Here is a 56,791-nt window from a genome sequence, read left to right on the forward strand (position 1 = left end):
GGACTCGCAAAACCGGCTCGTTCCTCGCGCTCACGGGGCTGCCTTTCGTTCGCGACTGCGGGACTCGCAAAACCGGCTCGTTCCTCGCGCTCACGGGGCTGCCTTTCGTTCGCGACTGCGGGACTCGCAAAACCGGCTCGTTCCTCGCGCTCACGGCTGACCTCCCGTGCGGGCGATCAGGTCCCGCGCGGCGGGCAGGTCGTCCGGGGTGTTCAGGGTGACGATCTCCGGCACGCCGGTCTCCTTCAGCTCCCGCTTCAGCAGGCCCGCGAGGGTGCCGGCCGGGGGCAGCTCGATCACCCCGGTCACCCCGAGGTCGGCCAGGGTGCGCATGCAGAGGTCCCAGCGCACCGGCGCGGTGACCTGGCGGACGAGACGCTGCACCATGTCGCCCCCGTCGCCGACCGCGGCGCCGTCGAGGTTGGACAGCAGGACCCGGGCCGGGTCGGCGGGGGTGATCCCGGCGGTCGCGGTGGCCAGCGCCGCCTCGGCGGGCGCCATGTACGGCGTGTGGAAGGCGCCGGCCACCTTCAACCGGATGACCCGTGCCTTGGCCGGCGGCTCGGCGGCGAGCTTCGCCAGCCCGTCGACAGAGCCGGCGGCGACGAACTGGCCGGCGCCGTTGCGGTTGGCCGGGTGCAGCCCGTGGGTGGCGATCGTGGTGAGCACCTCGTCCGGGTCACCGCCCAGCACGGCGGCCATCCCGGTCGGCTCCAGCGCGCAGGCCGCCGCCATCTCCCGGCCGCGTACGCCGGCCAGGGTGATCGCCGCCTCCGCCGGGAGCACCCCGGCGAGCGCCGCCGCGCCCAACTCGCCCACGCTGTGGCCGGCGGTCAGGGCGACGTCGTCCATCGGCAGGTGCTCGGCGGCGAGCAGCGCGGCGGCGACCAGCAGCGGCTGCGTGCGGGCGGTGTCCTTGATCTCGTCGGCGTCGGCCGCGGTGCCGAGGTGCAGCAGGTCGACCCCCGCCAGCGCCGACCACGACCGCAGCCGCTCCTCGGTGCCGGTGAGGTCGAGCCAGGGCGACAGGAAGCCGGGCTTCTGGGAGCCCTGGCCAGGCGAGAGTACGGCGAGCACGTCTATGACTCTCCCGGATACGCGCGGGTAGCGCTGTGCCGACCCCGACCAAACCACACTAGAACCTTTGGAGGGATCCTACAAAAATCGGCGAGGATCATCACCTGTGTGTGGCGTTCTACTGACGCTTGCGCTCATTGTCGCGGTTGGGGCCACCGGGACCACCGGGTCGAGCCGGCCGACGGTGAGGGCCACCTGGAGCGCGAACGCGTCACGGGCCGTGAGCGGCGAGAAGCCCGTGACGTCGGAGATCCGGCGCAGCCGGTAACGCACCGTGTTCGGATGCACGAACAGGGTCCGCGCGGCGCTCTCCAGCGTGCCGCCGGCCGCGAAGAAGGCGTCGAGGGTCTCCAGCAACTCCCCGCCGGCCCGTACCAGCGTGGCGTAGACGTCGTGCCGCAACCGGCGACGGGCCTCCGGGTCACCGGCCAGCGCCCGTTCTGGGAGCAGGTCGTCCGCCGGCACCGGCCGGGGCGCGGCGGGCCAGGCCGGCGCGGCCCGGAAACCGGCCAGCGCGGCCCGCGCCGACTCGGTCGCCTCGTCCAGACTCGGCACGGCCGGACCGACCACCACCGGCCCGTCACCGAACGCGTCGAGCAGCTTGCCCGTGGCCGCGATCGGGTCGGCGGCACCCCCGAGCACGATGACCAGACGGTCGCCGTGCACCCCGCCGATCACCTCCGTGCCGACGCGCCGGGCCTGCCGGTGGACGGTGTGCAGGACGGCGGGAACCTCCCCACCGGGGGACCGCCCGACCGCCACCGCCACCGGCGGGGCGTCCGCCCAGCCGAGCGCCGCGGCGCGGCTGGCCAGCACGTCCGGCGAGTCGCCCCGCAGCAGCGCGTCCATCAGCAACGCCTGCAACCGGGCGTCCCAGGAGCCGCGCGACTCGGCGGCCCGCGCGTACACCCGGGCGGCGGCGAAGGCGATCTCGCGGGAGAACCGCAGCACGGCCTCGCGCAACTGCTGTTCCTCGCCCTTCGCCGCCAGGTCCGACACCTGCTCCTCGACGACGTCGATCATGACCTTCACCAGCGCGACGGTCTGCTGGAGGCTGATCGACCGGGCGAGCGCCTGCGGCGCGGTGGCGAAGACCTCGTCGGAGACCTCCCGGGTGCTGTCCGCCGTGCCGCCGCCGTCGCGCAGCCACTGCACCAGCGACCGGGCGCCGGCCTGGGCCACCAGCATCACCCAGGAGCGGTGGTCGGCCGGCAGGTCGCGGAACCAGGGCAGCGTCTCGTCCATCCGGGCCACGCTGGCGGTGGCGAGCGCCCCGGCGGCACGCTCGATCCGACGCAGCGTGGCCGACAGTTGCGTCCCGCCCGGCTCACTCACCGCCCCAGCCTGACACGTGCCCGCCTGGCCTGGCACGCCGGGCGTCCCGGGCCGGCCGGATCAGGCCGGCGGGGGAGCGGGCAGCCCCGTCTCCTGGGCCAGGATGGCGGCCTGCACCCGGCTGCGCAGGTCCAGCTTGGCGAGGATCCGGCTGACGTGGGTCTTGGTGGTGCTCTCGGCCATCGCCAGCCGGTCGGCGATCTGCTGGTTGGACAGCCCGAGCCCGAGGCAGGCGAGCACGTCGCGCTCCCGGGGCGTCAGCGTGTCCACCGCCCCCCGCGCCGTGGCCGAGACGGCCGGAGCGGTCGCCGCGAACTCGGTGATCAGGCGCCGGGTGACCGCCGGGGCGATGAACCCCTCGCCCCGGGCCACCGTCCGCACCGCCGCGACCAGCCCCTCCGCGTCGGTGTGCTTGAGGACGAAACCCGCCGCGCCGGCCCGCAGCGCCCCGAAGACGTACTCGTCGAGGTCGAAGGTGGTGAGCACGAGCACGTCGGCGAGCCGGTCGGCGACGATCTCCCGGGTGGCCGAGATGCCGTCCAGCCGGGGCATCCGCACGTCCAGCACCGCCACGTCCGGACGCAGTCGCCGGCACAGCCGGACCGCTTCGAGGCCGTCGTCGGCCTCGCCGACCACCTCGACGCCCGGCGCGCCGGCCAGGATCAACGCCAGCCCGGCCCGCACCGCCGGCTGGTCGTCGGCGAGCAGTACCCGGATCACCTCGGCCATGACACGTCCCGTTCCCTCACGGTGTCGCCCCGGTCGGCAACTCCACCCGTACCCGCCAGCGACCCCGCTCCGCACCCGCCGAGAACCGGCCGTTCAACAACACCGCCCGCTCCCGCATCCCGATCAGGCCGGCGCCCGCGCCGGTCGGCGCGTTCCGGCCGGCACCCACCGGGTTGTCCACGCCCACCACCACCCCCGCCGGCTCGTACGCGACCAGCAGGTCGGCCTCCCCGGCGCCGTGCTTGAGCGCGTTGGTCAGCGACTCCTGCACGATCCGGTACGCGGCCAGGTCCACCCCCACCGGCAGCGCGCGCGGCTCGCCCCGCCGCGTCACCCGGACGGCCAACCCGGCGGCCCGGGCCCGGTCGACCACCCCGTCGACCTCGCTGAGCCGCGCCCGGGTCGTCTCGTCCGTCGCGTCCACGGTGGGCCCACCGCCCGCCGGCTCCCGCAGCAGGCCGATCATCTGCCGCATCTCGGCCAGCCCCTGCACGCTGCTCTCCCGGATGACCCGCAGCGCCGCCTCGACCTGCGACCGGTCGAGCCCGGGCACGGAGAGCGCGGCCGTGGCGTGGATGGCCACGGCGCTCAGGTGGTTGGCGATCACGTCGTGCAGTTCCCGGGCCATCCGGGCCCGCTCGGCGATCACCGCCTGCCGGCGGTCCAACTCCACCAGCCGCGCCGTCTGCTCGGCCCGGGCCCGTTCGGCCGCCGCCTGGTCGCGGTACTGCCGCACGCTGATCCCGGTGAGCACCGGCATCACCGCCACCAGCACCACCAGCACACCGACGCTCGCGCCCCGCCAGTCACGGGCCAGCAGCATCCCCGTCACGGTGCCGAGCACGGTCAGCCCGACGGCGACCCGCAGCAGCCAGCGCCAGGTCCGCGCCGACCCGAACACGCACGCGTCGTAGAGCACCTGGGTGTAGACCAGGGCGGTGGCCAGCGCACCGCCCATCGCGAGGTCGACCACCGCGGCCACCGTGCCGAGGGCGAGGCTGGTCCGGGTGGCCACCCGGCGCAGGCCCACCGCCACGCAGACCGCCGCGAGGGTCAGCAGGAACAGCGGCTCCGGCGGGTTCAGGTGCCTGGACAGGTACGGCTGGGTGTCCAGGCCGTACAGGACCAGACCGCCGGCCAGGGACACGCCGGCGAGCGCGAGGTCCCGGCCGGCCGTGCCGGGTCCGAGCCAGGTCGGCGGTCGCATGGCCCGATCCCACCACACCCGGCGCCCGCCGGGCTCAGACCGACGGAGGACTCCGCAGCCTCCGCATCCCCCGAAAGACCTACACCCCGCCCCGCCGGTGCGCTGATCCGGGGGTCCGCCTGCACGACCCGTCGGCCCCGGCCAGTACGGTGACAGGGCCCGCCGGAGCGACCGCGGCGGGCGGGGCGAGCAGGAGGAGGCCGGGATGGCGCACGGGGAGGCCGAGCACGGCTGCGCCCAGGGTGAGCCCTGCCGGCCGGGCCACCACGAGCAGCAGGCGGCCGCCAAGCACCGCCGGCCGTCCGGCGGGTTCCCGGCCCACCCGGCGGAGCCCCCGGCCCGCGCACCGGAGCGCGACGACGACGTGGCGGTGCCCCGGCAGCGGGCCGCCGAGCCCGTCCCGCCCCGCGAGAGCGAGCTGCCGGTGGCGCCGGGCTGCCAGAGCGACCTGTCCGGCTGGGCCGGCGCCCACCGGCACGGCCCGGTCCGCCCCCGGCCGCGTGCCCTCCGCCGCGAGCGACCGCCGCGCCGCTGGTGCTGAGCCGCGAGCGACCGCCGCGCCGCTGGTGACCTGACCCACGCCGCCCGGTCGTCGACCTGGGCGGCGGGGGGCGGGCGACGTCGGCGAGCGGGCCGAGCACGGCTGCGCCGCGCGCCCGGGCGGCTGGCTGGTCCGGGAGGTCCGACCGGGACCGGGCGGGGCGACGCGCCGGGGTCAGCGGGTGCGGCGGCGGACCAGCAGCGCGATCCCGGCGAGGCCCGACGTGATGACCAGCACCACCGCGACATTGAGCAGGAGCAGCCGCTGCAACTCGCCGAGCGCCTCGTCGAGGTCCTTCGCCGGGTTGAGGGCGTCCTCCGGGATGACCCGCTCGCCACCGCCGACGCCGCCACTGACGGTGTCGAACTGCCGCTCCAGCGGCACGCCCGCCGTGCGGAGGGTCTCCGACATGCTGAGCCGGCCGAGGAACCAGCCGGCGGCGGTCTTGCGGGAGTCCGGCTGCTTGGCCGGGCGGTAGACGCGCGGCCCGCCGACCGCCTTCGGGTAGAGGTCGTAGGTCTGCTTCGGGACGTCACCGGCGAACACCACGACCGTGTACTTCGGACCGAGGTCGGCCGCCTTCGGGCCCTTGGCCTGCCCCGTGCGGCCCAGGAAGTTCACCTGGTCGATGACCGCCACCACGTGCGTCGGGTGGGCCTCGGCGTGCAGCCGCAGCGGCTCGGTCAGCCCCTCCCCGACGATCTCCACGCCCGCGGGCGCCGGCTTCGGCGCCGCCGTCGCGGCCCCGGGGAGCCCGAGCGACAGGACCGCCGCCGCGAGCCCGCCCGCCACCATCACGACCAGCCGCCGCATCGTTCGGACCATCGCCGCCTCCTCGCCCCGTTCGATGGCTGGCCTTGCTGCAGGGTCACACGTTGATTGGCCGACGGAGTGACCGGACCCGTGCAACAGGTCCCATCCTCAAGACTGCGCAGAACGTCGATCGGTTGCAGCTCGTGGAACAGTATTTGGAACTATCTGTGATCCCGGTCCGACCAATGAACGGTGGCCGTTGATCAGCGGGCGGATCGTACCTTTACGGAGGGGTTCATGGGGGGCAGGTTCCCACGGGTGGCACGTACCTGGCCAGTGGTGCTCGGCGTGGCGCTCGGTGTGTCGTTGCTGTTGCCGGCCGCACCCGCGGCGGCCCACAACTCGCTGACCGGCAGTGATCCGCGTAACGGCGCCCGGGTGGCCGACGCTCCGGCGAAGATCGAGCTGCGTTTTCTGGCGAAGGTGGACCCGGGTACGACGAAGATCACAATTTCCGGGCCGGACAATGTGGTCGCGCTGGGCGGCGCGCCGGCCTTCTCCGGTTCCCGGGTGAGCGTCCCCTTCAAGCCGGGCCGGGCGGGGCTCTACATCGTCGGCTACCAGGTGGCGTCCAGTGACGGGCACCCGGTCTCCGGCGAGGTGCGGTTCACCCTGACCACCGGCACTCCCGCCGAACCGGCGCCGGGCGGGGGCACCGCCGGGTCGAGCGCACCGGCGTCGGTCGCTCCGACCGGGACCGCACAGACCCCGGCACCGTCGCCGACGGACGCGGCCGCGGCGGCGGCCCCGGCGCCGGCGGCGCAGGAGGGCGACGACAGGGCCGGGCGCGGTTGGCTGTGGGCACTCGGTGGGGTGGTGCTTCTCGCGGCCCTGGCGGCTGGTCTGCTGCTCCGGCGCCGCACGGCCCGACGCTGACCGGTTCCGCCGCCTGAGCGGTCGGCGCGGTCGGGTCGACAGAGGAGTGCCCCGGGTCGGTCGGGCCGGCCCGGGGCACTGTCGTACGTCTTGCGGTTCAGAACAGGCGGACCCGGGCGGCGCGCAGCCGGCTCAGGGTGCGCTCGCGGCCGAGCACCTCCAGCGACTCGAACAGCGGCAGCCCGACGGTGCGGCCGGTGACCGCGACGCGCACCGGGGCCTGGGCCTTGCCGAGCTTCAGGCCGCGCTCGGCGCCGACGGCCTCCAGCGTCGACTTCAGCGTCTCCGCGTCCCAGGACTCCAGCGCCTCGAACGCGGCCGTGGCGGCGTCCAGCAGCTCCGCCGAGCCCTCCTTCATCGCCTTGGCCCAGGCGGCCTCGTCGACCAGCGGCGCGGCGAGGAAGAGGAAGTCGACGTTCGGCACGATCTCGCTGAGCACCGCGATCCGGGTCTGCGCGAGCGGGGCCACGGCCGCGAAGGCGTCCGCGTCGAACTCGTCCGGCTGCCACGGCGGCGGGGCGATGGTGCCGGTCCCGACCAGCCACGGCCGGCAGGCCTCGACGAACTCCTCGACTCCGAGCGCCCGGATGTACTCGCCGTTGAACGCGCGCAGCTTCTTCTCGTCGAAGAACGCCGGTGAGGGGTTGACCTCCTCCAGCCGGTACTCCTGCTCGATCACCGACCATCCGACGATCTCCCGGTCGCCCGACGGCGCCCAGCCGAGCAGCATCAGGTAGTTGCGCATCGCCGAGGCCAGGTAGCCCTCGTCCCGGAACGCCTCCAGGGCCACCTTGTCCCGGCGCTTGGAGAGCTTCTGCCGCTTCTCGTTGACCACCACCGGCACGTGCGCCCAGATCGGCGGCTTGACCCCGAGGGCGTCCCAGAGGAGCTGCTGCTTCGGGGTGTTGGGCAGGTGCTCCTCGGCGCGCACCACGTGGGTGATCCCCATGGTCATGTCGTCGACCACGTTGGCCAGCAGGAAGACCGGGGAGCCGTCGCCCCGGGCGATGACGAAGTCCTCGATCAGCTTGTTCTCGAAGGTCGGCTCGCCGCGGATCAGGTCGACCACCACGGTCTCGCCCTCGTCGGGCGTACGGAAGCGCAGGGCCCGCCCCTCGCCGGCCGGCAGGCCCCGGTCCCGGCAGAAGCCGTCGTAGCCCTGGTACTGCGAGCCGGTGCGCGCCTGCACGGCCTCCCGGGTGCAGTCGCAGTAGTACGCGCGGCCGGACTCGTGCAGCCGCGCGGCGGCGGCCCGGTGCTCGCCGGCGTACTCCGACTGGAAGTACGGGCCCTCGTAGCTGCCGCGTTCGATGCCGATCCAGTCCAGCGCGGAGAGGATGCCCTCGGTCCACTCCGGCTTGTTGCGGGCCGCGTCGGTGTCCTCGATGCGGAGCACGAACACCCCGCCCTGCTGCTTGGCGTAGATCCAGTTCTGCAACGCCGAGCGGGCACCGCCGACGTGGAACATACCGGTCGGGGAGGGGGCGAAGCGCACACGTACCGTCACGTCCCCCAGCCTACGGCGGCGCGCACCCGTGTAAGGAAGGGCCCCTTGCAATCGCATAGCGATTGCAAGGGGCCCTTCCTTACACCTCAGGGCACCGAGCGGATCTTCAGGACCAGGACGCTGCCCAGTACGGTGACCGCCGCGGTGACCGCGTAGAGCGCCGGATAGCCGCCGAGATGCACCACGAGCGGGGCGGAGATCGCCGGGCCGAGCACCTGCGGGGCGGAGTTGGCGATGTTGATCACGCCCAGGTCCTTGGCCCGGTCGGCGGCGACCGGCAGCACCTGGGTGATCAGCGCGGCGTCCACCGACAGGTAGACGCCGTAGCCGGCGCCGAGCAGCAGCGCGGCGACCACGGCCACCGGCCACACCGGCGCGACGGCGAGCAGCAGCGCGGCGACCGCGATGATCCCGCCGGCGGTGATGACGAAGACCTTCCTTTTGCCGGACCGGTCCGACAGCCGGCCGGCCACCACGGCGGTGGCCGCCAGGCCGGCCGTGTAGAGCAGGATCAGCACCAGCAGGCCGCCCTCGGGGTCGGGGTGGCGCACCTCGTCGGTGAGGAAGTAGAGCAGGTAGAGCGTGCCGAGCGCGTTGCCGAGCTGCACCAGGAACCGGGTGATCCAGGCCCAGCCGAAGTCGGGGTGGCGGCGCGGCGAGACCCACATCGAGGCGAGCAGGGCGCGCCAGCGCAGCGCCGGGCGGTGCGCCCGGGGCAGCGGGTCGTCGGCGGTGAGCAGCGCGAACGGCAGGGACAGCAGGAGCACCGCCGCCGCCATCGCCAGGTAGCCGGCGGAGGTGCCGCCGACCACTGCGGTGACCAGCACCACGCCGAGCACCAGCCCCAGCGCCTGGGGGATGCCGACCCAGCCGGAGACGCCGCCCCGCTGGGCGACCGGCACCCGGTCCGGCACGGCGGCGGTCAGGCTGGCCAGCATCGCGTTGAAGCAGACCTGGGCGGCGACCCAGCCGAGCGCGACCCCGGCAACGGTGCGCTGCTGCGCCAGCAGCACCAGGGCGAGCGCGCCGAGCAGGGCGCCGCCGGCTGTCCAGACGTGCCGGCGGCCGAACTCGCGCCCGGCCAGCCGCAGGCAGGTCCGGTCCGACAGCGCGCCGGCAAGGGGGTTGGCGAGCACCGCGGCGAGCGCGCCGAGGCCGGTGACCACGGCGAGCATGGACTCCTTGTCGGCCGGCGCGATGCGCTCCAACTGCTGCGGCAGCAGCACCTGGATCGGGGTGAAGAACGCCATCCAGACCCCGAGGTTCGCGGCGAAGATCAGCGCGATCCAGCCCCGCCGGACCGGCACCGTCGGTTCGGCGAGCGCCGCCGGCAGCGACGCGGGTGTCGGATCGACGGTGGTCACGGCCGTGAGATCAGGTCGCGGAACCAGGCGTACGAGGACTTGGGCGTACGGAGCTGGGTGTCGAAGTCGACGTGCACCAGGCCGAAGCGCTTGGTGAAGCCCTCCGCCCACTCCCAGTTGTCCAGCAGCGACCAGACGAAGTAACCGGTGACGTCGACGCCCTCGTCCATCGCGGCACGTACGGCGCGCAGGTGTCCGTCGAGGTAGGCGATCCGCTCCGGGTCGTGCACCCGGCCGTCGGCGTCGGGCGCGTCGTCGTACGCGCAGCCGCTCTCGGTGATCTGGATCGGGGGCAGGTCGTCGCCGTACGTGCGGTGCAGCCAGCCGAGCAGCTCGTGCAGCCCGTCGGGGGCGACCGGCCAGTCGAAGGCGGTGCGCGGGTAGCCCTCGACCGGTGCCAGCTCGAACGGCAGCGGCGAGCCCTCCTGCGGGGCGCGTACGCCTGTGGGGTTGTAGTAGTTGACCCCCAGCACGTCGATCGGGGCGGCGATGACGGCCAGGTCGCCGTCGCGCACCACGGTCCCGTCGGGGCCGAGCCCGTCGGGGTAGCCCCGGCCGAACAGCGGGTCGGTGAAGAGCCGGTTGTGCAGCGCCTCGTACGCCGCGACCGCCGCCCGGTCGGCGGCGGTGTCCCCGGCCGGCCGCACGGGCGTGTAGTTGTTCGCGATGGCGATCGGGCTCGCGGTGCGGGCCCGCAGCGCGGCGACGGCGAGACCGTGGCCGAGGAGCTGGTGGTGGGCGACCGGCAGGGCGTCGAAGAGCAGCGTCCGGCCGGGGGCGTGCTCGCCCGTGGCGTGGCCGAGGCTCAGGTGGATGAACGGCTCGTTGAGGGTGATCCAGAGCTTCACCCGGTCGCCGAGCCGGGCGGCGGTCGCGTCGGCGTACTCGGCGAAGCGGTGGGCGGTGTCCCGGTTCAGCCAGCCGCCGGCGTCCTCGAGGGGCTGGGGCAGGTCCCAGTGGTAGAGGGTGGCGACCGGATCGATGCCCCGGGCGAGCAGGTCGTCGACCAGCCGGTCGTAGAAGTCCAGACCGCGCGTGTCGACCGGGCCGTCGCCGGTGGGCCGCACGCGGGGCCAGGCGATCGAGAAGCGGTACGCCGAGACGCCCAGCCCGGCCAGCAGCGCGACGTCCTCGGCGTGCCGGTGGTAGTGGTCGCAGGCCACGTCGCCGGTGCTGCCGTCGGCGATCCGGCCGGGGGAGCGGGCAAAGGTGTCCCAGATGGACGGTCCACGGCTCTCGGTGCCGCCCTCGATCTGGTGGGCGGAGGTGGACACTCCCCAGCGGAATCCGGCGGGGAACTCGGGCATCGCTGCGGTCGACATGCGCGCTCCCGTCGTACGTGAACAGTGCTCGGACTCTAGGCCGTGGCCGATCGATGCGCCATAGGCCGTACGTCGGCGTAGCGCAATGGTTTTCGGCGTGTCTTTTCCGAACCCGTCCCGGTACGTCCAAATTTGCGCATAGAGTGCCGATATCGTGGGATGTCCTCACTGGAGGAAAGACGGAAATGATCCTCGTGGAACGCAGTGCGCACGTGGTGGCGCCAGTGGAAGCGGTCTGGGACGTCGTGCAGCGGGCCGAGCAGTTGCCGGCCTGGCTGGCGGGGGTCCGCGCGGCCGAGGTGCTCTCGGGAGAGGGCTTCGGGCGGCGACAACTCGTCCAGGCCGGACGTGGCGCGGCGCATGAGGCCGAGGTGATCGCCTTTCAGGAACCGACCCTGATCGGCTGGCGCGAACGCGCCAGGGGCGCCGGTGCCCGAGCGGAGGCGCGCACCGAGATCTACGTCCAGCTCACCGCAAACGAGGAGGAGGAGGGCGGGACGATCGTGCGGCTCATCGTCGTACGGTGGCCGGCTGGCCCGGTCAAGGCCGCCCTGCTCCGCCTCGGCCTGCGCCGGGTCGGCGCCGACCTGGAGGAGTCGCTCGCCCGGCTGACCGACCTGGCCGCCGTCGGCTGAGCCGGGCCGTCCTGGCGTCACCCGCGACGGTGGTGGCCCGGAGTCCCCGCCAGGGACTCCGGGCCACCACCGTTCACCGGTGCCTGACGTGCCGAAGGGCCCGGCGCGGGGTGCGCCGGGCCCTTCGTCGCGTGCGTCCTAGCTGTCGCCGCCGGTCTCGCCGACCGGGGCCGCGTTGACGTCCTCGATGGCGTACTTCTTGGCCGCCTCGGCCGGCACGCTCGCCGGCACCGCGCCGCGCAGGGCGAGCTGCCGCAGCGTCGCGACCACCACCGACTCGGCGTCGACGTGGAAGTGCCGGCGCAGGGCGTGCCGGGTGTCGGACATGCCGAACCCGTCGGTGCCGAGGGAGGTGTAGTCCCCGGGCACCCAGCGGGCGATCAGGTCCGGCACCGCGCGCATCCAGTCGCTGACCGCGACCTTCGGCCCGTCGGCGTCGGCCAGCTTCTGCTGGATGTACGGCACCCGCTGCTCCGCGCCCGGGTTGAGCAGGTTGTGCTCCTCGCACTCCACCGCGTCCCGGCGCAGCTCCGTCCAGGAGGTGACCGACCAGACGTCGGCGGCCACGCCCCAGTCCTGCGCCAGCAGCTGCTGCGCCTTGAGCGCCCACTGCATGCCGGTGCCGGAGGCGAGCACGTTGGCCTTCGGCGCGTCGCCCTCCACCGCCGGGGCGGGGGAGTAGCGGTAGATGCCCCTGAGCAGCCCCTCGACGTCCACGTCCGACGGCTCCGCCGGCTGGAGGATCGGCTCGTTGTAGATCGTCAGGTAGTAGAAGACGTTCTCCTGCGCCTCGCCGTACATCCGGTGCAGGCCGTTCTCCACGATGTGCGCGATCTCGAACGCGAACGCCGGGTCGTACGCGACCACCGCCGGGTTGGTGGCGGCGATCAGGAGCGAGTGGCCGTCCTCGTGCTGGAGCCCCTCGCCGTTGAGCGTGGTGCGGCCGGCGGTGGCGCCGAGCAGGAAGCCCCGGGCCATCTGGTCGGCGGCGGCCCACAGCCCGTCGGCGGTGCGCTGGAACCCGAACATCGAGTAGAAGATGTACATCGGGATCATCGGCTCGTCGTGGGTGGCGTACGCCGAGCCCGCCGCGGTGAACGAGGCGACCGAGCCGGCCTCGTTGATCCCCTCGTGCAGGATCTGCCCGCCGGTGGACTCCTTGTACGACAGGAACAGCTCCCGGTCGACCGAGGTGTAGCGCTGGCCGTGCGGCGAGTAGATCTTCTGCGTGGGGAAGAGCGAGTCCATGCCGAAGGTGCGGGCCTCGTCCGGGATGATCGGCACCCAGCGCTTGCCGAACTCCTTGTCCTTCATCACGTCCTTGAGCAGGCGGACGAAGGCCATCGTGGTGGCCACCTTCTGCTTGCCCGAGCCGCGCTTGACGTCGGCGAAGCGCTCCGGCCCGGGGATGGCCAGCCGCTTCTGCCCCGCCCGCCGCGACGGCAGGTAGCCGCCGAGCTGCTGGCGCCGCTCCTTGAGGTAGGCGATCTCGTCGGACTTCTCGCCCGGGGTGTAGTACGGCGGCAGGTAGGGGTTGTCCTCCAGCGCCTTGTCCGGGATGTCCAGGTAGAGCCGGTCGCGGAAGGTCTTCAGATCGTCCAGCGTCAGCTTCTTCATCTGGTGCGTGGCGTTGCGGCCCTCGAAGTGCGAGCCCAGCGTCCAGCCCTTGATCGTCTTGGCCAGGATCACCGTCGGCTGACCGGTGTGCTCCATCGCCGCCTTGTAGGCCGCGTAGAGCTTGCGGTAGTCGTGCCCACCCCGCTTGAGGTTCCAGATCTCGTCGTCGCTGAGGTCCTCGACCATCTTGCGGGTCCGCTGGTCGCGGCCGAAGAAGTGCTCCCGGACGTACGCCCCGGACTCCGCCTTGTAGGTCTGGTAGTCACCGTCGGGCGTGGTGTTCATCAGGTTGACCAGCGCGCCGTCGGTGTCCGCGGCGAGCAGCGGGTCCCACTCCCGGCCCCAGACCACCTTGATGACGTTCCAGCCGGCGCCCCGGAAGAACGCCTCCAGCTCCTGCATGACCTTGCCGTTGCCGCGCACCGGCCCGTCGAGCCGCTGGAGGTTGCAGTTGATCACGAAGGTGAGGTTGTCCAGCTCCTCGCGGGCGGCCACGCCGATCGCGCCGAGCGTCTCCGGCTCGTCCATCTCGCCGTCGCCCAGGTACGCCCACACGTGCTGGTCCGAGGTGTCCTTGATGCCCCGGTGGTGCAGGTAGCGGTTGAACCGCGCCTGGTAGATCGCGTTCAGCCCGCCCAGGCCCATCGAGACCGTGGGGAACTCCCAGAAGTCCGGCATCAGCCGCGGGTGCGGGTAGGACGGCAGGCCGCCACCCGGGTGGGACAGCTCCTGGCGGAACCCGTCGAGCTGGTGCTCGGTCAGCCGCCCCTCCAGGAACGCCCGCGCGTACATGCCGGGGGAGGCGTGGCCCTGGTAGAAGATGTGGTCGCCGCCGCCCGGGTGGTTCTTGCCCCGGAAGAAGTGGTTGAAGCCCACCTCGTAGAGCGAGGCCGAGCTGGCGAAGGTGGAGATGTGCCCGCCGACGCCGATCTCGGGACGCTGCGCCCGGTGCACCAGCATGGCCGCGTTCCACCGGACGTACGCCCGGATCCGCCGCTCCACGTGCTCGTCACCCGGGAACCAGGGTTCGCGCTCCGGGGGAATGGTGTTGATGTAGTCGGTGGTGGTCAGGGACGGCACCCCGACCTGGCGCTCGCGGGCCCGCTCCAGCAGGCGCAGCATGACGTAGCGGGCGCGCTTTGTCCCGCGCTCGTCGATGACACCGTCGAGCGACTCGACCCATTCGCTGGTCTCTTCAGGGTCGATGTCCGGAAGCTGGCTCGGCAGACCAGCGGTGATCACCGGGCGCTTGCGTTCCGTAGCCACAGGCGTTCCCTCGGTTTCGTGTGGGATAGGTCTCTAGCGCCATCCTGCCTCCTGGTGGCACCCGGCGTCACGCCCACCACCCGGAGACGCGATACGCGACACAGGTACCCGCCAGTAACTTTGCGCGACCGGCCGGCCGGTGCGTAAGGAAGGGCACCTTCCTAACGCTATGAGTTAGGAAGGTGCCCTTCCTTACATCCGGTCGAGCGGCGTCCGGCGGCGGGTGTCGACCCGCTCGGGCAGAATGCGTCGTATGCGCAGTGAGGTGATCACGGTCCAGACCGGGTCCCGGCCGGCCGTCCGGGACATCACGGCGGAGGCCGAGCGGTTCGTCTCCGGGCAGGGCGACGGACTGCTGCACGTCTTCGTGCCGCACGCCACGGCCGGGCTGGCGATCATCGAGACCGGCTCGGGTTCCGACGACGACCTGCTCGCCGCGCTCGACGACCTGCTGCCCACCGACGGCCGCTGGCGGCACCGGCACGGATCGCCCGGCCACGGGCGCGACCACGTGTTGCCCGCGTTCGTCCCCCCGTACGCGACGCTGCCGGTGATCGGCGGGCGGCTGGCGCTGGGCACCTGGCAGTCCGTCTGCCTGGTCGACACCAACGGCGACAACCCGTCCCGCGAGGTCCGCTTCTCGTTCCTCCCGGGCTGAGGCGTCCCCCGCCCGGCGCGGGATCCGGACCAGCGGGCTGAGGCGTTCCCCGGCCCCGGCACGGGATCCGGACTACTGCCGGGAAAGTGTCGGCTCCCGCGCTGGGGGAGGGGACAACTTCCGGGAAGTAGCGTGATCATGGCGGGACGGTCGGCGTGAGCCGTCCCCGCCGGGACCGTCGGCCCTGCCGCCCGGGTGCGGGTCAGGCGGCGGCGAGCTGGGCGACGCGGATGCGGGTGACCAGGGCGTCGAGCAGGCCGCGCAGCAGCGCCTGGGTGGTCTCGTCCTGGACGGCGCCGTCCGGCGTGAGCTTCTCGTGCGCGTTGGTCACGATGATCTCCGGCTTGCTGAGTACGGCGGAGTCGGTCCACAGGAACAGCTGCCGGAGCTGGAGCTGGGCCCGTACGGTGCCCATGCCGGTCGGTGCCGCGCCCATGATGGCCACCGGCTTGTGCGCCAGCGGGGACACCCACGAGGTGATCGGGAAGCTCGGGCGCGACGCCCAGTCGAGGGCGTTCTTCAGCACGCCGGGCACCCCGTAGTTGTACTCCGGAGTGGCGACGAGCAGCGCGTCCGCCGCCGCGATCCGCTCCCGCAGGTCGACCACGGACGCCGGTGGCTCGGCCTCGACGTCCTCGTTGAAGGGCGGGATGGCGCGGAGGCCCTCGTACCTCTCGATGGTCAGCCGCGGTGGGGCGAGGCGCTGTGCGGCCCGGATCAGCGCGGTGTTGAACGACGCGTCGCGCAGGCTGCCGGAGATGGCGAGGACCGAGAAGTCGGACATGGTGTTCTCCTCCGTTCGACGCCCACCGCGATATGCGTGAGCTACTAAACAGTAGAGCTAGTCAACTATTGACCGCAAGTAGGATGTGGGACATGGCGCAGCACACCGTCCCCTCCACCCCGCCGGACCCCGCCGACCGCGCGGCGCTGGCCGGCGACGTGGTGCGCCGCATCACGCACATCGCCGCCGCCCTGCGCCACCACCAGGACGTCGAGATCGCCGAGCTGGGGCTCACCCCCGCGGCCGCCCGGGCGCTGCACGAACTCGACCCCGACCGGCCGCTGCCGGCCCGGGACCTCGCCGAAGGCCTGGGCTGCGACCGGTCCAACGTGACCGCACTGGTCGACAAGCTGGAGCGGGCCGGGCTGGTGGAGCGGCGCGTCGACCCCGCCGACCGGCGGCAGAAGACGCTTGTGGTGACCGAGCCGGGGCGGCGGGTGCGCGCCCGGCTGCGCCAGGTCATGTCGGACTCCCGACTGCTCGCCGGGCTCACCGTCGAGGAGCTGGCGACCCTGCGCGAGCTGGTCTGGAAGGTCTCCGACGGCGGCTGTCCCGAGCGGTGCGACGACGACTGACCACCCCGCGACGTCCGTGTCCGAGTGGGCGTACCGGCCGCTCTTCGGTAATGCTGTCCGACGTGACCACGCCGCAAGATCTCGACGACCGGTTCCGGGAGACACTGGCCGCGCTCGCCGCCCCGCGGCAGCGGCGTGACCCGGCACGGCCGGTCACCGACGACACGACGCTGACCGGCGCGCGGGCGCTGGACCTCTTCGACGCGCAGGCGACCAGCCGCCAGCTCGACCTGGCCGGCCGCTGGCTGCGCAGCTTCGGCGAGGGGTTCTACACGATCGGCTCGGCCGGCCACGAGGGCAACGCCGCGGTCGCCGCCGCCCTGCGGGCCACCGACCCGGCGCTGCTGCACTACCGCTCGGGCGCCTTCTACTGCGTCCGCGCCGCCCAGGCCGCCCAGCCGGGGCCGGCCGACGGGCCGGAGGGAGCCGACCTGCCCGCCGGAGCCGACCTGCCCGCCGGAGCCGACCTGCCCGCCGGAGCCGACCAGCGCGGCACCGGCGGCGGGCCGGTCGGGACCGGCTGGCACGACGCGGCCGGCGAGCCCACCGACGCGACGCGGCCCGGCGCGCTCACCACGCCGCACGACGCGGACGGCGACCCCGACGAGGCCGCGCAGGTCGGGCCGATCCGTCCCGGCGACGGCTACCCGCCGGACGACCCCGAGGCGCCCGGGCCCGTCGCGGACCGGCCATTCTCCCCGGCGTACGCCGAGGCGGCCCGCGACGTGCTGCGGGGCATGGCCGCCTCCACCCGGGAGCCGATCGCGGGCGGGCGACACAAGGTCTTCGGCCGGGCCGACCTGGCCGTCATCCCGACCACCTCCACCATCGCCTCGCACCTGCCCCGCGCCGTCGGGATGGGGCTGGCGGTGGAACGGCTGCGCCGGCTGGACACCGCCGGCCGGCGGGACGGGGTGCGCGTCGGCAGTGGCGGGGAGGCGGCGCAGGCGCCCTGGCCGCCGGACGCCATCGTGGTCTGCTCGTTCGGCGACGCCTCGGTCAACCACGCCAGTGCCACGGCCGCGTTCAACACCGCCGGCTGGTACGACCACACCGGCCTGCGCATCCCGGTGCTCTTCGTCTGCGAGGACAACGGCCTCGGCATCAGCGTCCGCTCCCCGAAGGGATGGGTGGAGACCACCCTGCGCTCGAAGCCGGGCGTCCGCTACTTCTCCGCCGACGGCAGCGACCTGCCCCGGGCGTACGAGGCGGCGGCCGAGGCGGCGGCCTGGGTGCGCCGGCACCGGCGCCCCGCCGTGCTCCACCTGTCGACCGTGCGGCTGATGGGGCACGCCGGTGCGGACGCCGAGACCGCGTACCGCAGCCCCGGGGAGATCGCGGCCGACCTCGCCCGGGACCCGCTGGCCGCCACGGCGCGGCTGCTGGTCGAGGCCGGCCTCGCCACCGGCGAGGAACTGCTGGCCCGCTACGACGAGATCGGCTGGCAGGTGCGCCGGATCGCCGAGGAGGTGCTGGACGAGCCGAAGCTGACCGCCCCCGCCGACGTGGTCGCCCCGCTGGCCCCACGCCGGCCGGTGCGGGTCGCCCGGGCGGTGGCCGACGCGGCGGCCCGGGCCGGCGGCCCCGGCGCAGGTGCCCGGGCGGAGACGTTCGGCGGGAAGCCACCGGAGCTGACCGGCCCGCTGACGCTGGCGCAGAGCATCAACGCCGCGCTCGCCGACGGCATGCTCGACCATCCGCAGATGGCAGTGTTCGGCGAGGACGTCGGGGCCAAGGGCGGCGTCTACGGGGTGACCAAGGGGCTGCGGGACCGCTTCGGGGTCGCCCGGGTCTTCGACACCCTGCTCGACGAGACCTCGATCCTCGGGCTGGGGCTCGGCTCCGGGCTGGCCGGGATGCTGCCCGTGCCCGAGATCCAGTACCTCGCGTACCTGCACAACGCCGAGGACCAGTTGCGCGGCGAGGCCGCCACGATGCAGTTCTTCTCCCAGGGTGCGTTCCGCAACCCGATGGTCGTACGGGTCGCCGGGCTGGCCTACCAGGAGGGCTTCGGGGGGCACTTCCACAACGACAACTCGGTGGCCGTACTCCGGGACGTGCCGGGCCTGGTGATCGCGGTGCCGGCGCGGCCGGACGACGCCGCGCCCATGCTGCGCACCTGCCTGGCCAGCGCGGCGGTCGACGGCAGCGTCTGCGTCTTCCTGGAGCCGATCGCGCTCTACCACACCCGCGACCTCTACACCGAAGGTGACGGTGAGTGGCTGGCCCCCTACGCCGAGCCCGGCGCCTGGACGGGCGGGCACGTGCCGATCGGGCGGGCCCGGGTCTACGGCGTCGGCTCCGCCGAGGACGTCACGATCATCACGTTCGGTAACGGGGTGCCGATGTCGCTGCGCGCGGCGGCGACCCTCGCCGACGAGGGGATCGGCACCCGCGTGGTGGACCTGCGCTGGCTGGCCCCGCTGCCCGTGGCCGACGTGATCCGGGAGGCGGCGGCGACCGGCCGGGTGCTGGTGGTGGACGAGACCCGCCGGTCCGGCGGCGTCGGCGAGGGGGTGATCGCGGCACTGGTGGATGCCGGATATGTCGGTGCGGCGCGGCGGGTGGCCGGAGTTGACTCGTTTGTACCATTAGGTCCGGCGGCCCGTCAGGTTCTGGTTTCCGAGGAAGCCATTACCGAGGGTGCCCGCACGCTCCTGGCGCGGTAAATTCCGTTCCACCCGGTGCGCCACTTGCGCGGGGAGCCACAACTGTGTGGACTTTGCCTGACGGCGTCGCCACGACGCCGCGGGCAAAGATGAGATGAGGAGGCACGCGACAGTGAGCGCGACCGCTGGTCAGGCCGCCGACGGGGTACGCAGCCTGGCGGACCGGTTCGGGATCGAGCCGGGGATGGTCGTCATGGAGATGGGGTACGACGACGACGTCGACCAGGATCTCCGGGACGCCCTGACCGACCGCTGTGGAGAGCTGGTCGACGAGGACACCGACGAGGTCGTCGACGCGGTGCTGGTGTGGTACCGCGACGGCGACGGTGATCTCTTCGAGCTTCTCGTCGACGCCCTCGGCCCGCTGGCCGACAACGGTGTCGTGTGGCTGCTCACGCCCAAGGCCGGGCGCGAGGGGCACGTCGAGCCGAGCGAGATCGCCGAGTCCGCGCCCACCGCCGGCCTCCAGCAGACCTCGACCATCAACGCCGGCCGCGACTGGAGCGGGGCCCGCCTCGTCCTGCGTCGCGGGGCCAAGGGCAAGAAGTAGCCCGCTGCCGGTGATCACCCGGCGGCGGGCGTCGCCGGGTGTGGCAGGCTGTTGCCCATCCGACCCCATCCTGAGGAGCTCGCATGCCGATCGAGGTTGGCGCCGAGGCGCCGGACTTCGTGCTCAAGGACCAGAACAACCAGGAGGTCCGGCTCTCGGACTTCCGTGGCAAGCGCACCGTGCTGCTGGTCTTCTACCCGCTCGCCTTCACCGGGATCTGCCAGGGTGAGCTGTGCGAGGTGCGGGACAACCTCAACGACTACGTCAACGACGACGTCCAGGTGCTGACCGTCAGCGTCGACTCGGTCTACGCCCACAAGATCTGGGCCGACAAGGAGGGCTACCAGTTCCCGCTGCTGGCCGACTTCTGGCCGCACGGCGCGGTCGCCCAGGCGTACGGCGTCTTCAACGACGTCGCCGGCATCGCCAACCGGGGCACCTTCGTGATCGACAAGGCGGGCGTGGTCCGCTTCGCGGAGATGAACATGCCGGGCGAGGCGCGTGACCAGGAGGGCTGGCGCAAGGCCCTGGCCGAGACCGCCGCGGCCTGACGACCGGGCACACCGTACGGCCGGGCCGGCGAGCGGCAGGGTAAGCTTGCCAGCCTCCGGCCCGCCGTACGGGCGATCCGGGCGCGTAGCTCAGTGGGAGAGCACTCGCCTTACAAGCGAGGGGTCGCAGGTTCGAAACCTGCCGCGCCCACACTCTGACCAGCACCCGAGCAGGGCACCGGATGACCGGTGCCCTGCGTCGTCTCAGTTGTCGTCTCAGTTCGTTCGCCGGAGCAGCCCGGCGACCTGCTAAGCGATGCCGGAGATGAGTTCCGGGGCGAGGTGCTGGTAGCGCGGGTACTGTAGCCGCGATCGACCTGGCCGCCAGATTCTCACGGCCGAACCTCGGCCTGGTCGGGTGAGCTGATCATCCCGCTGTGACCGGTGGCCCGCTGTGCGTCGCAGGATCGCCGAGTGCTGGTGCGATGCGTCAGAATCATATTTCCTCGGCCTCGGCCACGTCGCCGACCGGGGCCGGCGGATGAACCGCCCGTCCCGTGCGGCGACCGACCCGGTGGGGCCGGCGGCTCGGAGGACCACGTCGAGGGCCAGATCCGGGTCCGCCTCGTAGGTGCCGCTGGCCCACGCGGAGTTCGTAGGCCTCGCCGATGGCGACCAGGGTGATCTCCCGGCGGGTGAGGTCACGGGGCAGCCCGGTCAGCCAGCCGGGGTCGGCCTCCAGGGGCGCGATCCCGAGCGTCGGTGCGAACGGCGTCGGCGAAGCGTGGCCCCGCATGAAGGTGATCGGCACGCGTCCCGGCGGGCACGTCGAAGGTGCGGAGCTGAACGGTGGGTAGTCCGCGTCGATGGGCGGCGTCGCGTACGCGTTGCGCCGAGGCTGTCAGGCGCGGCGGCAGGACAGCGTCACGGCCCACGATCCTCGCCCACTGCGCCGCCTCCTGCCCAGCGGTTATCCCGCGTCGCCGAGCCACGTACCCCTCCCACCCACCCGAGGCCCGGAGCACGATCGCGCTCGAACGTGGAAGTAGTGCCCTCCAGCGTCTGGGAGGCAACTACATCCAGGAACGAGCGCGATCTTCGAAGGCGGTGGTCCCGCGCCGGACGTCCGGCGCGGGACCATGGGCACCGGCGGGTCAGCTCGCGCAGACGGCGTACGCGCGTACCTTCCAGTTGCTGCTGAAGCCGTCCTCGTCCTCCACGGCGCTGACCGTGACGGTGGTCGAGGTCGTGGCCCGCATCTCGGTGAGGCGCACCTGCCCGTCGCCGCCGAGGATCTCGCCGCCCACCCCGTGCACCCGGCCGCTCGGGCAGGTCGCCACCACCGACCGGGTGGTGGCGGAGCTGTAGAGGCTGTCGTTGATCACCCGCTGCTCGCCGGGCAGCGGGTCGGCGCAGATCGCGGTGGCGTCCAGCCACCACGAGCCGGCGAAGCCGGTGCCGTCCTCGGCACCCGCCACCACGACGCTGGTCTGGTTGATGCGCAGATCCTCCAGGACGACCTCGCTGTTCGACGCCCCGACGACCGCGCCGCCGACCCCGATGGCGTGCTTGCCGGCCGGGCAGGGCTTCTCGAACCAGTTCGACGTGCCGAAGCTGGGCGCCGAGCTGCCGGACACCATCACCAGGCCCGCGGGCGCCGGGGCGCACACCGCGTTCGCCGTGACGGCCCAGTTGCCGGCGACGCCGGTCTCGTCCTCGCGGCCGGTCACCGAGTACGCGTCGCCGCCGATCAGCGGCCGCATGATGTCCATGCCGACCTGCCCGAGACCCGAACCGGTGATCGCGCCGCCACCGCCGATGACCGTGGTGCCGGTCGGGCAGGGGGCGCTCTGCGACTTCGCGGCGCTGTTGCTCGGCCCCGTCGACGTCTTGTAGGTCAGGCCGGGCACCGCCGCCACCGGCCCGGTGAGTGCGATCTGGCCGAGCACGAGCGCGCTCAGCGCGGCCCCGCCGACGGCAGCCGTCCGACGCGTCCACCGGTTGCTGTTGAATCCCTCTCGCATGGTGTCTTCCTCTCCCTGGCGCTGTTCGCTTGCGTTGACACCGGTAGGAGAGAGGTGGGGTCGGGATGCCAACAGAAAGTTCGAAGAAAAATTCTCCGCGGTTCTAATTGACCGGTCGACGAGGAGCGAGGGACTGGATGGACATGGCGGCACCGGACGACATCGCCCTGGTCGAGGCGGTGCGCCGCGGCGAGCGGGCCGGGCTGGAGGGCATGTACCGGCGGTACGCCGACCGGCTGTACACGTACGCCCGGACGATGCTGCGCGAGCCGGAGGCCGCCGCGGACGCCGTGCACGACGCGTTCCTCACCGCCAGCCAGCGCATCGACCAGCTCCGGGAGCCCGACCGGCTGCGTTCCTGGTTGTACGCGATCGTGCGCAACGAGTGCCTCCGGCAGTTGCGCGAGCGGTCCCGCTCGCTGCCGCTGGACGAGGCGGACGAGCCCGTCTCCGACGCCGCCGACCCGGGCACGGGCGTCAACGCCGCGCAGGTACGCGACCTGGTGCACACCGCCGCCGCCGCGCTGAACCCGGGCGACCGCGAGGTGGTCCACCTGGCCATCCGCCACGACCTGTCGTCCGCCGACATCGGCATGGCCCTCGGGGTGCCCGCGAACCACGCGCACGCCCGCCTGTCGCGCGCCCGCTCGCAGCTCGAACGGGCGTTGGGGGCGCTGCTGGTGGCCCGCAGCGGAGGGCGGGACTGCCCGACCCTCGCCGGCCTGATCGACGGCTGGCAGGGGCGGCTCACCCCGACCCTGCGCAAGCGCGTCTCGCGGCACATCGAGAGCTGCGCGGCGTGCGGGCTGCTCCGGCGGGAACAGCTCAGCCCGGCCGCGCTGCTGTCGGCGTACACGGCACCGGCCTTCCTCGTCGCCGCCGACATGGTGTGGCCGAGACTGGCCGAGGCGTACGCGGCCGGCGGCCCGCCCGACGCGCCCAGCGACGCGACGGCCGACGCGCCCAGCGACGCGACGGCCGACCCGCCCAGTGACGCGACGGCCGACGCGGGAGCCGATCCGGCGGGCGCGGTCACGACCGACCTGGCACCGACGACCGACGAACCCGCCGGGTCGGGAGACACCGGGCCGGTCGAGGGGCGTTCCCCGGCCGACGGGCCGGTCACCCCGGACCGCATGTCGGTGGCCCCGGGCGGTCCGGCGCCCGCCCCGGAGCACGTGGCGGTGCCGCCGGACGATCCGATGGCCGCCCCGGTCGTGACGGAGGCCCGGGACGGCTCGGCGGCCACCCCGGAACAGGTGGCGGTCGCCCCCGACGGTGCGGCGGTCCGGCGCGGTGCCGCACACACCGTCCGGACGACCCCGCCGGCGGACCGTGGCCGGCGTCGTCGGCGGATGGCCGCGGGCGCGGCCCTGCTCGTCCTGCTCGCCGTGCTCGGCACCTGGGTACTGGCGTCCGGTCGCCCGACCGCCGGGCGGGACGGTTCCGGTCAGCCGGTGTCCGAGGCGATCGGAACACCGGGCGGCGATCCGGCCGCCGCCGTGCCGCTGCCGTCCGTCACCGTCACGGCGGCCGGGAGTCGGGCCGCCGACCCGCCACCGCCGGCCGGTGCCGTCGATCCGACGTCCGGCACCGCTGCCGTACCGGGAGACGGCGACGGGTCCGCCCGGCCCGACGCGCCCGATGCCGAGCCCGGCAGCCCACCGGCATCGACCCGGCCGCCGGCCGTGCCCCGGCCGACCGGCACACCGCAGATCGCCGCGCCCTTCACAATCTCCGCCACCGCTCACGTGCGGTGCGGCTCGGAGACGTACAGCCTGGTGGTGCAGGCCACCGGCAGCGGCACCCTCGACGGGGCCGAGGTCCGCTGGACACCGGCCGGGGGCCGCACGTCGGTCCGGGCCCTGACGGTGGACGGGTCGACCGCCCGGGTGACCGTCGGGCGGCTGCGCGCGTCGTCGCTGACCTGGTCGGTGCACGCGACCGCAGTGGACGGACGCACGGCGCGAACCCCGATCCGCACGGTCGCCGACCCGTGCGTCCGCCCGGGATAGCCGGAGTCGGCCGCCTGTAGTGAAAGGAAGGGCCCCTTGTTAACGCTATGCGTTAACAAGGGGCCCTTCCTTTCACCAAGACCGCTGGGCGGGTGAAGTCCGGTTCGTGCCTTCCGGGCAGCCTGGTTCGGGCAGCCCACATACCGTGTCGGGGTGACGCTGAGACTTGAGCCGATGACCGACGAGCAGTACCTCCGGTACCGGCAGCGGGCGGAAGCAGGCTACGCGCAGAACATCGCGGACTCCGGGGCGATGCCGCTGCCGGAGGCGCGGGAGAAGGCGGCGGAGGACTACGCGAAGCTGCTGCCCGAGGGGCTGGCGACGCCCGGTCACCACCTGTGGGCCGCCTACGACGGTGACGACGAGGTCGGCATGCTGTGGCTGCACGTCGAAGCGAAGTCGGACGGCGCGCACGCCTTCGGCTACGACTTCGAGGTGCGGCCGGAACTGCGGCGCAAGGGCTACGGGCGGGCCATGGTCCAGGCCGTCGAGCAGCGGTGCCGGGAGTGGGGGGTCGTCTCGATCGGCCTGAGCGTCTTCGGCTTCAACCTTCCCGCCCGGACCCTCTACGAACAGCTGGGCTTCGAGGCGACCGCCATCCAGATGCGCAAGCGGCTGTAGCTCACGGGAGCGGCGGGACGGGGCGCCCGCGACGAGCCGATCGCCCGCGAACGTCGTACGGCCGGGGTTGGATGGGCCAATGAGCTACGCGGAGGTCGGCGGGCTGCGCCTGTGGCACGAGGAGCACGGCAGCGGCCGTCCGCTGCTGTTGTTGCACGGCGGCTTCGGGTCGGTGGAGATGTTCGCGGCGATCCTGCCGGCCCTGGCCGCGCGGCGCCGGGTGATCGCGGTCGACCTCCAGGGCCACGGGCGCACCGCCGACGTCGACCGTCCGCTGCGGTACGAGTCGATGGCCGACGACGTCGCGGCGCTTGTCGACCACCTCGGCCTGGCCGAGGCCGACGTGCTGGGCTACTCGCTCGGCGGGGGCGTGGCGCTGCGCCTCGCGATCCGGCACCGGTCGCGGATCCGCCGGCTGGTCGTCGTCTCCGCGCCGTGCCGGCGGCAGGGCTGGTATCCGGAGGTGCTGGCGGGCATGCCCGAGCCCGACGAGGCGGCGGGCGAGCGGATGCGCGGCACCCCGGCGCACGAGACGTACACGCGCGTCGCGCCCCGCCCCGGCGACTGGCCGCGACTGTGGGCCAAGACGGGCGAGTTGCTGCGCCGCGACTACGACTGGTCGGCCGAGGTGGCCGCCCTCACCGTGCCCACGCTGCTGGTCTTCGCCGACGCCGACTCGGTCAGCACCGCGCACATGGTGGAGTTCTTCGGCCTGCTCGGTGGCGGGCACCGGGACGCCGGCTGGGACGGCACCGACCGGCCGGCGGCCCGGCTGGCCGTGCTGCCGGGGCTCACCCACTACGACATCGTCACCTCGCCGGCGCTGCCCGCGGCCGTCCTGCCCTTCCTCACCCACCCGGCGTCGCCGCCCGGCTGACGGCGACGCCGGCCCCGCCCGCCGAAGGCCGGGATCCGGTGGACGGCCGGCGCGGCGAAGCGGACGGAGGCGGCCCGGCTACGCGGCTTCGGCGGGGCGTGCGTAGTGCAGGATGACCACCCCGCTGTCGAACGGGCGGGTGCCCAGCAGGTCGAACCGGCGGGGGTCGAAGCCCCGGTCGGCGAGCGGGACACCGCTGCCGATCACGTACGGATTGAGCTTGACGATCAGTTCGTCGACCTGGGGCAGGAGTTGCCCGGCGAGTTGCCCCCCGCCGCAGAGCCAGATGTCGCGGCCGGGCTGCCGTTTGAGTGCGCGGACGAACTCCGCCGGGTCGGTGGAGACGATCTCCACCTCCGGTGCGGTCGCGGGCGGCAGGGTGCGGGAGAAGACGTACTGCCTCAGGTGCGCGTACGGGCTGGTGACGCCGATCCTGAGGGCCGGTTCGTAGGTGGCCCGGCCCATCACCACGGCGTCGAAGCGGCCCGCCGGCTCGTCGATGCCGAACTGCGGGTGGGCGAACGTGGGGAGCGTCTGCGACCAGTTCGCCGCCAGGTGCGCGGCCACGTCGGGGTCCAGCCGGAGGAAGTCGGGCGACCCGTCGGGGGCGGCGATGAAGCCGTCGATGCTGCTGGCGATGTAGTACACGAGCTTGCGCAAGGTCGGGATCCCCAATCACTACCGGTGTCGTGGATGAACGTACTACACGTGTCGTGGTTGTTGCTAGGGTGTGCGGCATGGCGCGAAACGTGGAGCGACGGGCGGCCCTGGCGGACGCGGGGCTGCGGGTGCTGGCGGCGACCGGGGCGCGCGGGCTGACCCATCGGGCGGTCGACGCCGAGGCGGACGTGCCGACGGGCACCGCCTCCAACTACTTCCGCTCCCGCGACGCGCTGCTCGGCGCGCTCGGTGAGCGGATCATGGAGCGGTTCGCCCCGGACGAGCGGGTCGTGGCCGAGCTGGCCGCCCGCGAGCCGTCGCTGGAGCTGTTCACCGACTACCTGCGGTACATCGTCGAGCGGACCACCCGGCAGCCGGACCTCACCCGGGCCCTGATCGAGTTGCGGCTGGAGGCGGCCCGCCGCCCCGACCTGGCCCGGATCCTCGGCGACACCCTGCGCCGCGGCTACCACGACGACGTCGCGTTCCACCTCGCAGCCGGATTACCCGGTGGCGCGTTCGAGGTCGCTCTGCTGCACTACGCCATGGACGGGCTGCTGCTCGACCTGCTCGGCACCTCCATCGACGCCGGGTTCGACCCCGACGACGTGGTCGTGGCGTTCGTGTCCCGGCTGGTCGGGAACGCCGACCGGTGAACCGGCAAGGGGGAGTGGTGGAGCTGACACTGGCACCGATGACGGCCGACGAGTTCGCGCGGCTGCGGGAGCCACACGTGCGGTCGTACGCCGAGGCGGTCGTCACCGCCCGCGGCCTGACGCCGGCGGACGCCCTGGAGCGGGCGGAGACCCAGCTGCGGGAGTCGCTTCCCGACGGGGTCGCCACCGTCGGCGCCCTGCTCCGCGTGGCCCGGGTGGGTGACGTCGAGGTGGGGTGGATCTGGGTCGGGCTGCCCCGCGACTCCGGCGGTCCGGCCGGCCCGGACACGGCCTGGATCTACAACGTCGAGGTGCATCCCGGGCACCGGGGACAGGGGCACGGACGGCGGATGATCCAGCTCATCGAGGCCGAACTCGCCGCCCTCGGGGTGCCGGAGCTGGGGCTGAACGTCTTCGGCTCGAACACCGTGGCCATCCACCTCTACCGCGGCCTCGGCTTCCAGGTGGCCGCCCAGCAGATGACGAAGCGGATCGTCCCGCCCGGCTGAGCGGCGCCAGGACTGTTCCCCCGCCCAACGGGAAACCCGCCCCGGACGCACCTGGGGAGGAGCGACGGATGACGCATGGTGGCGGACTGACCATCGGTGTGCTCGGCTCGTACGGCGGTCGCAACCTCGGTGACGAGGCGATCCTGACCGGCCTTTTGGCCGACCTGCGGGAGCAGGAGCCGAACGGCCGGATCATCGTCTTCTCGCGAAACCCGGCGCACACCCGGGTCGCCCATCCCGACGTGGAGGCGGTGCCCTGGGAGGGGGTCAGCCGGGGCGACTCGGCGCTGGTCCTGGCGCAGCTCGACGTGCTGATCCTGGGCGGCGGCGGCATCCTCTACGACCGGGAGGCCCGGCGCTACCTGCGGGTGGTCCGGGTCGCCCAGGAGCGGGGCCTGCCGCTGCTGACGTACGCGGTGGGCGTCGGGCCGCTCAGCGAGAGCGTGGACACCGGCATGGTGCGGGAGACCCTGGCCGGCGCCACCCAGGTGACCGTGCGGGACCAGGAGTCCCGGATGGTGCTGGAGGAGGCGGGGCTGCTCAACCCGATCACCGTGACCGCGGACCCGGCCTTCCTGCTCGAACCGGCGGACTTCCCGGCGGAGTTGCTCCGCGAGGAGGGCGTCCCGGCCGGGAAGCGGCTGGTCGGGATGAGCGTGCGGGAGCCGGGCCGGGCCGCCGAGCGGCTCGACGTCGACGGCTACCACCGGCTGCTGGCCCAGATCGGCGACTTCCTGGTGCACCGGATCGACGCGTACGTGCTCTTCGTTCCGATGGAGCGTGACGACATCCGGCACTCGCACGGCGTGCTGTCGCACATGATCGCCGCCGAGCGGGGCCGGATCCTGCACGGCACCTACTCGCCGCAGCAGGTGCTCGGGCTGATGCGCCACTTCGACCTGGCCGTCGGTATGCGGCTGCACTTCCTGATCTTCGCCGCGATGGTCGGCACGCCGTTCCTGCCGCTGCCGTACGCCGGCAAGGTCTTCGACCTGGCCCAGCGGCTCGGCGTGCCGGCCCTGCGCGGCGTGGAGCGGGAGGTCGAGGGCCCGCTGCTGGCGGAGGTCGACCGGCTCTGGGACGAGCGGGAGCAGCGGGCCGAGGCCACCGCGCGGCGGGTGGCCGAGGTGTGCGAGGAGGCGCGGGGCACCTCGCAGGTCACCCGCTCGGTGCTGGACAGTCTGCGCGCCCGCACCCTGACCGGGGTGGGCTGAGCCGCCTCAGACCGCCGGCCCGCGCCAGCGGTAGCACCACCGGTCGGCCGCGGCGTCGACGGACTCCAGTTCGTAGATCTCCGCCTCGGCCAGTCCCTTCGCACCGAGGTGGTGGTGGGTCAGCGGCGGGCGGCCGTTCGGGTCCAGCTCGACGGTGACGGATTCGCCGTCGGCCACGCCACCCACCAGTGGAATCAATGCCGTTGCTGCCATGCGCCCATCCTGCCCCGCCCGACCCGTCCGCGCAGCGGATAGCGGGGCAGCGGGCCGGGCCGGGCCGGAACTAGAGTCTGTGGATGGCAGAGATTGCGATCGAGCCCGACCTCGGCCCGCTGCTGACCCGTACAGGCGACGAACGGGCCGTCCTCGAATCGTTCCTCGACTTCCACCGGGGCGTCGTGCTGCGCAAGCTGCGCGGGCTCTCCGACGCCGACGCGGCCCGCCGGCTGGTGCCCTCGGCCACCACCGTCGCCGGCCTCGTCAAGCACCTGGCCCTGATCGAGCGGAACTGGTTTCCGTGCCTGTTCGCCCCCGGCCCGGGTGACGTCCACCTCAGCACGGAGGAGGAGGCGGTGGCCAGCTTCACGCTCGCCGACGAGGACACCGTCGAGCGGCTCGCCACGACGTACGAGCAGGCCTGCGCCCGCTCCCGGGAGATCGCCGGGCGCTTCGACCTCGACCACGTCGTGCCGCACCCGCAGCTCGGCGACGTCTCGCTGCGCTGGGTCCTCGTGCACATGATCGAGGAGACCGCCCGGCACGCCGGGCACGCCGACATCCTCCGCGAGCTGACCGACGGGGCCACCGGCACGATCTGACCGGCGCGGCACGCGGCGGGCCGGCGACGGCCCTGGCGCCCACGGCCGGGGCCACGGTACCGGGCGAATCGTGCGGTCAGCGACGCGGCAGCAGGTCGAGCGGATACTCCATGCCGTCGTGGGTGCAGGCCGCCGCGGCGACCCGGGCGGCGTACGCCGCGGCGTCAGCCGTCGGCACACCGCGCAGCCGAGCGGCGATCACGCCCGCCGCGAAGGCGTCCCCCGCGCCGTTGGTGTCGACCACCGGGGCGGGCGGCTCGGCGACGGGTACCCGCGTCGGGCCGCCCGCGCCCGTGTGCGCCTCGGCGCCGTCCGCGCCGTGGGTCACCAGCACGGTGCGGGGCGCCAGCGCGGCGGCGAGCGCCCCGGCCTCCAGGCCCAGCCGCACCCCGCTGACGAAGACCAGGTCGGCGACCTCGGCGAAGGGCCGGTGGTAGGCGTTCGCGCCGTCCCAGTCGTGCAGGTCGGTGGAGAGGGCGGCCCCGTCGGCCAGCCCGGCACGCAGGGCGGGCAGCAGGGGGAGCGTCCAGTCCATGATCGACAGATGCACGTGTGCCGCGTCCCGGGCCAGCGCGGTCAGCTCGGCCGCCGGGAACGGCGCCGGTCCCCGCCACGGGCGCGCGTCGTAGAGCGACATCCGCCGGCCGCCCGGGTCGACCAGGTTCACCGACCGCCGGGTGCCCGCCGGGGCGTCGCGCAGCACGGCGTGCACGGTGGTGCGGGCCAGCGCCGTCCGCACCACGTCGCCGGCCGGATCGGCGCCGATGACGTCGACCACCGCCACCCGCAGCCCGAGCGCGTGCCCGGCGAGTGCCACCCCGGCACCCGTGTTGCCGATGCGCAGGTCGATCGGGTCGACGGTGACGGAGTCGGCGGCGGGCAGCGGGATGGCGGGGACCCGTACCCGCACGTCGACGCCGAGGCCGCCGATCACCAGGAGGTCGTACACGCTGCGACCCTAGCCGGCCCGCCCCGGGCGGTCACTCCAGCAGCCGCGCCCGAGGGTGCCGGGTGTGGGGGCGGTGCGCCCGACGGGCCGACCGGGCCCGCCCCGGTATCCTCGCCGAGTCGTCGCGAGGAGGGGGACGCGTGCTGGTCGTCCACGGGATCTGGCGCCCGGGTGCCGGGCTCGCCGTCTGGGCCGAGGACAGCACGTTGCCGGGCCACGCGCCGCGCCGCCCCGGCCGGGCGCCCCGGGAGCGGCCACATCCGTTCGCCGCCGACCACGCGGCGCTGGCCGCCGCGCTGACCGGGGTGGCCGAGCCGACCGGCCTCGACACGCTGGCGGTGACCCTTCCCACCCGGGTCGGCGGGCCGCTGGACTCCCCGGAGCTGGTCCGCGCCGACGTCACCGGGCCGGCCCGTGGGTCCGTCACCCTCGCCGGGTGGCGGGTCCCCGTCCTCTGGTACGCCCCCGACGCCGCCCTGCCCCTGCTGCGGGGCGTCGACGCGGTGACCGCCGTGCCCGGCGCGACCCTGCGACACCTCGCCGAGCTGGCCGGCTTCGTGGTCGACCTGGTGACCCGGGGCCGGGTCCTGCCCGGCCTCGCCGAGCCGCTTGTGGCGTCGACCCGGCCCGCCGTCGACGGCGTCGCGGCGTCCACCCGGCCCGGCACCGGCGTCGTGGCCACCCGGCCCGGCACCGGCGTCGTGGCCACCTGGCCCAGCACCGGCATCGTGGCCACCCGGCCCGGGGCGCGGCGCGCCGTCCGGTCCCCGGCGGGTGGCGACCGGGCCGAGGCCCGGGCGGTGTGGCGTCCGCTGCTGACCGGCACCGACGCCGCCTGGGCGCGGGCACTGGCGCTGGCCCTGCCGCCGGCCGCCCGCGCCGACACCGGATCCGACGAGCCGGGGACGGTTGTCGCCGACGCGCTCGACGCGCTCACCGACGCCGCCGTCCGGGCGGCGCTGGCGGAGACCGCGCTGGCCCGGGGCGTACGCCCGAACGGCGCGGTGCCGGCCTGGCTGGCCGCGCTCACCGGGCCGGTGCGGGACTTCACCACCGACCCGGCGGCGCTGGGGACGCTCCGTGCCGAACTGGAGGCCTGGCAGCGCGACGCGGCCGGGGGCGCGGTGCGGGCGAGCTTCCGCCTGGTCGAGCCGCCGGCCGACGAGGTCGTCGAGGAACTGCTGGTGGTGCCCGCCGACCCGACGGCGACGGTGGAGCGGTCCGGGTGGTGGCGGGTGGAGTTCGGCCTCCAGTCGGCCGACGAGCCGAGCCTGCACGTGGACGCCGGGCAGGTCTGGCGGGCACCGGAGACCGTCACCGGGCTGGCCGGGGGCAACCCGCAGGAGACCCTGCTCGCCGAGCTCGGCCGCGCCAGCCGGCTCTGGCCCGAGTTGGACACCGCCCTGCGTACGGCCACGCCGGAGGCGCTGGAGCTGGATGTCGAGGGGGCGCACCGGTTCCTCCGCGAGGGTGCGCCGGTGCTGCACGCCGCCGGGTTCGCCGTGCTGCTGCCCTCCTGGTGGCGGCGCCCGTCGTCCCGGCTCGGCGCCCGGTTGCAGGCCCGCAGCCGCACCGCCCCGGGCACCGTCGCCACCGCCGCCGGCGGGGTCGGGCTGGACGCCCTGGTCGACTACCGCTGGGAGGTGGCCCTCGGCGACCAGCCCCTGACGGCCGAGGAACTCGCGGCGCTGGCCGCGCGGAAGACGCCGCTGGTGCGGCTGCGCGGCCAGTGGGTGGAACTGGACCCCAGACGGCTGGCGGCCGGCCTGCGGCTGCTCCGCTCCTCCGGCGAGCTGACCGTCGCCGACCTGCTCCGGCTCGGCCTGGCCGACGCGGAGCAGCCCGACGCGTTGCCGGTGCTGGAGGTCGGCGCCGACGGCGCGCTGGGCGACCTGCTCGCCGGGGCGGTGGAGCGGCGGCTCACCCCGCTGGACCCGCCGACCACGTTCCAGGGGACGCTGCGGCCGTACCAGCGCCGGGGCCTGGCCTGGCTGGCGTTCCTCCAGTCCCTGGGGCTCGGCGGGGTGCTCGCCGACGACATGGGGCTGGGCAAGACGGTGCAGTTGCTGGCCCTGCTCGCCGGGGACCCGCCGGACGCCGGCCCGACCCTGCTGGTCTGCCCGATGTCGCTGGTGGGCAACTGGCAGCGCGAGGCGGCACGGTTCACGCCGGAGCTGCGCGTACACGTGCACCACGGCGCGGAACGGGCGCGGGGAGCGGCCTTCGGCACGGCCGTGCACGACGCGGACCTGGTCCTCACCACCTACTCGGTCGCGGCCCGGGACGCGGTCGACCTGGCCGGGATCGACTGGCACCGGGTGGTCGTCGACGAGGCCCAGGCGATCAAGAACGCCGCCACCCGGCAGGCCGAGGCGGTCCGCGCGCTGCCCGCCCGGCACCGGATCGCCGTCACCGGCACGCCGGTGGAGAACCGCCTCGCCGACCTCTGGTCGATCATGCAGTTCGCCAATCCCGGCCTGCTGGGCCCCGCGGCGACCTTCAAGAAGGCGTACGCCGAGCCGATCGAGCGGCACGGCGACGCCGAGGCGGCCGAGCGGCTGCGCCGGATCACCGGGCCGTTCGTGCTGCGCCGGCTCAAGACCGACTCCTCGATCATCTCGGACCTGCCGGAGAAGCTGGAGATGGAGGTGCTCTGCAACCTCACCGCCGAGCAGGCCTCGCTCTACCAGGCGGTGGTCGACGACATGCTGGCGCGGATCGAGTCCAGCGACGGCATCGAGCGGCGCGGGCTCGTGCTGGCCGCCATGACCCGGCTCAAGCAGGTCTGCAACCACCCGGCGCAGCTGTTGCGCGACGGCTCGGCGCTGGCCGGCCGCTCCGGCAAGCTGGCCCGCCTGGAGGAGATCCTGGACGAGGTCCTCGCGGTGGGGGAGCGGGCCCTGCTCTTCACCCAGTACGCCGAGTTCGGCGGCATGCTGCGCGGCCACCTGTCGGCCCGGTTCGGCCGGGAGGTGCTCTTCCTGCACGGCGGGGTCGGCAAGGCGGACCGGGACGCCATGGTCACCCGGTTCCAGTCCGCGCAGGGGCCGCCGATCTTCGTGCTGTCGCTCAAGGCCGGCGGCACCGGGCTCACCCTCACCGAGGCCAACCACGTGGTGCACGTCGACCGGTGGTGGAACCCGGCCGTCGAGGACCAGGCCACCGACCGGGCGTTCCGGATCGGCCAGCGGCGCCGGGTGCAGGTCCGCAAGTTCGTCTGCGCCGGCACGGTGGAGGAGAAGGTGGCGGCACTGATCGCCGACAAGCGCAGCCTCGCCGCCTCGGTCGTCGGCACCGGCGAGCAGTGGGTCACCGAGCTGTCCACGGCGCAGCTGCGTGAACTGTTCACCCTGGAGGCCGGGGCGGTGGTGGAGTGACCGGCCAGCCGGAGCGCGGCGCCGAGGCGACCGGCAGGTTCGCCGACTACGGCCCGCCGCGCCGGGTCGACGGTGGGCTGCGGGCCCGCAGCACCCGGGGCGCCATCGGCAGTTCCTGGTGGTCCCGGCGCTTCCTGGAGGTGCTGGAGTCCTTCGCCCTCGGCACCCGGTTGACCCGCGGGCGGTCGTACGCGCGGGCCGGCCAGGTCGTCAGCCTCGACATCGCCCCCGGCACGGTCAGCGCCGTGGTGCAGGGGTCCCGCGCGCGGCCGTACGAGGTGAGCATCGCGCTGGACCCGTTCCCGGCGGCGCTCTGGTCCCGCGTCGAGGCGGAGTTGGCCGCGCAGGCGTTCTTCAGTGCCCGGCTGCTCGCCGGCGACCTGCCCGCGGAGCTGGAGGAGCTGTTCGCCGCCACCGGCGCCCCGCTCTTCCCGGCCGAGGTGACGCAGCTACGGCAGCGGTGCGACTGCCCCGACTTCGCCGTCCCCTGCAAGCACCTCGCGGCCACCTTCTACCTGCTCGCCGAGGCGTTCGACGCCGACCCGTTCCAGCTGCTGCACTGGCGGGGTCGAGGCCGGGCGGAGTTGCTCGACCGGCTGCGTGTCCTGCGGTCGACCGGCACCGGGCCGGTCGGCGACCAGCCGGGCACCCCCGTCGCCGGGACACCGTCCACCCGGGACGGTGACGCCGCCGTGGAAACCCCGCCCGTCGGGGCGGCGCGGGCGCTCGCCGGCCTGCCGTCGGCGCCGTTGGCCGAGGCGGTCGACCGCTTCTGGCTGCCACCCGTCCCGTTGCCCGACCGGCCACCGAGCCTGCTGACCGGGCCGGACCTGCTACTGCGGCAGCTCGGCGCGCCGGCCCCCGCCATCGGGGGGCCCGGCCTGGTCGAACGGCTGCGACGGGCGTACCGGCTCTTCGGCCGGTGAGACGGCCCGGCAGGGTGTCGGGCGGGCTGGCGCGCACCCGCCGTGACGGCCGGGGTGTGGCGCGGGGCACGCGGGCTACAACCAGCGGCGGCGGAACCGCCACATCAGCGCGGCGTTGGCCACCAGGACCACCGCGCAGATGGCCCCGGCCACCCGCCCGGCCAGCACGGTCATCGCCGGCAGCGAGGCCCACAGCACGATGGTCAACAGCATCAGCCATCGCCCACGGCGGGCCCGGGCCCGGCTGTCGAGCCGGGCGAAGAACGCCGGATCACTCTCCCGGAGCTGACGGGTGATCTGCTCGAATCTGCGCTGATCCTCTTTGCTGAGCATGTGCCTTCCCCTCACGTGTTCAGCGGTTCGGCGGCATACCCGCTGGGGCGGCGGCTCACGCTCTCCTCCTGCTGCCACTTTGCCGCCGCGCCCCACCGACGCGGCCGGTCGCGCCCGGATGCCGCCGTCGTCCCCCGCGGGTGGTACGAACCCACCGGGCTCCGGCCGCGCACGCCGTAGATCCGGCCGGGGAGGGGCGTCTCAGCGCAGGCTTAGCCGAACCTTAAATTTACCTGTGCCGATGCAGGTGGGTGTCCCTGCGCCGGATCGGCCGCAACGGCGGGTCTGGCCCGGCGTGTGCCACGTACGCCCTGCTCGTGAGGTCCGTGCCCGGCCGGGCCCCCGGCCGGCCCCGGCGACCAGCGCTGAGCGGCGTCTTAAGTGCCGTCGTGCGGGCTTCCGGTGCTGCTTGAAGGCATCTGGACGCTTCACTACCTTCCGGTGCAACCCCCTCAGGCACCAGTCGCCGCGCCTGCACCCCTTCCCCGTGCCCGGTTGCCAGTCGTCGCGGCGCGGCAGAAACGGATTGGTACATGGCCGACCAGAATGTGCCACCACGTCAACCGTGGGACGACCGCGGTGGGGACGGGCGCCGGTACCCCGCCACCGGCGGACACGCCCCCTCCCCGTACGGCCACGACACGCCCCCGCGCCGGCAGGACGGCCAACCGGTCGGGCCCCCGGGGCCGTACGCGCACCCCGGGCAGTCGGCGGCGGCGCGCGGGCCGCAGTGGGTCGGGCCGGAGGGCTTCGCGCGCCGGGCCGGCACGGCCCCGGCCGACGGCGGACTGCCCAACCTGGACGATGACGACGAGCCGGGCCGTGGGGTCCGCCGCCGCAGGGCGCTCGCGGCCCTCGGCGGCACCGCGGCCGTGGTCGCCGGTGGTGCCGCCCTGGCGATGGTCCCGCAGATCCGCGAGCTCCTCGGCGACGACCCGGCGGCCGGCGACGCCACCCGCACCACGGCCACCGACGGCACCCCCGCCCGCCCGAGCGGCCAGCAGCCGAGCACCGTGCGCACCTACACCGAGCAGAACGAGAGCTACATGGGCTCCCGGGCCGGCGAGGTGCTGAAGAAGAACACCCCGGCCGGCGGCCGGACCTTCGCCGGGCCGGCGGCCGCCGCCGAGGCGACCGAGGTGACCGTGAAGACGGTCCTCGCCAAGGACCCGGTCCTGCACCTGGCCCGCCGGGCCACCTTCGGCGTCACCCCACAGGTGGTCGCCGAGATCAAGGAGCGGGGCATCGACGGCTGGCTGCGCTGGCAGCTCGATCCCGACAAGATCGCCCCGACGAGGGCCGAACTGAAGCTCGCGGACCTGCCGACGCTGAAGCTGAGCACGGCGCAGTTGCGCGAGCAGCGCGACCAGCTCAACGAGCGGGGCGCGCAGCCGGAGAAGGAGATGGTGGACGCCACCGTCGCCCGGCAGATCTGGTCGGACCGGCAGCTCTTCGAGGTCATGGTCGACTTCTGGAACGACTTCCTGCACGTCGCCGCGGACTTCGACGGCGGCGAGGTGTACCGCGCGTCCTTCGACCGGGACGTCGTCCGGGCGCACGCCCTCGGCAGCTACCCCGAGATGCTGCTCGCCGCGAACCGGCACCCGGCGCTGCTGCTCTACCTGAACCAGAACGACTCGCGCGCCGACGCGGTCAACGAGAACCTGGCCCGGGAGAACCTGGAGCTCTACTCGGTGGGCGTCGACGGCGGATACACCGAGAAGGACGTCCGGCAGGCGGCCCTGTTGCAGACCGGCCGGGGCGTCAACGACGGCAAGTACGTGTTCCGCCCCGAGCGGCACTACGTCGGCAAGGTGAAGATCCTCGGCTTCACCAACGCCAACAGCTCGAAGGACCCGAAGAAGGCCGAGGCGGCCATCGACGCGTACCTGACGTACATCGCGCTGCACGCCTCCACCGCGAAGTACGTGGCACAGAGCCTGGCCACCCGGTTCGTCTCGGACACCCCGTCGAAGTCCCTGGTGGAGCGGCTGGCGAAGGCCTACAGCGCCAACAAGGGCAGGATCAAGCCGGTGCTGATGACGTTGTTCAGCTCCTCGGAGTTCTGGGCCGCGGTGGGCCAGAAGGTACGCCGGCCGATGGAGTACCTGGTCGCCACGTACCGGACCCTGGGGGTGTCGCCGGAGGCGTCGCCGAAGCACGACAACGGCGACAGCAGGCGCACCCCGTACGCCCGGGGGCTGCGCCAGATCCACGACAAGATGCGCGAGCTGGGCCAGTACCCGATGGGCCAGCCCACCCCCGACGGCTACCCGGACGTCTATCCGGCGTGGACCTCCGCCGGCACGATGGTCAACGGCTGGAACGAGGCGGGCGAGCTGCTCGCCGGCCGGCGCACCATCTTCACGTACACCCCGGCGGAGAAGCTGGTGGCCCGGCCGCCGGCCACGGCGGGCGCCTACGTGGACGCGCTGGCCCGGCGGCTGCTGGGCCAGAAGCTGAGCGCCAGGGAGCGGTCCCTGATCCTCGGCGTGGCCGGGGTGTCGGCCGGTGACCGGGTCGACGCCACGTTCGACGGGGCCGTCACCGCGGTCGCGCGGGCGATCCTCGCTTCCCCCCAGCACCACCTCCGGTGAGGCATCCGATGGAGAAGACTGTGCACACGTTCCCCCTGCACCCCGAATGCCCCGACCTGCGGCGGCTGGCCGACGACCCGGCCGAGGCGCTGCTGCGGGCTGAGGCCGACATCGTGGCCGCCGAGAACGCCGCCGAGGCCGACCGCTACCGGCGGCTGGAGGACCTGGAGGAGGCCCAGCAGGACGGACGCGGCGTCACCCGGCGCACGTTCGTGGCCGGCGCCGCCGCCACGGCCACCGCGCTCGCCACCGCCCAGTTCGTCACCACCTCGGCCTCGTTCGCGGCCACCAAGACCGGCACCCTGATCCACGTCTTCCTCTACGGCGGGCTGGACGGGCTGAGCCTCGTCGCCCCGGCGGACGACCCGGTGCTCGCCAAGGCCCGCCCCGACCTGCTGCTCGGCGACGACTCCCTGGCGGTGGGCCGCGGGTTCAAGCTCACCAGCGCGTTCAAGCCGCTGGAGAAGTGGCTGAAGAGCGGCAACCTCGGCTTCGTCCCGGCGGTCTCCGACGAGCGGCTGTCCCGCAGCCACTTCCAGGCCGCCGACGCCTGCAACCTCGGCGGCCTGCCCAGCCAGACCGGCGGCCGGGGCTGGCTCGACAGCCTGGTCGACACGCTCGGCAAGGGCACCGCGTTCCGCAGCGTCGGCATCGGCAGCACGCTGCCCCGGTCGCTGGTCGGCACCAACGGCGCGCTCTCCCTCAACAACGTCGGCTCGCTGCGGCTCAACGGCGACGACCGGTACCGGGCCGCGACCGAGAAGGCGATCAAGGGGCTCTTCACCGGGATCAACCACCCGGTGCAGGACGCCGTGCAGGACGGCCTGGGCGCGCTGGCCACCGCGCAGCGGCTCGCCGCGAAGCCGTACCAGCCGGCCGAGGGGGTCGAGTACCGGGGCGTCGGCAACGCGTTCCAGCAGCTCGCCCAGCTCATCAAGGGCGGGGCGAACGTCCGGGTCGCCACCGTCGGGATGGGCGGCTACGACACCCACGAGAACCAGGGCACCCGCGACGGCGGTCAGCTGCACCGGCGGCTGAACGAGCTGGCCGGCGCCATGGCCGCGTTCTTCACCGACCTGGGGGAGCGGTCCGCCGACGTCACGATCATGGTGTCCAGCGAGTTCGGCCGGCGGGTCGCCTCCAACGGCGGCGGCACCGACCACGGCCACGGCGGGGTGGTCACCGTGCTCTCCGGCCGCAAGCTCGCCGGCTCGCTGCTCGGCACCTGGAACGGGCTGGACGACCTGGACTCCGGCGACGTGCCCGAGTACAACAACATGTTCAACGTCTACGGCGCCGTCGCGCAGGGCCGGTTCGGGCTCACCAACGCGGAGGTGGAGAAGATCTTCCCCCGGCAGAAGTACACCCCGATGAAGCTGTACGCGTGACGTACCCGCGCGCCCACGCCGCCGGCCGCCGGGCCGGGACGACCCCGTCCCGGTCCGGCGGCCGTCCGGCTGGGGACGTACGCCCGCTGGTGCCGCCGCGCCGGGGACCCGGCGGCCGGCGGCTGATGGCCGTGCTGCTCGTCGTCGGCCTGCTCGCCAGCGTGCTGCCCTGGTGGCTGGACACCCCGGCCGGGTCGCTGCGCAGCACCGCCGCCACGGTCACCGCCGCCGGCCGGATCACCGGGCTGGTCGCCGGCTACCTGCTGCTCGTGCAGGTGCTGATGATGAGCCGCCTGCGGGTGCTGGAACGCTGGATCGGCGGCGAACGGATCGCCCGGTGGCACCGCGACGTCGGCGCCACCCTGCTGGTCGCGGTGCTCGCGCACGTGTCGCTGATCCTGGTCGGCTACGCCGGCCTGGAGGACAACTCCGTGCTCACCGAGGCCGGGGTGCTGCTGCGCGACTACGAGGACATGGTCTCCGCGTTCGCCGCCGCCGGCATCCTGGTGCTGGTCGGCCTCACCAGCGTCCGTGCCATCCGGACGGCGCTGCCCTACGAGCTGTGGCACGTCCTGCACCTGTCGAGCTACGCGGTCCTGCTGCTCGGTTTCGGCCACCAGTTCAGCAACGGCGCGCAGCTCTTCCGGCCCGGCCCGGTGCGCACCGGTTGGCTCGCGATGTACGCGCTGGTGGTCGCCGCCCTGCTGTGGGGCCGGGTGCTCGCGCCGCTCGCGTTCAACCTGCGGTACCGGCTGCGGGTCGCCGAGGTGGTCGCGGAGAACCGGGACACCATCTCGATCTACCTGAGCGGGGAGCGGCTGGAGCGGCTGGACCTGCTCGGCGGGCAGTTCTTCCGCTGGCGCTTCCTCACCCCGGGCTGCTGGTGGCAGTCGCACCCGTTCTCGGTCTCCGCCGCCACCAACGGCCGCTGGCTACGGCTCACGGTCAAGGTGGTCGGCGCGCACACCGCCGACCTGCGGGATCTCGACCCGGGCACCCGGGTGTGGGCGGAGGGGCCGTCGGGCACCTTCACCGCCGCCCACCGGACCCGGGACCGGGCTCTGCTGATCGCCGGCGGCAGCGGGATCACCCCGATCCGGGCGATGCTGGAGGAACTGCCGCCCGGCGCCGCGCTGATCTACCGCGCCCGCACCGCGGACGACGTGCTGCTGCACCGGGAGCTGGGCTGGCTCGCCGAGGCCCGGGACACCTCCGTCTGGTACGTCGTGGGCTCCCGTGACGACGCCGGCCCCCGCCAGGTGATGAGCCCGGAAGGGCTGCGCCGGCTGGTGCCCGACGTCGCCCGCCGCGACGTCTACCTCTGCGGGCCGCCCGGCCTCGTCGAGCAGTCGCTCCGGGCGCTCCGCCAGGCCGGCGTGCCCCGGCGGCAGATCCACCTCGCCACGTTCGAGCTGTAGGAAGGCATCCATGCGTCGCGCCCTGCTCGCGATCACCGGCCTGGCGGCCGGCACCACCGCCATGGTGGTGCTGAAGGGCTCGCCGGGCACCAACCAGGTCGCCCAGGACCTGCCGGCCGCCCGCCCGCCGGTCGTGCCCGCGCCGGCCGGTCCGACCCCGGCCGGGGGCGACGTCTCCGCCGCGCCGGCGCCGTCCGGCACCACCGCCGCCCCCCGGCCCAGCCGCACGGCCACCCGGGCACCGACGGCCCGGCCCAGGGCCACCGGCCGGGCGCCGTCCGCCCCGCGCACCACCACCAAGCCGCCGCCCGCCCCCACGACCCGCACCGTCACCGGTCCCGTCGTGGAGAACGAGTACGGCAACGTCCAGGTCCAGGTGACCTTCTCCGGTACGCGGATCGTCGACGTCGTGGCGCTGGAACTGCCCGAGGAGACCGCCCAGTCGGACCAGCGCAGCGAGCAGGTCGACGGCCGCTACAGCGGCAGCTCCGGGCTGGTGGTGCAGCGGCAGAGCGCCGACGTGGACACCGTCTCGGGGGCGACCGCCACCAGCACCTCGTACAGGCAGTCGTTGCAGGCCGCGATCGACCGGGCGAACTGACGGTGCCGGCGGGCCGGCCGGGGCTGCGCCGGGTCGAGCAGGTCATGGGCACCGCGATCAGCCTCGACCTCGCCGACGACCTGCCCGCCGCCGAGCTGGACGCGCTGGCCGAAGGCGTGTTCGCCTGGCTGCGCGAGGTCGACGCCCGGTTCAGCACGTACCGGGCCGACAGCGAGGTGTGCCGCGTCGGCCGGGGCGAGCTGCGGCCCGCCGAGGCCAGCGCCGACCTGCGGGCCGTGCTGGCACGCTGCGCCGACCTGTGGGGCGTCACCGACGGCTACTTCGACGCGTACGCCACCGGCCGGCTCGACCCGTCCGGCTACGTCAAGGGCTGGGCGGTGCAGCTCGCCTCGGACCGGCTGCTCGCGGCCGGCGCGCCGAACCACTGCCTCAACGCGGGCGGTGACGTGCGGGTGCGGGGCCACTCGTCGGCCGGGTCGGCGTGGCGGATCGGCGTCCGGCATCCGTGGGACGCGACGGCCACCTGTCTGGTGCTCACCGGCACCGACCTGGCCGTGGCCACCTCCGGTGTCTACGAGCGCGGCCACCACGTGCTCGATCCACGCCAGGGTACGCCGGCCCGGGGGCTGCGCTCGGTCACCGTCGTCGGGGCGGACCTCGGACTGGCCGACGCGTACGCCACCGCGGCCGTGGCGATGGGCCCCGCGGGCGTGAACTGGCTCGCCGGCCTCCCCGACCACCAGCACGCGATCGTCACCGACGACGCCCGCCTGATCCTCTCCCCGGCCCTCCAGGCGGGGTGAGCGCCGTCGCGACGGTCCTTCCGCGGTGACCCGGGTCGTCCGGCGAGCGGCTGCGGTTCCGGCCGACCATGGCCGGATCTGTGGGTCGGCCGTCGTTGCCGGGTCAAGACGCGTCCTTCGATACTCGCTGCATGACAGCTCCGCCTCCGCGCGTTGACGGTGCTCGGGACGTGGTCATCGCGGCGGGCGACGGCGCGGTGCTGCTGGACGTCGCCGGGCCGTTGCAGGTGTTCGCGCTCGCGGCGAGGTGCGGTGGCGGCTACCGGGTCCGACTCGCATCGCCCGACGGCCGGCCGGTCCACACCCGGGAAGGGGTGCAGCTCGGCGTCGACACGGCCCTGGACGCGGTGACCGGCCCGGTGCACATCCTGCTCGTCGCCGGGTGCGACCCCGCACCGGACGGCACCGCGTTGGTGCCGCTCGCACAGGCGGTGCACCGGGCCCGCGAGCGGTGCACGGTGGTGGCGTCGGTGTGCATCGGCGCGTTCGTGCTGGCCGAGGCCGGCGTGCTCGACGGCCGGCGGGCGACCACCCACTGGGCCTCCTGCCGGGAGCTGGCCGGCCGGTACCCGCAGGTCACCGTCGAGTCCGACGGCATGTACGTGCGCGACGGCGACGTCTACACCGCCGCCGGGGTCACCGCCGGCATCGACCTCGCCCTGGCCCTGGTGGAACGCGACCACGGCGCTGCGCTCGCCCGTCAGGTCGCCCAGTGGCTGGTGGTCTTCCTGCAACGGCCGGCCGGCCAGTCGCAACTGTCGGTGCGCGGCCGCGCCCGGCCGTCACGCCAACCGGCGCTGCGGGCGGTGCTCGACGCGGTCGCCGCGCAGCCACACGCGGACCACTCGCTGGAGACGATGGCCGCCCGCGCCGCGGTGAGCCCGCGCCACCTGTCCCGCCTGTTCACGCAGGTGCTGGGCACCACGCCCGGCCAGTACGTCCAGCGGATCCGCGTCGAGGCGGCCCAGCAGCTCCTCGAAGCCGGCAACGACCCCGTCGACGTCGTGGCCAAACGTTGCGGCTTCCGCAGCGTCGAAACCATGCGGCAGACCTTCCACCGGGTCCTGGGGATCACCCCGACCACGTACCGCCACCAATCGCAGAAAGGTGCGACCGATGCCTGACAACCCGAACCGGCGGCAGTTGCTGACTCTCGGGGCCGCGCTCGCCGCGACCGGCCTCACCGTGGGCGGCGCCGTCCCGGCCGCGGCCCACCACAACGCACCGGCGGGTGGCGAGGAGCCGCTCGACATCGCGTTCCTGGTCTTCGACGGGCTCGTCCCGCTCGACCTGATCGGCCCGCTGAGCGTCCTCGGCGCCACCGGGCGCGCGGGCGGACCACCGGCCCGCCTGCACTTCGTCGGCCCGGACCTCACGCCGATACCCGGTGGCGACGGCGGCATGCAGTGGGTGCCGACCGCCACCTACGACACGCTGCCCCGGCCCGACGTGCTCGTCGTGCCCGGGCCGGGGCAGCCGAGCATCCTGATGCAGGACCGGCGCATCCTGGACTACATCCGTGCCGTGCACCCGCACACCCGTGTCACGTTCGGCATCTGCACCGGCGTGCTGCTGCTGGCCGCCGCGGGCATCCTGCAGGGCCGCTCGGCGACCACCTACTGGGCGTTCGCCGACGAGCTGCCCCTGTCGGGCGCGCGGTTCAAGCGGCGCCGCTGGGTCGTCGACGGGCGGATCGTCACCAGCGCCGGCGTCAGCGCCGGAATGGACGCCGCTCTGGTGGTGGCCGCGCACCTGTGGGGGGAGCGGGCCGCCGGCCGGGGACAGGCGTTCCTGGAGTACGACCCCGAGCCCCCGTTCGACTACGGCCGGGTCGAGAACCTGCCGGACGCGGACGAGAACCACATGTGGAGCCTGTTCCAGTCGGAGCGAGATCGCGTCCGCGACGTCCTCACCTGAGCCCCCCCGCCCTCTCCCTCCCGCCCTCCCCCCCCACGCCCTCTCCCCCGCGATCTTGCACTTGTGGCCCTTGATATGTCGCTTATGGCTGGTATGTATGGGCCGCAAGTGCAAGATCAACGGGGTTCAGGGGAGAGGGAGGGGAGGGGAGGGGAGGGGTCAGCGGTAGGGGCGGGTGGTGGCGGGGCGGGAGCCGAGGGGGCGGGGGCGGCCCGGGCGGGAGCCGACGGGCCGGGTGGCCGGCCAGCGGCGGCGTGGCCGGTGGTGGCGGGGCGGCGGCTCGGCCCCACCCGGCTGGCGCGTGGTGTCGTCGGTGGACATGTAACCCCCGCTCCCGGCGCGGCGCGCCGTCGCCGTACTCAACGAGCGCCGCCCCGTCGGCGTCGCTGCCGAGTCGTCCTCACATGCCCCGGCGGGGCAGCGGCAGGTGCCCGGGGAGCAGGTCGGGGGTGATCGTGACCCCGGTGGCCCGCAGGGCGTCGATCAGCGCGTTCTGCACCAGGTAGGAGTCCGGCAGTTGCCAGCGGGCCTGCTCGGGCGCGACCGCCCAGCGGACCGTGCCCTCCGGCAGCCGGGTCGGGGGCGCCGGGATCCACGACCCGGGGCCGTGCCGGACCACGTGGAAGCAGTGCTCCAACTCGGGGCGGAGCGGATCGCCGGGGCGGACGAGGAACATCCAGCGGCCGGTCGGGGTCACCAGCACCGGCCCGCGTACGCCGACGCCGGCCGGGTGCGTCCGGACCGCGTCCAGCACGTGCCGGCCGAGGTGCGTGGGGACCTCCAGCACGTCGAACGCCCGGCCGGTGGGCAACAGGATGCCGTGCGGCCGGGTGCGCCACCAGGTGGCCACCCGGGCCGGGTCGGTGCTCGCCGCGTGCTCCCAGTCCTCCAGGGCGGGATGGCAGCCGACCGTCGGGCAGCCGGCACGCCCGCAGACGAAGCGGCTGCGGGCGAGGCAGGCGCCCGGGGTGACGTCCCAGCCGTGCAGGGCGTACCGCACGGCGACCCGGCGCAGTCGCACCCGCTCCAACGGGGACAGTTGAACGACGCGCGGCGCGACATTTCCCCACATGTGCCATTTCCCCTCGCCGGACCCGGTCGGGTGTCCAGGCCGTATGTTGAGCACCGTCACTGCCGTAACCCGCGATCGTTTTAGCTGACGAACGGCTGATGCAACTTGCACGAAAACTATGAGAACTGGCTGTACGGCTGACGTACACGCTGTGCGACCAGCGAAAACCTGAAGGCGTACGGATCGCCGCACCCGGACGGACCGGCCAGCACATCGGCCGGAGCAGGCACATGGGGAGGACGGGGAGATGGACGAGTTACCCATCGGGCGGCGGGTGGCCTACTGGCGGGGGCGGCGCAAGATGTCGCAGCAGGTCTTCGCCGACCGGCTGGGCAAGTCGAAGAGCTGGGTGGACAAGGTCGAGCGCGGGGTGCGCCGGCTGGACAAGTTCTCCGTCCTCTACGAGATCGCCGACATCCTCCAGGTCGACGTGCAACTGCTGCTCGGCAAGGACCCGGAGCGGCGTACGGACGCGCTGAACTGCATCGACCAGATCGAGGTGCAGGAGATCCGGGCGGCCCTGGAGCGGTACGACTCGATGAGCGCGTACTTCAGCGCCGCGCCCTGCCCGCCCCCGCTGGCCGACATGCGCAAGGCCGTCAACCACGCCTGGCTCACCTACCAGTACGGCCGCTACGGGATGCTGACCCGGGCACTGCCGAAGCTGCTGCGCGACGCCCAGGCCGCCGACGCCGGCCATGGCGGCGACCAGGCCCGCGAGGCGGCCCACCTGCTCGGGCAGGTCTACCAGATCGCCTCGTCGGTGCTGCGCAAGCTGGGCGAGTGCGACCTGGCCTGGTTGGCCGCCGACCGCTCGATGGCGGTCGCCCAACGCGCCGACGACCCGCTGCTGGCCGGCATCGCCACCACCCGGGTCTGCAACGCGCTGGTGGCGATGGGCCGTCCCCGCCCCGCCCTCGAACTCAACGTGACCATCGCCAACCGGCTCGCCCCCGGCTTCGGCACCGAGGCTTCCCCGGCGTTGCTCTCCGTCTACGGGATGCTGCTGCTCCAGGGCGCGATGGCCGCCGCCCGGATCGGCGACTCCGGCACGGTCGACGACCTGATCAACGGCGCGCATGAGGCGGCCCTCCTGCTCGGCGGCGACCAGAACCACTACTGGACCTCCTTCGGGCCGACCAACGTCGAGTTGCACCGGGCAGCGGCGGCGGTCGAGCTGGGCGACGGCGGCCGGGCGGTGGAGGTGCACCAGCAGCGGATCCAGGAGGTGACGTTCAACGCGCTGCTGCCCGAGCGCCGGGCCCACCACCTGCTCGACATCGCCCGGGGCTTCGCCCAGGTCGGCGACGTGGCCAACGCCGGCGAGATGCTGCTGCGCGGCGACCGCCTCGCCGCGTCGGAGATCCGCTGCCGGCCGATCGCCCACGAGGTGATGTCCGACATCCTGCGTCGCACACGTGGTGCGCCGCCTTCTCCGATTGCGGAGTTGGCTGAGCACATGGGAGTAGGGGTATGAGCGCGGAGGCGGCCTGATGACCGGCCCGCACCCGAGCAACGGGCGCCGTGAGGTGCTCTACGTCATCGCCTGCGGTTCGCCGCTGGCCCGCAACATCGGCCGGCTCGTCGAGCTGGCCCACCAGGAAGGTTGGGACGTCTGCGTGGTGACCACGCCGGATGGCGCGAAGTTCGTCGACCGGGCCGCGCTGGCCCGGCAGACCGGCCATCCGGTCCGCACCCACTACAAGAATCCTGGTGACCTCGACGTGTTGCCGCCGGCCGACGCGATGATCGTCTGTCCGGCGACGGTCAACACCGTCAACAAGTGGGCGGCCGGGATCACCGACACACTCGCCCTCGGCCTGCTGGTCGAGGCGCAGGGCATGGGTGTACCGGTGGTGGCGGTGCCGTACACGAACGCGGCGATGGCTGCCCACCCGGCCTTCCAGGCCGGCCTGGCCCGGCTCGCCGAGTGGGGGGTGACGGTGCTCTTCGGCGACCACGTCGTCCCGCTGCACCCGCCCGGCACGGGCGAGCGCCACCTGCACGCCTTCCCCTGGGCCGTGGGCCTGGCCGCCGTACGGGACAGGCTCTGCCCCGTCGCCTGACGGGTAAGGAAGGGCACCTTCCTAACGCTATGCGTTAGGAAGGTGCCCTTCCTTACACCCGGGACACGCCGTCGCGTCGGTGGGCGACACCCTCGGGCACGGCACGCGCCGGTAAGCTGGCCCGCCGTGAGCACCAACGCAGTCCCGCCGACCGTCGCCGACGTGGTCGCCGAGCTGGAACGGCGCTATCCACCGGCCTGGGCCGAGGACTGGGACCGGGTCGGGCTGGTGCTCGGCGAGCCGTGCGCCCCGGTACGCCGGATCCTCTGCGTGGTCGACGTGGTGCCCGAGACGGTCGCCGAGGCGCTCGACGCCGGTGCCGACATGATCGTCGCCCACCACCCGCTGTGGCTGCGTGGCGTCTCCTCGGTGGCGCCCACGACCTTCAAGGGCCGGATCGCCCACCGGCTGATCAAGTCCGACGTGGCGCTGTACGTCGCGCACACCAACGCCGACGTGGCCGACCCCGGGGTGTCCGACGCTCTCGCCGCCCGGTTCGGGCTGACCGGGCTGCGCCCACTGCACCGGCCTGCGCCCGGCGCACCGGCGGCCGGCGACGGCCGGGGGATCGGCCGGATCGGCGAGCTGCCGACGCCGATGACCCTCGCGGAGTTGGCCCGGCACGCCGCCGCCGTGCTGCCCGCCACCGCCTGGGGAGTTCGCGCCGCCGGGGATCCCGGGCGTATGGTTCGTACCCTCGCGGTCAGCGGCGGCTCGGGAGACGGCTTCCTCGCCGACGCGACGGCGGCCGGCGTGGACGCGTTCCTCACCTCCGACCTGCGTCACCACCCGGCCGGCGAGCACCTGGCCGCCGAGGGCCCGGCCCTGCTCGACGCCGCCCACTGGGCGACCGAACGACCGTGGCTGGACGACCTGGCCGTCCTCCTCCGGGAGGCGACGGGTGTCGAGACGCTGGTGTCCGACCTGGACACCGACCCGTGGACCGTACACGCCGCCCCACCCGCGGTGGACGACAAGGAGCCCCGACCGTGAAGGCTGACCCGCAGGTCCAGCGCCGCCTGCTCGACCTACAGGCGATCGACACCTCCCTCGCCCAGCTCGCCCACCGCCGTCGCGCGCTGCCCGAGCGGGCCGAGCTGGACGCGCTGGCCCGGGAGCTGTCCGCGCTGGAGGACGAGCGGGTTCGCGCCCAGGTGGCGGTCGACGACCTGGATCGGGACATCGCCCGCCTGGAGAAGGACGTCGACCAGGTGCGGGCGCGCAAGTCGAAGAACGAGGACCGCCTCGCCGCCGGCACCGGCCCGGCCCGGGAGCTGGAGGCCCTCCAGCACGAGCTGGTGTCGCTCAACCGCCGCCAGGGCGACCTGGAGGACGCCGAGCTGGAGCTGATGGAGCAGCGGGAGACCGCCCAGGGGGTGTTGGAGGGCGTCGAGCAGCGGATCGCCGAGGTGCGGGAGCGGCGGGACGCCGCCGAGCGGCGCCGCGACGACGCCCTGGCCGAGATCGCCAAGGAGGAGGAGTTCAAGCGCGGCGCCCGCCAGCCGCTGGCGGGCGACCTCCCGGCCGACCTGGTCAAGCTGTACGACAAGATCCGCGAGGACACCGGGCTCGGCGCGGCGCTGTTGACCGCCGGCCGGTGCGGTGGCTGTCGGCTGGAGCTGTCCGGCGCCGACGTGGCCCGGATCCGCGAGGCCGCCCCGGACGAGGTCGTCCGCTGCGAGGACTGCCGGCGGATCATGGTGCGTACCAACGAGTCCGGCCTGTAGCCCGTGGCACCGCGCGCGGTCGTCGTCGAGGCCGACGGCGGGTCCCGGGGCAACCCCGGCCCCGCCGGCTACGGCGCGGTGGTCCGCGATCCGGACACCGGTGAGGTGCTGGCCGAGCGGAGCGAGTCGATCGGCGTCGCCACCAACAACGTCGCCGAGTACCGGGGGCTGATCGCCGGGCTGGAGGCCGCCGCCGAGCTGGGCGCCGCCGAGGTCGAGGCCAGGATGGACTCGAAGCTGGTGGTCGAGCAGATGTCCGGCCGCTGGCAGATCAAGCACCCGGGGCTGCGACCGCTCGCCGCGCAGGCCGCCGGCCTGGTGGGCCGCTTCGCCGCCGTCCGCTTCAGCTGGATCCCCCGGGAGCGCAACCGGCACGCCGACGCCCTCGCCAACGCCGCCATGGACGCCGCCGCCGGCCAGGCCCCGCCCCGGGCCGCCGTCGAGCCGCCGCGCGCCGAGGAGCACCCGCGGGAGGTCGCCGGCCCCGACTCGCCGGCCCGGGCGAGGGCCCGCGAGGCCGCCGCCCGCGCCGCGTCGGCGGCGACCACCGGCACCGACCCGGCGACCGCCCCCGCCTCCTGGGAGCCCCGGCCGAGCTTCACCACCACCCGGCTGATCCTGGTCCGGCACGGCGAGACCGCCTTCACCGAGCAGCGCCGCTACTCCGGCCGTGGCGACGTGCCCCTGTCGGAGCGCGGCCGGGCCCAGGCCCGGGCCACGGCCGCCCGCGTGGCCGCGCTGGCCCCGTCCGTCGCGGCCGTGGTCAGCTCACCGCTGTCCCGGTGTACGGCGACCGCGGAGGCGATCGCCAAGGCGCTCGGCGGCGTGCCGGTACGCCGTGAGGACGACCTGATCGAGTGCGACTTCGGGGCCTGGGAGGGGCGCACCTTCGCCGACGTCCGCCAGGAGTGGCCGGGGGAGATGGACGCGTGGCTCGCCTCGACCCGGGTGGCCCCGCCGGGTGGCGAGTCGTTCGCCGAGGTCGCCGAGCGTTGCCGCCGCGCAATCGACGGGCTGTGCCGGGCGTACCCCGGGGAGACCGTGGTGGTGGTCTCGCACGTCTCGCCGATCAAGCTGGTGCTGCGCGACGCGCTCGCGGCCGGCGACGGATTCCTGCACCGGCTGTTCCTGGACGCGGCCGGCATCTCGGTGCTGGACACCTGGCCCGACGGTGGCGTCGCCGTCCGTACGGTCAACGACACCGCACACCTCGCCGCCATCCGCTGACGCTCCGCCGGGCGGGCACCGCCCCGCGGAGCCACCCGCGTCCCGCTCGGCGGCCAGGGGACTACTTCTAGGAAAGTGTGGTCATCCAGGGCTGGACTGCCACTGTTTCCCTGAGCTAGCGCGATCTACTCCGGCGCACTGGTGCGCCACGGACGCTTTGTGGCGGGCGCGGCCGTGACCATCACCGCCCCGGCGCTCAGCTGGGCCCGGCGCACGGTGTCCAGCTTTCCCGGTGCCGGCACCCAGCGTTCTTCCGGCTGACGTCCAGCTTGCCGGGACGGGGCGGTGGCAGGGCGCGCGATCGGCCGTTCGGCGCATGCCGACGGCCGTTCGGCGCAGCATTCTCCGCTGGCAGAACGTGACGGGGCTCACATGGTCGTAGCCTCCGGCCGTCATCACTGCCGATCTATGACCCGCGGAGGTTTGTCGCAATGGCCGCACCCGAACCGGAGGCGCCGACAGCGGCGCGGTCCAGGGCGAAGGACCACAGCCCCTGGAACTGGTTGCTCTTCATCCCCATCGTGGTGCCGCTGATCCCGGTGTTCTTCAACGCGGACTCGCCCCGGTTCCTCGGCTTCCCGCGCTTCTACTGGCTCCAGTTGGCCTACATCCTGCTCGGCGTGGCCACCACCACGCTGGTCTACCAGATGACGAAGAAGCGGGGTGACCGCTAGTGTGGCGCGACCACCTCACCGAGATCATCGTCTTCTCGTTGCTCTTCCTGCTGGTCAGCGCCATGGGGTTCGTGGCGGCCCGGTGGCGGGCGCCGAAGGACATGGCCCACCTCGACGAGTGGGGCCTGGGCGGGCGCAACTTCGGCGGCTGGATCACCTGGTTCCTGGTCGGCGGTGACCTCTACACCGCGTACACCTTCGTGGCGGTGCCCGCGCTGATGTTCGGGGCCGGCGCGGCCGGCTTCTTCGCCGTCCCGTACACCATCGTCATCTACCCGCTGGTCTTCCTGGTGCTGTGCCGGCTCTGGTCGGTCTCGCACCGGCACGGCTTCGTCACCCCGGCGGACTTCGTCCGCAAGCGGTTCGACTCGCCGGTGCTCGCGCTGCTCATCGCGATCACCGGCATCGTGGCGACGATGCCGTACATCGCGCTGCAACTGGTCGGCATCGAGGCGGTCCTCAAGACCATGGGGGTCACCGGCGAGAGCACCCTGGCCCGGCACCTGCCGATCATCGTCGCCTTCGCGATCCTGGCCGCGTACACGTACCAGTCCGGGCTGCGCGCGCCGGCGCTGATCGCGTTCGTCAAGGACACGCTGATCTACATCGTGATCCTGGTGGCGGTGCTGTACCTGCCTTACAAGCTGGGCGGCTGGGGCGAGATCTTCGACGCCGCGGACGCGAAGTTCGACGCGACGCCGAACCCCAACGACGGGGTGCTGCTCAACGCCAACAACCAGCTCCAGTACATGACGCTGGCGTTCGGTTCGGCGCTGGCGCTCTTCCTCTACCCGCACAGCATCACCGGCGTGCTGGCCAGCCGGAACCGCGACGTGATCAAGCGGAACATGTCGGCGCTGCCCGCGTACAGCCTGCTGCTCGGGCTGATCGCGCTGCTCGGCTTCATGGCCATCGCGGCCGGGGTGAAGCCGCTGCCCGGGTCGAAGGAGGGCACCGTCGACAGCAACACGGTGGTGCCGGTCCTGTTCGACCAGCAGTTCCCCGACTGGTTCGCCGGCGTGGCGTACGCGGCCATCGGCATCGGCGCGCTGGTGCCGGCGGCGATCATGTCGATCGCGGCGGCGAACCTGTTCACCCGCAACATCTACAAGGAGTACCTGAAGCGGGACGCCAGCCCGGCGCAGGAGGCGAACGTCTCGAAGATCACCTCGCTGGTGGTGAAGGTCGGCGCGGTGGCCTGCATCGTCTTCCTCGACCCGCAGTTCTCCATCGACCTCCAGCTCATCGGCGGCGTGATCATCCTCCAGACGTTGCCGGCGGTGGCGCTGGGCCTCTACACCCGCTGGTTCCACCGCGACGCGCTGATCGCCGGCTGGGTCGCGGGCATGGGGCTGGGCATGTGGATGCTCTACCAGATCCCGAACGCCGCGACCGGCCGCAAGCACTTCGGCGGCTCGGCGTTCCCGCTGGCCGACTTCGGCTTCGACACCCCGAAGACGATCTACGTGGGCATCGTGGCGGTACTGGTCAACCTGGCGGTCGCGGCGCTGCTGACGGTGGTGCTACGGGCCGTGAAGGTGCGCGACGGCGGCGACGGCACCACGTCGGACGACTACTTCGCCGACGAGGGCGACCCGCGCGTCGTACCCGGCCCCCGCCGGGACGCCGACGCCGCCCCGGAGCCGGTCGCCTGAAAGGAAGGGCCCCCTGCTATCGCATTTCGATGTGCAGGGGGCCCTTCCCAACACCCGGGCCGGCGGCTGGCAGCGGTCAGCGCAGCGCGCGCCAGAGCAGGTAGAGGCCGATCACCGTGCCGAAGACCACGATCAGCACCTTGAGCACCACCGGCGGCAGCCGCCGGACCAGCCGGGCCCCGACGTACCCGCCGACCAGCGTCGCCGGGGCGACCAGCGCGACCGCCGCCCAGTTCACCGGCCCGAACAGCGCGAAGACCACGAGCGTGGTCAGCCCGACCAGCGCGGAGAGCAAATTCTTGACCGCGCTCACCCGGGCCAGCGTCGCGTCCAGCACCAGGGCCAGGCCGGCGACCAGCATCACCCCGAGCGCCGCGCCGAAGTAGCCGCCGTACACCGCGCCGACCGCGACCATGGCCTGCACGGTGACCGTACGGCGGCGCGGCGACAGGTCGCGCGGATGCCCGACCAGCCGGCGCAGCGGATCCTGGAACGCGAGCACCGCCGTCGCCCCCAGCACCAGGAAGGGCACCACCAGCTCGAACGCCCGGGCCGGGGTGGCCAGCAGCAGCAGGGCACCGGCGATCGTGCCGGCGATCGTGGTGGGCACCAGCATGGCCAGCGTCCGCCGCGGCGGCAGATCCTGCCGGCTGCCCGCCACACTCGCCACGTACCCGGGGAAGACCGCCACCGAGTTGCTCACGTTGGCCGGCACCGGGGGCAGGCCCACCGCGATCATCGCCGGGAAGGTGATGAGCGAGCCACCGCCGGCCACCGCGTTGACCGTGCCGGCGGCGAGACCGGCGGCGAGCAGCAACGCGGCGGCGGAGAGGTCCATGATCCCCAGAGGCTAGTACGCCCCCGACCCGCCCGCGCCCCGGGCCACGACCCCGCGCCGCCTGGACGTGTCGCGCGGACACCCAGGGGGACTGTTTCCCGGAAATAGTGATCATCCGGGACCGGGAGGCCACTATTTCCCGGAAGTAGTGCGATCGGCCCGGCGCGGGTTCGCTGCCGGCGGGGCCGGGGTGGCAATAGGCGCGAGGTGGGCGTCGTTAGGATGAGTGCGCGACGGACGAGTCGACCGGGCGGTCGCGTCGGCGGGCCCCGGCCTGCCGCCGAGGAACGTCCGGACTCCACAGGGCAGGGTGGTTGCTAACGGCAACCCGGGGCGACCCGCGGGACAGTGCCACAGAAAACAAACCGCCGGCCCCATCGGGGACGGTAAGGGTGAAACGGTGGGGTAAGAGCCCACCAGCACCCCGGGTGACCGGGGTGGCTCGGTAAACCCCACCCGGAGCAAGGCCAAGAAAGGGCCGTCACCAGCATGATGACGACCCGCGCAGACGCTTGAGGGCGGCCCGCCCGATGTCTGCGGGTAGGCCGCTTGAGCCTGCCGGCGACGGTAGGCCTAGATGGATGGCCGCCGCCGGCGTGAGCCCTTCGGGGCGCGCGCCGGTCACAGAATCCGGCGTACAGGTCGACTCGTCCGTCGCCCACCAGCTCAGAGCCCTGATCAAGGCTCTGAGCTGGTCGTTTATCTGGTGCCGTTGGTTGTCCTTGGTCATCGTTAGGTGGCGTTTGACGGCCTGGCCACGGCCTGAGACGGCCTGGAGACGGCCTGAGCGGGGTATCAGTGGACCGCCTCGTCCTGGCGCGTGCTGTCCCGTCGTGAGGGCTTCCGGAGCGGCTTGGCGGGGCCTGCGCGTTGCCGACGCGGTAAACGGGGCTGGGCACGTCCTGGCGGTGGAGTTGCTACCGCGACTCGGTGACACGGTGGCAAGCCAGTCCCGGGGTTGGACTGGCGCGGCAGCCGGAAGCCCCAACCACTCGACCAGGCCGACCCGCTGGCTTCCGTCACGGCCTCTCTGAGGCTGGTCCTGCTTGCGGTGGGGGCGGTGTCCCGGCGGCTGTCGGTGGCTCACCGCCCCGGCGCCGTAGGCGGCCGGGGCGGCTTGCCGCCGGCCGGGCTTGCCGCCCCGCACCGCGCGGAGCGCGGTGCCTTGATCCAAAAGAGGTGAATTCGGCAACCATCGAGTTCGTGCTTGGCGAGGGGTGGCATGTGCTTGCCGTACGCTCGCCACGTGATGGTCAGCCCAGTGGAGATGCTAGAGCCGATGCCGGGGGATGGGGGCACGGCACTCGCCCCGATCTCGGCCGATGCTGTGAAGCACGGCGAGGTGTTCACGCGACAGTGGGTCGTGGATCTGATCCTTGATCTTGCCGGGTATCGGTCGGACCTCGACCTTGCCTCAATGGTGGTAGTCGAGCCCGCGTGCGGAACTGGAGCCTTTCTCGGCCCCATTGTTGCCCGGCTAAGCACCTCATGCCGTCAACACGGCCGTTCCCTGTCAGAAGCGAGGCCGGCCATTCGAGCCTTCGATTTGCTCGCCCGGAATGTAGAAGCCAGTAGGCTTCTGGTCGAAAAGGTCCTCCTTGACGATGGCTGGCCATGTGACGACGCCTCCGCCGCCGCTGCCGCCTGGGTGCGCCAGGGTGATTACCTCCTAGAACATCGTGACGACGAGGTGGCCGACTTCGTCCTTGGTAATCCGCCATACATTCGCTTAGAAGAGGTGCCAAGCAGCAGGATGGCCGCTTATCGGGCGGCCTGTCTTACGATGACTGGGCGGGCTGACGTCTACGTCGGCTTCTTCGAGGTTGGCCTTAAGTCACTCAAAGCGGGAGGAGTTCTTGGCTTTATCTGCGCAGACCGTTGGATGCGTAATCAGTACGGGCGCCACCTCCGTCAGCTTATTAGCGACAGGTATAGCGTAGATGTGACTATCTCGATGCATGACGTGGACGCCTTCGAGGAACAGGTTTCGGCTTATCCTGCGATCTCGATAGTGCGGCGCAACCGACAGGGAACGGCAGTGGTTGCAGATACGCGCCGGTTCTTTAGCTCGCGAGACGCCTCTGCCTTACTGGAATGGACCCGGAAGAGCGCAGCCGTTTCCGTATCGAGTGAACGCTATGAGATTGCCCGGCTGCCCCACTGGTTTGAGGGCTCCGACTCATGGCCGTCTGGGACGCCCAGCCAGCTCGCCTTGATCGAGGACCTCAATGACCGTTTTCCGCTCCTGCAAAGCGAAGAAACCGGTACCCGGGTCGGAATTGGTGTAGCCACGGGCGCTGACAGCGTCTTCATCACGAAGGATGCGGACGTAGAGTCGGAGAGGCTTCTGCCGCTCTCCATGGTCCGTGATACGACTTCGGGTGGCCTGCAATGGTCCGGGCACCACCTCGTCAACCCGTGGGATGCCCGAGGGCAGCTCGTTGATCTAGACAGTTACCCGCGACTGCGGGACTATTACGAGAAGCATGGCTACATCCTCCGGAAGCGGCATGTTGCTATTAAGCGGCCCGCAAATTGGTATCGCACGATCGATAAGGTTGATCATGCCTTGACAGGGCGGCCCAAGCTGCTATTTCCTGATATGAAGATGTCGATACATCCTGTCTTGGATGAGGGCGGCCATTACCCCCACCACAATTTGTACTACATTGTCTCCGATTCCTGGGATCTTCGGGTGCTCGGTGGTTTACTCCTTTCCCGTGTGGCTCAGCTCTTCATCGAGTCGTACGCCGTAAAGATGCGCGGCGGCACTCTTCGCTTTCAGGCCCAATATCTTCGCCGCCTTCGCGTGCCCCGGCCGGACGCAATTTCGAAACGAGACCGCGCGCTGCTTACTGATGCCTTCGAAAGGCGAAGCAGCGCGGCGGCGACGGAAGTTGCAGCCCGTGTGTACGGCGTCGATCCAGGAGCTCTCTCAGAACCAGGGATGCACTAGTCGAGCATGCTGCGGACGAGATTCACGCGTCCTTGCACCGCTACTCGGAAGCTTCTTCCACTCGCGGTAGCAAGCGGCTCTGCGTATGTCACTGAACCATCTTCACGCGATTGGGTCGTGATGAACCAGCCGGCTTGGTAGACGTTGTCCCCGACGAAACGCGATATCATCTCCTGGTATCGCTGGTTTGGGGACAGGTTGGCAAATGCCTTATCAACCGGAAAGATCGCCGTGGTGTTATATTTGCCTGGCTTCTCCGTTTCTTTCGTCTCTTCGAGCACGAATACATACCCGAGCCAGGGAGGAACTTCGCCGAAACTGCCGTTTTTGATTTGGGCGGCCCACGTGTCCGTGCTGGTGCCCAAAGCTTCCTCGAACCTGTTATTGATATTCTTGGCGACGCTTCCAACCTGCGATTTAAATTCGATTGCTGCGACTAGGCTTCCTTTGTATCGAACAGCTAGATCCCAGCGCTTTCGGGGTCTGTAGTATCCCGGAAGGTAAGGCTCCATGATGATGGAGCTTTCAGGCATCCCCGCGTCAATGAAGATCCCTGCAACGAGATCTCTGACTCCATTCATGTGCGCCCCGCCGCGCGCCTCGCCTCCGGCCTTTCCCTCGTCGTCCAGCTTGGATCGTTGTTTGCGCCGGCTCGTCCAGAAGGCCAAGACTGCGGCCTGAGTCGCGTCGTGTGGCTCGGCGTCGGGGCTGAGGGTCAAGGTCGCTGCTCCTAGAGTCGGCGAGGTGCACTAGAAGCTCAAGATCCTAGCGCTGGGAAGCGCAAGGCGTTGGCCCTCTAGAGTCGCCGTCTAGTCGCGGCGGGCCGGGGCGAGAGCGGCCGATCTCCGAGTGCCTCGGGCTCATCGCGAGGCGATAGCCGTCGGCGGGCTGTTCGA

At 73.0% G+C, this 56,791-nt stretch carries 50 protein-coding genes, 1 tRNA gene and 1 other RNA gene; 34 read left to right on the forward strand and 18 right to left on the reverse strand.

Features of this window, described 5'->3' with window-relative positions; translation table 11 throughout:
- Positions 1-150 precede the first annotated feature (150 nt).
- The 4 genes from ABZ809_RS13350 to ABZ809_RS13365 all read right to left on the reverse strand — a co-directional run bounded on the left by ABZ809_RS13350 (position 151) and on the right by ABZ809_RS13365 (position 4,348).
- On the reverse strand, positions 151-1,077 hold the full coding sequence (locus tag ABZ809_RS13350) for an ACP S-malonyltransferase (protein ID WP_357562719.1): 927 nt from the start codon (positions 1,075-1,077) through the stop codon (positions 151-153).
- Between the two features lie 78 nt (positions 1,078-1,155).
- Positions 1,156-2,448 (reverse strand): helix-turn-helix domain-containing protein, encoded by a 1,293-nt coding sequence (locus ABZ809_RS13355; protein ID WP_357562720.1) that lies wholly within the window; start codon positions 2,446-2,448, stop codon positions 1,156-1,158.
- 24 nt (positions 2,449-2,472) lie between these two features.
- Positions 2,473-3,141 (reverse strand): response regulator transcription factor, encoded by a 669-nt coding sequence (locus ABZ809_RS13360; RefSeq protein WP_357562721.1) that lies wholly within the window; start codon positions 3,139-3,141, stop codon positions 2,473-2,475.
- A gap of 16 nt (positions 3,142-3,157) precedes the next feature.
- Positions 3,158-4,348: a histidine kinase gene (locus ABZ809_RS13365; RefSeq protein WP_357562722.1), complete on the reverse strand. Its 1,191-nt coding sequence runs from the start codon at positions 4,346-4,348 to the stop codon at positions 3,158-3,160.
- A gap of 205 nt (positions 4,349-4,553) precedes the next feature.
- On the opposite strand from ABZ809_RS13365, the gene ABZ809_RS13370 reads away from it, so the two are divergent.
- The gene (locus tag ABZ809_RS13370; RefSeq protein WP_357562723.1) at positions 4,554-4,889 is read left to right on the forward strand and encodes a hypothetical protein; all 336 of its coding nucleotides are present in this window, start codon (positions 4,554-4,556) and stop codon (positions 4,887-4,889) included.
- A 174-nt stretch (positions 4,890-5,063) separates the two neighbouring features.
- Here ABZ809_RS13370 and ABZ809_RS13375 read toward each other — a convergent pair whose 3' ends face one another.
- The gene (locus ABZ809_RS13375) at positions 5,064-5,714 is read right to left on the reverse strand and encodes a hypothetical protein (protein WP_357562724.1); all 651 of its coding nucleotides are present in this window, start codon (positions 5,712-5,714) and stop codon (positions 5,064-5,066) included.
- A gap of 246 nt (positions 5,715-5,960) precedes the next feature.
- On the opposite strand from ABZ809_RS13375, the gene ABZ809_RS13380 reads away from it, so the two are divergent.
- Positions 5,961-6,578, forward strand: coding sequence for a copper resistance CopC family protein (locus ABZ809_RS13380; protein ID WP_357562725.1), 618 nt, complete (start codon positions 5,961-5,963; stop codon positions 6,576-6,578).
- Positions 6,579-6,675: 97 nt separating this feature from the next.
- Here the strand turns inward: ABZ809_RS13380 and gltX are convergent, their stop codons facing one another.
- The 3 genes from gltX to ABZ809_RS13395 all read right to left on the reverse strand — a co-directional run bounded on the left by gltX (position 6,676) and on the right by ABZ809_RS13395 (position 10,771).
- Entirely contained in the window at positions 6,676-8,073 is a 1,398-nt protein-coding gene (gltX, locus tag ABZ809_RS13385) for a glutamate--tRNA ligase (RefSeq protein WP_357562834.1), read from the reverse strand.
- A 98-nt stretch (positions 8,074-8,171) separates the two neighbouring features.
- The gene (locus tag ABZ809_RS13390; protein WP_357562726.1) at positions 8,172-9,449 is read right to left on the reverse strand and encodes an MFS transporter; all 1,278 of its coding nucleotides are present in this window, start codon (positions 9,447-9,449) and stop codon (positions 8,172-8,174) included.
- A complete protein-coding gene (locus ABZ809_RS13395; protein WP_357562727.1) occupies positions 9,446-10,771 on the reverse strand; it encodes a GH1 family beta-glucosidase in 1,326 nt (441 codons plus the stop codon). The genes ABZ809_RS13390 and ABZ809_RS13395 overlap by 4 nt, the downstream gene beginning before the upstream one ends.
- Before the next feature lie 185 nt (positions 10,772-10,956).
- On the opposite strand from ABZ809_RS13395, the gene ABZ809_RS13400 reads away from it, so the two are divergent.
- Positions 10,957-11,406, forward strand: coding sequence for an SRPBCC family protein (locus tag ABZ809_RS13400; protein ID WP_357562728.1), 450 nt, complete (start codon positions 10,957-10,959; stop codon positions 11,404-11,406).
- A gap of 138 nt (positions 11,407-11,544) precedes the next feature.
- Here ABZ809_RS13400 and aceE read toward each other — a convergent pair whose 3' ends face one another.
- Positions 11,545-14,289: a pyruvate dehydrogenase (acetyl-transferring), homodimeric type gene (gene aceE, locus ABZ809_RS13405; RefSeq protein ID WP_357562729.1), complete on the reverse strand. Its 2,745-nt coding sequence runs from the start codon at positions 14,287-14,289 to the stop codon at positions 11,545-11,547.
- A gap of 253 nt (positions 14,290-14,542) precedes the next feature.
- On the opposite strand from aceE, the gene ABZ809_RS13410 reads away from it, so the two are divergent.
- A complete protein-coding gene (locus ABZ809_RS13410; protein ID WP_357562730.1) occupies positions 14,543-14,947 on the forward strand; it encodes a YjbQ family protein in 405 nt (134 codons plus the stop codon).
- A 202-nt stretch (positions 14,948-15,149) separates the two neighbouring features.
- Here the strand turns inward: ABZ809_RS13410 and ABZ809_RS13415 are convergent, their stop codons facing one another.
- Positions 15,150-15,731, reverse strand: coding sequence for an NADPH-dependent FMN reductase (locus ABZ809_RS13415; protein WP_357562731.1), 582 nt, complete (start codon positions 15,729-15,731; stop codon positions 15,150-15,152).
- Between the two features lie 92 nt (positions 15,732-15,823).
- Between ABZ809_RS13415 and ABZ809_RS13420 the strand changes: the two genes are divergently transcribed.
- The 5 genes from ABZ809_RS13420 to ABZ809_RS13440 all read left to right on the forward strand — a co-directional run bounded on the left by ABZ809_RS13420 (position 15,824) and on the right by ABZ809_RS13440 (position 20,227).
- Complete coding sequence (locus ABZ809_RS13420; RefSeq protein ID WP_357562732.1) at positions 15,824-16,306, forward strand: MarR family winged helix-turn-helix transcriptional regulator; 483 nt, start codon at positions 15,824-15,826, stop codon at positions 16,304-16,306.
- Positions 16,307-16,356: 50 nt separating this feature from the next.
- Positions 16,357-18,975: a transketolase C-terminal domain-containing protein gene (locus tag ABZ809_RS13425; RefSeq protein ID WP_357562733.1), complete on the forward strand. Its 2,619-nt coding sequence runs from the start codon at positions 16,357-16,359 to the stop codon at positions 18,973-18,975.
- A 112-nt stretch (positions 18,976-19,087) separates the two neighbouring features.
- Complete coding sequence (locus ABZ809_RS13430; protein ID WP_357562734.1) at positions 19,088-19,525, forward strand: DUF3052 domain-containing protein; 438 nt, start codon at positions 19,088-19,090, stop codon at positions 19,523-19,525.
- 83 nt (positions 19,526-19,608) lie between these two features.
- On the forward strand, positions 19,609-20,076 hold the full coding sequence (locus ABZ809_RS13435; RefSeq protein WP_357562735.1) for a peroxiredoxin: 468 nt from the start codon (positions 19,609-19,611) through the stop codon (positions 20,074-20,076).
- 79 nt (positions 20,077-20,155) lie between these two features.
- A tRNA-Val gene (locus tag ABZ809_RS13440) sits at positions 20,156-20,227 on the forward strand.
- A 943-nt stretch (positions 20,228-21,170) separates the two neighbouring features.
- On the opposite strand, the gene ABZ809_RS13445 is transcribed toward ABZ809_RS13440, so the two are convergent.
- Positions 21,171-22,040: a hypothetical protein gene (locus ABZ809_RS13445; protein WP_357562736.1), complete on the reverse strand. Its 870-nt coding sequence runs from the start codon at positions 22,038-22,040 to the stop codon at positions 21,171-21,173.
- Between the two features lie 137 nt (positions 22,041-22,177).
- On the opposite strand from ABZ809_RS13445, the gene ABZ809_RS13450 reads away from it, so the two are divergent.
- The 3 genes from ABZ809_RS13450 to ABZ809_RS13460 all read left to right on the forward strand — a co-directional run bounded on the left by ABZ809_RS13450 (position 22,178) and on the right by ABZ809_RS13460 (position 25,553).
- Positions 22,178-24,055 (forward strand): sigma-70 family RNA polymerase sigma factor, encoded by a 1,878-nt coding sequence (locus ABZ809_RS13450; RefSeq protein WP_357562737.1) that lies wholly within the window; start codon positions 22,178-22,180, stop codon positions 24,053-24,055.
- A gap of 153 nt (positions 24,056-24,208) precedes the next feature.
- Positions 24,209-24,676: a GNAT family N-acetyltransferase gene (locus ABZ809_RS13455; RefSeq protein WP_357562738.1), complete on the forward strand. Its 468-nt coding sequence runs from the start codon at positions 24,209-24,211 to the stop codon at positions 24,674-24,676.
- Positions 24,677-24,755: 79 nt separating this feature from the next.
- Positions 24,756-25,553, forward strand: coding sequence for an alpha/beta hydrolase (locus ABZ809_RS13460; protein ID WP_357562739.1), 798 nt, complete (start codon positions 24,756-24,758; stop codon positions 25,551-25,553).
- 78 nt (positions 25,554-25,631) lie between these two features.
- Here ABZ809_RS13460 and ABZ809_RS13465 read toward each other — a convergent pair whose 3' ends face one another.
- Entirely contained in the window at positions 25,632-26,213 is a 582-nt protein-coding gene (locus tag ABZ809_RS13465) for a dihydrofolate reductase family protein (protein ID WP_357562740.1), read from the reverse strand.
- Between the two features lie 77 nt (positions 26,214-26,290).
- On the opposite strand from ABZ809_RS13465, the gene ABZ809_RS13470 reads away from it, so the two are divergent.
- The 3 genes from ABZ809_RS13470 (at position 26,291) to ABZ809_RS13480 (ending at position 28,592) form a co-directional block, all read left to right on the forward strand.
- Positions 26,291-26,869: a TetR family transcriptional regulator gene (locus ABZ809_RS13470; protein ID WP_357562741.1), complete on the forward strand. Its 579-nt coding sequence runs from the start codon at positions 26,291-26,293 to the stop codon at positions 26,867-26,869.
- A 17-nt stretch (positions 26,870-26,886) separates the two neighbouring features.
- A complete protein-coding gene (locus ABZ809_RS13475; RefSeq protein WP_357562742.1) occupies positions 26,887-27,378 on the forward strand; it encodes an N-acetyltransferase in 492 nt (163 codons plus the stop codon).
- Between the two features lie 68 nt (positions 27,379-27,446).
- Positions 27,447-28,592, forward strand: a complete 1,146-nt coding sequence (locus ABZ809_RS13480) for a polysaccharide pyruvyl transferase family protein (protein WP_357562743.1) — start codon at positions 27,447-27,449, stop codon at positions 28,590-28,592.
- Between the two features lie 6 nt (positions 28,593-28,598).
- Here the strand turns inward: ABZ809_RS13480 and ABZ809_RS13485 are convergent, their stop codons facing one another.
- A complete protein-coding gene (locus ABZ809_RS13485; RefSeq protein ID WP_357562744.1) occupies positions 28,599-28,805 on the reverse strand; it encodes a hypothetical protein in 207 nt (68 codons plus the stop codon).
- A gap of 83 nt (positions 28,806-28,888) precedes the next feature.
- On the opposite strand from ABZ809_RS13485, the gene ABZ809_RS13490 reads away from it, so the two are divergent.
- A complete protein-coding gene (locus tag ABZ809_RS13490) occupies positions 28,889-29,410 on the forward strand; it encodes a DinB family protein (RefSeq protein WP_357562745.1) in 522 nt (173 codons plus the stop codon).
- A 76-nt stretch (positions 29,411-29,486) separates the two neighbouring features.
- On the opposite strand, the gene ABZ809_RS13495 is transcribed toward ABZ809_RS13490, so the two are convergent.
- The gene (locus ABZ809_RS13495; protein WP_357562746.1) at positions 29,487-30,359 is read right to left on the reverse strand and encodes a PfkB family carbohydrate kinase; all 873 of its coding nucleotides are present in this window, start codon (positions 30,357-30,359) and stop codon (positions 29,487-29,489) included.
- A 140-nt stretch (positions 30,360-30,499) separates the two neighbouring features.
- Here ABZ809_RS13495 and ABZ809_RS13500 point away from each other — a divergent pair, with 140 nt between their 5' ends.
- Together ABZ809_RS13500 and ABZ809_RS13505 are read left to right on the forward strand one after the other, a co-directional pair.
- Positions 30,500-33,736, forward strand: a complete 3,237-nt coding sequence (locus ABZ809_RS13500) for a DEAD/DEAH box helicase (protein ID WP_357562747.1) — start codon at positions 30,500-30,502, stop codon at positions 33,734-33,736.
- Positions 33,733-34,662 carry an SWIM zinc finger family protein gene (locus ABZ809_RS13505; RefSeq protein WP_357562748.1) on the forward strand — a complete coding sequence of 310 codons (930 nt, stop codon included), beginning with the start codon at positions 33,733-33,735 and terminating at the stop codon, positions 34,660-34,662. Before ABZ809_RS13500 ends, ABZ809_RS13505 begins: the two co-directional genes overlap by 4 nt.
- A 75-nt stretch (positions 34,663-34,737) precedes the next feature.
- On the opposite strand, the gene ABZ809_RS13510 is transcribed toward ABZ809_RS13505, so the two are convergent.
- Positions 34,738-34,995 (reverse strand): DUF3040 domain-containing protein, encoded by a 258-nt coding sequence (locus ABZ809_RS13510; RefSeq protein WP_357562749.1) that lies wholly within the window; start codon positions 34,993-34,995, stop codon positions 34,738-34,740.
- A 533-nt stretch (positions 34,996-35,528) separates the two neighbouring features.
- On the opposite strand from ABZ809_RS13510, the gene ABZ809_RS13515 reads away from it, so the two are divergent.
- The 7 genes from ABZ809_RS13515 (at position 35,529) to ABZ809_RS13545 (ending at position 43,680) form a co-directional block, all read left to right on the forward strand.
- A complete protein-coding gene (locus ABZ809_RS13515) occupies positions 35,529-37,592 on the forward strand; it encodes a DUF1800 domain-containing protein (protein WP_357562750.1) in 2,064 nt (687 codons plus the stop codon).
- An 8-nt stretch (positions 37,593-37,600) separates the two neighbouring features.
- Entirely contained in the window at positions 37,601-38,980 is a 1,380-nt protein-coding gene (locus tag ABZ809_RS13520; RefSeq protein ID WP_357562751.1) for a DUF1501 domain-containing protein, read from the forward strand.
- Positions 38,977-40,398 carry a ferric reductase-like transmembrane domain-containing protein gene (locus tag ABZ809_RS13525; protein WP_357562752.1) on the forward strand — a complete coding sequence of 474 codons (1,422 nt, stop codon included), beginning with the start codon at positions 38,977-38,979 and terminating at the stop codon, positions 40,396-40,398. Before ABZ809_RS13520 ends, ABZ809_RS13525 begins: the two co-directional genes overlap by 4 nt.
- A gap of 10 nt (positions 40,399-40,408) precedes the next feature.
- Positions 40,409-40,999: an FMN-binding protein gene (locus tag ABZ809_RS13530; RefSeq protein WP_357562753.1), complete on the forward strand. Its 591-nt coding sequence runs from the start codon at positions 40,409-40,411 to the stop codon at positions 40,997-40,999.
- Positions 41,000-41,043: 44 nt separating this feature from the next.
- Complete coding sequence (locus ABZ809_RS13535) at positions 41,044-41,763, forward strand: FAD:protein FMN transferase (protein WP_357562835.1); 720 nt, start codon at positions 41,044-41,046, stop codon at positions 41,761-41,763.
- Between the two features lie 131 nt (positions 41,764-41,894).
- Positions 41,895-42,887: a GlxA family transcriptional regulator gene (locus ABZ809_RS13540; RefSeq protein ID WP_357562754.1), complete on the forward strand. Its 993-nt coding sequence runs from the start codon at positions 41,895-41,897 to the stop codon at positions 42,885-42,887.
- On the forward strand, positions 42,880-43,680 hold the full coding sequence (locus ABZ809_RS13545) for a DJ-1/PfpI family protein (protein ID WP_357562755.1): 801 nt from the start codon (positions 42,880-42,882) through the stop codon (positions 43,678-43,680). The genes ABZ809_RS13540 and ABZ809_RS13545 overlap by 8 nt, the downstream gene beginning before the upstream one ends.
- A gap of 400 nt (positions 43,681-44,080) precedes the next feature.
- Here ABZ809_RS13545 and ABZ809_RS13550 read toward each other — a convergent pair whose 3' ends face one another.
- Complete coding sequence (locus ABZ809_RS13550; RefSeq protein ID WP_357562756.1) at positions 44,081-44,752, reverse strand: bifunctional DNA primase/polymerase; 672 nt, start codon at positions 44,750-44,752, stop codon at positions 44,081-44,083.
- 247 nt (positions 44,753-44,999) lie between these two features.
- On the opposite strand from ABZ809_RS13550, the gene ABZ809_RS13555 reads away from it, so the two are divergent.
- The 7 genes from ABZ809_RS13555 to mctP all read left to right on the forward strand — a co-directional run bounded on the left by ABZ809_RS13555 (position 45,000) and on the right by mctP (position 52,101).
- Positions 45,000-46,229: a helix-turn-helix domain-containing protein gene (locus ABZ809_RS13555; protein WP_357562757.1), complete on the forward strand. Its 1,230-nt coding sequence runs from the start codon at positions 45,000-45,002 to the stop codon at positions 46,227-46,229.
- A gap of 16 nt (positions 46,230-46,245) precedes the next feature.
- On the forward strand, positions 46,246-46,818 hold the full coding sequence (locus tag ABZ809_RS13560) for a flavoprotein (protein WP_357562758.1): 573 nt from the start codon (positions 46,246-46,248) through the stop codon (positions 46,816-46,818).
- Between the two features lie 126 nt (positions 46,819-46,944).
- On the forward strand, positions 46,945-47,811 hold the full coding sequence (locus ABZ809_RS13565; protein ID WP_357562759.1) for a Nif3-like dinuclear metal center hexameric protein: 867 nt from the start codon (positions 46,945-46,947) through the stop codon (positions 47,809-47,811).
- Positions 47,808-48,545, forward strand: coding sequence for a C4-type zinc ribbon domain-containing protein (locus tag ABZ809_RS13570; protein ID WP_357562760.1), 738 nt, complete (start codon positions 47,808-47,810; stop codon positions 48,543-48,545). Before ABZ809_RS13565 ends, ABZ809_RS13570 begins: the two co-directional genes overlap by 4 nt.
- A 3-nt stretch (positions 48,546-48,548) precedes the next feature.
- Positions 48,549-49,772, forward strand: a complete 1,224-nt coding sequence (locus ABZ809_RS13575; RefSeq protein ID WP_357562761.1) for a bifunctional RNase H/acid phosphatase — start codon at positions 48,549-48,551, stop codon at positions 49,770-49,772.
- A 431-nt stretch (positions 49,773-50,203) separates the two neighbouring features.
- Complete coding sequence (locus ABZ809_RS13580; RefSeq protein ID WP_357562762.1) at positions 50,204-50,446, forward strand: DUF3311 domain-containing protein; 243 nt, start codon at positions 50,204-50,206, stop codon at positions 50,444-50,446.
- Entirely contained in the window at positions 50,446-52,101 is a 1,656-nt protein-coding gene (gene mctP, locus ABZ809_RS13585; protein ID WP_357562763.1) for a monocarboxylate uptake permease MctP, read from the forward strand. The genes ABZ809_RS13580 and mctP overlap by 1 nt, the downstream gene beginning before the upstream one ends.
- A 76-nt stretch (positions 52,102-52,177) precedes the next feature.
- On the opposite strand, the gene ABZ809_RS13590 is transcribed toward mctP, so the two are convergent.
- Positions 52,178-52,939: a sulfite exporter TauE/SafE family protein gene (locus ABZ809_RS13590; RefSeq protein WP_357562764.1), complete on the reverse strand. Its 762-nt coding sequence runs from the start codon at positions 52,937-52,939 to the stop codon at positions 52,178-52,180.
- Between the two features lie 238 nt (positions 52,940-53,177).
- Between ABZ809_RS13590 and rnpB the strand changes: the two genes are divergently transcribed.
- Positions 53,178-53,593: RNase P RNA component class A (gene rnpB / locus ABZ809_RS13595), an RNA gene on the forward strand.
- A 595-nt stretch (positions 53,594-54,188) separates the two neighbouring features.
- Positions 54,189-55,895 carry an Eco57I restriction-modification methylase domain-containing protein gene (locus tag ABZ809_RS13600; protein ID WP_357562836.1) on the forward strand — a complete coding sequence of 569 codons (1,707 nt, stop codon included), beginning with the start codon at positions 54,189-54,191 and terminating at the stop codon, positions 55,893-55,895.
- Here the strand turns inward: ABZ809_RS13600 and ABZ809_RS13605 are convergent.
- Positions 55,892-56,614 carry a PaeR7I family type II restriction endonuclease gene (locus ABZ809_RS13605; RefSeq protein WP_357562765.1) on the reverse strand — a complete coding sequence of 241 codons (723 nt, stop codon included), beginning with the start codon at positions 56,612-56,614 and terminating at the stop codon, positions 55,892-55,894. The genes ABZ809_RS13600 and ABZ809_RS13605 overlap by 4 nt on opposite strands.
- Between the last annotated feature and the right edge of the window lie 177 nt (positions 56,615-56,791).

The organism is Micromonospora sp. NPDC047074, from assembly GCF_040643815.1.
GTDB lineage: Bacteria > Actinomycetota > Actinomycetes > Mycobacteriales > Micromonosporaceae > Micromonospora.

Bases quoted from the DNA above. Each gene is read 5' to 3' on its own strand.
- ABZ809_RS13540 (WP_357562754.1), top strand. From the start codon at position 41,895: ATGACAGCTCCGCCTCCGCGCGTTGACGGTGCTCGGGACGTGGTCATC.
- ABZ809_RS13400 (WP_357562728.1), top strand. From the start codon at position 10,957: ATGATCCTCGTGGAACGCAGTGCGCACGTGGTGGCGCCAGTGGAAGCG.
- ABZ809_RS13470 (WP_357562741.1), top strand. From the start codon at position 26,291: ATGGCGCGAAACGTGGAGCGACGGGCGGCCCTGGCGGACGCGGGGCTG.
- ABZ809_RS13600 (WP_357562836.1), top strand. From the start codon at position 54,189: ATGGTCAGCCCAGTGGAGATGCTAGAGCCGATGCCGGGGGATGGGGGC.
- ABZ809_RS13515 (WP_357562750.1), top strand. From the start codon at position 35,529: ATGGCCGACCAGAATGTGCCACCACGTCAACCGTGGGACGACCGCGGT.
- ABZ809_RS13545 (WP_357562755.1), top strand. From the start codon at position 42,880: ATGCCTGACAACCCGAACCGGCGGCAGTTGCTGACTCTCGGGGCCGCG.
- ABZ809_RS13560 (WP_357562758.1), top strand. From the start codon at position 46,246: ATGACCGGCCCGCACCCGAGCAACGGGCGCCGTGAGGTGCTCTACGTC.
- ABZ809_RS13580 (WP_357562762.1), top strand. From the start codon at position 50,204: ATGGCCGCACCCGAACCGGAGGCGCCGACAGCGGCGCGGTCCAGGGCG.
- ABZ809_RS13450 (WP_357562737.1), top strand. From the start codon at position 22,178: ATGGACATGGCGGCACCGGACGACATCGCCCTGGTCGAGGCGGTGCGC.
- ABZ809_RS13520 (WP_357562751.1), top strand. From the start codon at position 37,601: ATGGAGAAGACTGTGCACACGTTCCCCCTGCACCCCGAATGCCCCGAC.
- ABZ809_RS13590 (WP_357562764.1), bottom strand. From the start codon at position 52,939: ATGGACCTCTCCGCCGCCGCGTTGCTGCTCGCCGCCGGTCTCGCCGCC.
- ABZ809_RS13370 (WP_357562723.1), top strand. From the start codon at position 4,554: ATGGCGCACGGGGAGGCCGAGCACGGCTGCGCCCAGGGTGAGCCCTGC.
- ABZ809_RS13435 (WP_357562735.1), top strand. From the start codon at position 19,609: ATGCCGATCGAGGTTGGCGCCGAGGCGCCGGACTTCGTGCTCAAGGAC.
- ABZ809_RS13510 (WP_357562749.1), bottom strand. From the start codon at position 34,995: ATGCTCAGCAAAGAGGATCAGCGCAGATTCGAGCAGATCACCCGTCAG.
- ABZ809_RS13460 (WP_357562739.1), top strand. From the start codon at position 24,756: ATGAGCTACGCGGAGGTCGGCGGGCTGCGCCTGTGGCACGAGGAGCAC.
- ABZ809_RS13555 (WP_357562757.1), top strand. From the start codon at position 45,000: ATGGACGAGTTACCCATCGGGCGGCGGGTGGCCTACTGGCGGGGGCGG.
- ABZ809_RS13425 (WP_357562733.1), top strand. From the start codon at position 16,357: ATGCTGTCCGACGTGACCACGCCGCAAGATCTCGACGACCGGTTCCGG.
- ABZ809_RS13445 (WP_357562736.1), bottom strand. From the start codon at position 22,040: ATGCGAGAGGGATTCAACAGCAACCGGTGGACGCGTCGGACGGCTGCC.
- ABZ809_RS13410 (WP_357562730.1), top strand. From the start codon at position 14,543: ATGCGCAGTGAGGTGATCACGGTCCAGACCGGGTCCCGGCCGGCCGTC.
- ABZ809_RS13485 (WP_357562744.1), bottom strand. From the start codon at position 28,805: ATGGCAGCAACGGCATTGATTCCACTGGTGGGTGGCGTGGCCGACGGC.
- ABZ809_RS13420 (WP_357562732.1), top strand. From the start codon at position 15,824: ATGGCGCAGCACACCGTCCCCTCCACCCCGCCGGACCCCGCCGACCGC.
- ABZ809_RS13375 (WP_357562724.1), bottom strand. From the start codon at position 5,714: ATGGTCCGAACGATGCGGCGGCTGGTCGTGATGGTGGCGGGCGGGCTC.
- ABZ809_RS13360 (WP_357562721.1), bottom strand. From the start codon at position 3,141: ATGGCCGAGGTGATCCGGGTACTGCTCGCCGACGACCAGCCGGCGGTG.
- ABZ809_RS13365 (WP_357562722.1), bottom strand. From the start codon at position 4,348: ATGCGACCGCCGACCTGGCTCGGACCCGGCACGGCCGGCCGGGACCTC.
- ABZ809_RS13415 (WP_357562731.1), bottom strand. From the start codon at position 15,731: ATGTCCGACTTCTCGGTCCTCGCCATCTCCGGCAGCCTGCGCGACGCG.
- ABZ809_RS13550 (WP_357562756.1), bottom strand. From the start codon at position 44,752: ATGTGGGGAAATGTCGCGCCGCGCGTCGTTCAACTGTCCCCGTTGGAG.
- ABZ809_RS13490 (WP_357562745.1), top strand. From the start codon at position 28,889: ATGGCAGAGATTGCGATCGAGCCCGACCTCGGCCCGCTGCTGACCCGT.
- ABZ809_RS13535 (WP_357562835.1), top strand. From the start codon at position 41,044: ATGGGCACCGCGATCAGCCTCGACCTCGCCGACGACCTGCCCGCCGCC.
- ABZ809_RS13530 (WP_357562753.1), top strand. From the start codon at position 40,409: ATGCGTCGCGCCCTGCTCGCGATCACCGGCCTGGCGGCCGGCACCACC.
- ABZ809_RS13395 (WP_357562727.1), bottom strand. From the start codon at position 10,771: ATGTCGACCGCAGCGATGCCCGAGTTCCCCGCCGGATTCCGCTGGGGA.
- ABZ809_RS13480 (WP_357562743.1), top strand. From the start codon at position 27,447: ATGACGCATGGTGGCGGACTGACCATCGGTGTGCTCGGCTCGTACGGC.